This window comes from Pseudarthrobacter woesei, assembly GCF_055412745.1.
Genome location: NZ_JBVAYU010000012.1, coordinates 1 through 57,671, shown reverse-complemented (window position 1 = coordinate 57,671; position 57,671 = coordinate 1). Strand labels below are relative to the sequence as shown.

Genomic DNA, 57,671 nt, shown 5'->3' with positions numbered 1-57,671 from the left:
TGCAGGGCTAACCGTGAAGACGTGGTCATACTTGTTGCGGTAGTAGCGCCCCTCGTTGGCTCGCAACCCAGCAAGCGACTCGGCGCCGGGAGACGATTCCAGGCCGACAGTAGAAACGTTCTCGAAATCAATAACGAACGGCGCACGTCCTCCTGAGCAGATGTGATGAAGCAACGATAACGTGACGAATGCATTCGCCGACGTCCGAACGCTCGTGGGCCGACCCCGACCCTCAACGACCCGACGAAAGATCCGCTATCGGTGTCGCACGATCAGTCAAAAGAGGTTGATCTGAGTGACGTGTGGCGAGGTTCCTGATGCCGCGTGGCTTGCCGTCTGGGTCATCAGACCTCTCGGGCCAGAAATACTTGACACAACCAGCCCGTGGGCCCGACGCTGCCGTATCGCTGAAGCGATCCGTCCGCGTGGGCGCAGCTCCGTTCGTTTCAGGTCTCTCGCCGACTCGGTGTCTAACACACGTACCTCCATCAAGCGCGGGGTTCCGTGTGTTGGTCCCAGGCGGCGGGGTTGTCCTTCTTGCGCTGCTCGATGACGTGTCGGCTGTCTGCGTTGTATGGCGGCACTACAGCGCTCGGTGGTACTGACTCGGCCAGTATTCCTTGGGCTGGCCTCCGGCCAGCCGAAGCGCATAGTAAGGATCGCGCAGCAGTGCCCTTCCGACGATCACGGCATCGACGGTGGATGACTCGAAGACGTTCCGTAGGAGGTCGGGGTCCGCCATTTGCCCCACCGGGGCCACGGCGATTCCGGCAGCTTGCTTGATTGACTCCGCGAAATCCAAGTTCAGGCCCTGCCTGTTCGGCGGCGGAGCGTCTGCAGCCAAGGCCCCGGATGTCACGTCGAGTAGATCGATTCCCAGTCGGCCCAGTCGCTGCGCAAACACCTTTGCCTCATCGAGGGTGATGCCCCCTTCAATCCAATCCGTAGCCGTCATCCGGACAAGCACGGGTTTCTCGGGCGGGAAGGCATCACGCACGGCTTTGGCGACCCGCAATGGGAGTCGCATCCGGTTCTCAAGCGATCCGCCATGCTTGTCCTGGCGGCCATTCGAAACCGGGGACAGGAACTGGTGGAGCAAGTACCCGTGTGCGGCATGAATCTCCACCACGTCGTAGCCGGCTTCGTCGGCGTTTAACGTGGCGGCGGCGAACGCGTCAATGACTTCGTCAATGTCCGCGGCTGTCATTTCCTCGGGCGCAGTCAGTTTGCCGAAGGCCCTGGGAGAGGGAGCCAACGGCACCCATCCCCCGTCCTGGACCGGGACGGCGCTGTTCTGGCCGCTCTGGACCCAGGGCTGCCTGTGTGAACTCTTCCGGCCCGCGCTGTTGAGCTGTATGGCGGCGACGGACCCGAGTTCCTTGATCTGCGAGGCAAGCATCCTGTGCCCCTCGACTTGCTCCGTACTCCAGATGCCGAGGTCGTGCGGCGTCGTTCGGTGCCGGGGGCCGACGGCGGTGGACTCCACCATGATCATTCCCGCACCGCCTACTGCCCGGGAACCATAGTGCACCCGGTGCCAGTTGGTGGGCACGCCGTCCTGGCCGGCAGAGTACTGACACATTGGAGACATCCAGACCCTGTTGGCAATTTTGACTCCGCGCAGATTCAACGGCTCGGCAAATCTTCCGCGATCCATTCCGATCCATTCTCCAAGTCAGGTGTCCTGGCCAACGAGGTTGTCGGCCCTGTGGTGATGCTGTGGTGATGCATGACGACGGCGGGCAGTGGTTCCGAAGCCGCTGCCCGCCGCCGGACTTCTCAACCGACGGCTGCTCCCACCACAGCGCCGATGCTTCGCTCCGGGGCCTCTGCCAGGGCAGCAAGGAGCCCGGCGGCGAGGCATGTCCGCTCGAGCATGCCGTTGATGCTGATCCATTCGTTCCGGGCGTGGGCGCCGTCGCCGACTGCACCGAGTCCGTCGAGGACCGGCAGTCCGAGCGCCGCGGCGAAGTTGCCGTCGCTGGCGCCGCCCACGGACGTTTCTGCGAGAGGGAATCCGAGCTGATCGGCCACGTATTCGGCTTCGGCAAACAGCCGTGCCGTCTGCGCGGAACGAGCCATGACCGGCCGGTTCCAGCCGCCTGTGACGCCCAGGCTGGCGTTGGCATTCCGTGCGCTCAAACTGTTCAGCACGCCGTTGATGCGCTGCACTTCCGTCTCGGAGGAGACGCGGACGTCGATGTCTGCTGTCGCGGAGCCGGCCTTGACGTTGGTCCGGGTCCCGCCTCGCACCAGCCCGACGTTGACGGTGGTTCCCTTGTCGAGGTCCGTTTCACCGTGGAGCTGTACGATCACGCGTGCTATTTCATCGATGGCACTGGCGCCCACTTCGGGGTCGAGTCCGGCATGTGCCTCCTGCCCGGTGGCTTTGACCTGGAAGATACCCACGCCCTTCCGGGCTGTCTTCAGTGCTCCTCCCGCGCTGGCTTCAAACACAAGAACGGCATCTCCACGGACCACTTCAGCCTCGATGACCGGCCTCGACGACGGGCTGCCCACTTCCTCGTCCCCATTGAGGACCAGCCGCAGGTTCGGGCGGGGAAGACCGAGTTCCCTTGATGCCTTCAGCGCCCACACCAGTTGCACCAGCCCGCCCTTCATATCGAAGGCTCCGGGGCCCGTAAACCGGTCCCCGTCGACAGTTGCCGGCCAGTCACGGAGGGTCCCCGCGGACCACACCGTGTCGTAGTGGCACAGGGCGGTGATCCAGCCCGCCGCGCCGTCGTCCGATGGATAGTCCAGGACGAGAGTATCGGCCCACTTTCCCCCGTCGACGAGTCGGCGGGAGGCCGGTTCCCCGATCCGATTCTGCAGCCACTCCTCCACCCAGGCAAGACCGGAGGTGAGCAGCGCCTTGTCATCCGAGGGTGTTTCCTGGGAAACGTAGGCGGTCAGGTCTTTGACCATGTCCGACCGTTTGAGGCGAACCCAGTCGGGCAGGTCCTTCAGCGTGCTCATCGGGTGATGGCCTTCCGGTCGAGGGCGGTGAGGTGTTCTTCATCCATGACGATTGAACCGGTTTCGAGCCGCCGGATCATGGTTACGAGCTCCTCAATGAGGGGTAGCTTCAGGCCGTGCTTTGCACCGGTTTCTATTACGGGTTCGTATTGGGTCGGCACTTCCGTGGGACGTTTCCGGACGGCAATGTCGCGCCAGATTCCGGAGCGTGTCTTGGTCTGCGTGGAGAGCCACTTGATGAGATCATCCGTGGCCGCGGCGTTGCGTTCGGGATCGGCGCCGCGCACGAAACTCTGCGGGTCGAAAGCATCGAAGCCCTCAAGCCTGACCCCCTCTGCCGACGCCACATCAAAGACTTCGGCGGCGAGACCGTTCATGACCGGCCGGTGCCGGTCAATGAGCTCGCTCATGTCGGCGTCGGCCAGCGCGGTCGCGGTCAGCATCGCCCCAAATCCGAGCTTGGACCAAAGAAATCCGGCGACGTTGTCCGTCACCGTCGGAGTGCCCCAATGGCGGAGGTCGTGGGCCAACTGCCGAATCCGGTCGCTGGTGCCGCCGGCATATTCGCCCAGTGCCATCGCTCCGCTGCCGCCGTCTTTGATGACGCCCGGGTCCAGCACGTCCGCAAAGAGGTCCACAAAGGCAATCACCGTGCGGTGGGCGCCGATGTGGGCGGCGATTGTCGCCTCGTTCAGACCGTTCTGCATCGAGGCCACGTAGCCGTCCTCGTGCAGCCGCGGGGCAATCCAGGCGGCGGCGCTGTTTGTCGCCTGGGCTTTGACCGCCAGCAGTACGCGCCCGAGTTGTTCCGGGGCATCGTCCAGCCCGAAGACAGGGAGCCTGGACACCAGCGTTCCGGATGGCGTGACGATCTGCAGCCCGTTCCGCCGGATCGCACCGACATGGGCTGCGTCGGCATCGACGAGTTGGACCGGGACGCCCTGGGCGTCCAGGTGGGCGGCTAACGTGCCGCCGATGGCCCCAGCACCTACTACTGTGTATGGGCTATCCTGCATGGCTTCCTTTCAATTCGCTGTCGCTTTCAGTGGCGCAGCCACCGGCGGGCCAGTGCAGCGGGAGGTGCAAGGCTCCGGTGGCGGAGCCTCCGTCCACGCGCAAGGTCTCGCCGGTGATCCAAGCGGCTTCATCCCCGGCCAGCCACACGACGGCACGGGCAATATCGTCGGGTTCACCGCGACGTCCCAGCGGGTTGCCGGAGACTGCCGCAGCGTATTCCTCGGTGACCGGATTGACGCTGCTATTGACGGTGACGAAGCCCGGGGCGACGGCGTTCACCCGGATGCCGTATTGGCCCAACTCCAGCGCCGAAGCACGAGTGGCCATCTCAAGGGCGGCCTTGGACGTGGAGTAGGGTGCGGCGCCGGGACGGGCACGCAGCGCCGCTCCGGAGGAAATGTTAACAACGCTGGCCGGCCTTCCTGTTTCGACGGCCCGCTGGGCCAGCGCTACTGTGGCCAGCAGGGGCGCTCTGGTGTTGAGGTTCAAAACCTTGTCCCACGTCGCCGCATCCAGGGAGAGGAACGGCGTCGCCGGGTAGACGCCGGCTGAGTTGACCAGGACGTCCACCGGGGCGGTGGCCCAGGACTCGGCGATCATCATCTCGGCGCCAAGGTCCGTGCCGAGGTCCACGATCAGGGTGCTGACTTCCTCCGAACCGGCTTTCCGGCATGCTTCCGCGGCTTCGGCCAGCGGTGCCGGGTTGATGTCCACGAGGGTGAGTCGGAAACCGAGACCCGCGAATCGCTGTGCAACCTGCAGGCCAATCCCGCTGCCTGCGCCCGTAATGACTGCGTGCCTGCTCAATCCAGGTCCTTGCCTTTCGTCTCCGGCATGGTCAGGTAGACCACGACGCCGATCGCCGCGGCAGCGGCGCAGTACAGCCATACGAACTGTCCCAAGCCGTTGGTGTTCATCCAGGTGGTCAGGTACGGTGCGGTTCCGCCGAAGATCGCCACGGCAAGTGCGTAGGGCAGGCCGATGCCGGTGGCCCGGACTTCGGCCGGGAACTGCTCGGCCATGATCACGGCGCAGTTGGCGGAGTAGCCCAACAGCAGGATGATACCGATGACCTCGATCAGCAGGAGCATCCAGAAGTTGCCGTTCAGCAGGGCGAAAGCGGGCCAGGAAAAGAGAAGGAACCCGGCTGCGAAGGCCGTCATGGTCGGCTTGCGGCCGATTTTGTCCGAGAGGATTCCGGCGAAGGGCAGCAGGACCAGGAACAACCCGACGGCGATGAAGTTGGCCAGGAGTGCCTGGCTGAGGGGGATACCGGTGGCCACAGCAGCGTAAGTGGGCATGTACGAAACCCACATGTAGTAGAGCAGAGTTCCGGCGATGGTGATGCCGAAGACGCGGAGCGTCGACTTGGGGTGCTTCACGAACATCGTGAAGACAGAGTTGGCGCGCTTCTCGCCGCTGGCTTCGCTGCGGGTCTTGGCGTCGACGAATGAGGCTGTCTCTTCCACCGAGGAGCGTAGCCAAAGACCTACGAGGCCCAGTAGCGCGGCAACGATGAACGCGAGGCGCCAGCCCCAGCTGTCCAGGGCTTCTTTGGACAGTGTCGAGGTAATGATGGCGCCCATGCCGGAAGCCAGAAGGACGCCGGCTCCGACTGAAACCTGCTGCCACGAGCCGGCAAAGGCACGGCGGCGCGGCGCGGCGGATTCAACGAGGAAGGCCGAGGATGATCCGAACTCGCCTCCGGCGGAGAACCCCTGGACCATCCGGGCGACTACAAGGATGATCGGGGACAGGATGCCGACCGTTTCGTAGGTGGGAGCGAATCCGATGACGGCTGTGGCCCCGGCCATAAGTCCGATCGTCAGCACTAGGCCCTTCTTGCGCCCGTGGCGGTCAGCGTAAGCGCCCATGATCGCAGCGCCGACGGGCCGCATCACGAACCCGACAGCGAAAATCGCGAGGGTTGCCAGGAGCGCGGCGACGGGATCGCCCTTGGGGAAGAAGTGGTGGGCGAAGATCGACGAGAATGTGGTGTAGACCGCCCAGTCGACCCACTCAACGGCGTTGCCGATGCCACCGGCAATGATGGCTTTGCGTCCCCGGGCGGAGAGCTTGGTGTCGTGGACTGGTTCCAGTGTCGTAAGTTCACTCATGAGATGGTCATCCTGGTGGTGAGTTGGGATGCAACGTGCGTTGCCAGGTCTGCGTGCGTGGTGATCCAGACGTCGTTGAACGTGCGGATGTGCTCCAGGAGGTCCTCCAGGACGAGCATCCGGGAGCGGTGTCCGATGATGTGCGGGTGCATGGTGAGCTGGAATACTCCGCCCTCCGCGTAGGCTGCATCGAATTCGTCCTTCCATATCTGGACGAGCTGGCGCGGCGGCATATGGGGACGGAGCCCGGAGAAGCGGTCCATCATCAGGTACGGGGCGTCATCGCGGATCCACTCCACCGGGATCTCCACGATTCCTGTCGGCGAGCCGTCGGCCAGCAGTTCGTACGGTTCGTCGTCTGCCATCAGCGAGGAGTCGTAAACGAACCCGAGTTCCCGGATGACGTCCAGGGTGGAGTCGGAGAAGTCCCAGGAGGGCGTCCGGATCCCGACCGGGCGGCTTCCCGACTGGTTGTGCAACACGTCTGTGGCGCGTCCGAGCAGGTCCAGCTCCTGTTCGTAGCTGAGCAGAGTGTTGCGCTCGTGGATCCAGCCGTGCACTGCCACCTCGTGGCCCTGTTCCACATAGGTGGGGACCTCGTCCGGGCGGACCAGGGCGCAGACCGCGGGAATGTAGAAGGAAGCCGGGGCCTCATAGCGGCGGAGCATCTCGAGGATCCGCGGCACGCCTACCCGGGCGCCGTACTCCCCTTGTGCCATCCTCCCCGGCGACGTCTCGCCATCGCGCAGGGACGGGGTCTCGTGGTCAGAGTCGAAGGACAGCAGGACCGCCGCCTTCGCACCGCCTTTCCAGCGCAGGGCAGGATCGGGGTGGGTCAGGGACTGTCCAGCGCGAACCTTATTCACGTGACCGCGCCATTGAGACTCGGGCCACTGCCAGGACGGGGCGTCGTTCATCTGCACTCCTTATCATTCGCGAGGTGCATCCCTTTCGGCGGGGACTCGGTCCACCCGTGCCGAGGAAACAACTTCCCGGCAAGTGATGCAGCTCTCAATTTCCAAACCTAGGGCAGATCATGCTTGCAGACAAGAGTCTGTGGGTAAATCATTCATAATTTTGCTCTTAAACGGTTTTTTCCTCGTCTAGCGGTGTGCGGGAAGGGTAGTCTGGACATACTGCGAGGTGGGATAACGACGGGTGGAGGCCGACATTTCTTTCATGGATGAAACGGACTTGGACATTGTCGCTGCCCTACAGGTGGCCCCTCGGGTCCCTGCGAACAGTCTTGGCGAGATTCTGGGGGTCCCTACCAGCACCATCACCCGCCGGCTCAACCGGCTCCAGAACGAGCGCCTGATGAAGGTGATCGGCCGCTTCGCGTGGCCCTTGATCCTCTCCGGCAACCCGCAGCAGCTCTGGGTGCGCTGCCTTCCAGGCCAGGCTGCCCAGGTGGCGGAGCAACTCAAAGCCTTCTCGGAGATCCAGTTCGTGATGACCACGTCGGGGACCTGCGACGTCTATGCGGATCTGTTTCCCTTGCGCGGCTCCGATGTCAATGATCTGATCAGTAACCGCATTCCGTCCCTGCCTGGTATCAAGTCGGTAGAGAGTCGTTTGGTTCTCGATTCCCGCCGCGTGGGCCAGTCCTGGCGCCTGGGGCGGCTGTCGCGGGCACAGACCGAGGCGTTGGCTGCGCACATTGTCCCCGTGAACCAGCCAGCCCTGCGCTTTATGGAGGAGTTGACCGACGTCGAGTTCGGGACGATGTTCGAGCTAGGACGCAACGCCCGAGCTTCAGCTGCCGAGGTGGCCAGAACCCTTGATGTCAGCAGTTCATCGGCCTACCGCGCCATCCAAATGCTCCTGGCTACGGGGGCTATTTCCCCGCGTGTCGAAGTGGAACCCAGCGCCGTGGGTTTTCCACTGAGTGCCGTAATCTCGCTGCAGGTCAAGCCCAAGTTGATTGGAACGGTGCTGGACCGGCTCGCCACCCACGACTCCGCGCGCATGATCTCCATGGTCACAGGCAAGGCGCCCGTTGTGTTTCACGGACTCTTCAGGGGGCCCGATGAACTGGCAGAATTCATCATCCGAGATATCGGCGCCCTGCCAGGAATCCAGACCATGGACACCTGCGTGGGCGTCAACGTGCTGCGCCGTTATTGGATGGATCGTGAGAGTGTGTTCATCGGAGAACAGGTGGAGGACCTGCTCCGGCGATAGGAAAGGCATAGTGGCGACAACTAGTGCCGGTCAGTTTGGGCAGGAACCCTTAACAAAAGACGCCGGGGGTTTGTCATTCGTGCCTTGCGTTGCGTGGCGACTTTGGGCTACCTGTAACCATGCTGATAGCCATGATGCGGTCAACCTATGTAACGAAGATCCGTTATCGGTCCGGCGAATATCAATTCGAGAGGGGTCTTCGAAGCACTGACACCAGGCGGTCGAGTGTAGGGTCTGAATTGCCTAAGCAGCTTTAGAGCGATCTCCGTATGTCCGTCGTGGCCAAGCCAGTCGTCTCACCGTTAGCGTGTGGGCGGCGGTGCCGTGGAAGCTCTTCGAAGAGTTGCGGAGCGGATCCTACTCCCCGAGCGGGAGATGGACGTGAAGAGCGGCAATCACCGCAGCGGCGTCCTGGGGATTGGCGGGATCGAAGCTGGTGAGTTGCCCGAATCGGGCAAGCCGGTTCAACACCGTGTTTCGGTGGCAGTACAATTGCCCGGCAGTCTCTGACACCGACCCGGACCGAAGGTACGCCTGGACAGTTTCGATGAGCCGGTCCCTCTCATGAGCGGAGATCGTTGCGAGCGGGCCCAGCACGGTGTCCGCCAAAACGGTTCCGTATTCTCCAAGCCGAGTAACGGCGACGTGCCCCCACGCATCACGCACCGTCCGCTGACCTAGACGGTGGGGCGTCACGACCGGCAATGATTCCAGAGCGATCCGAAGCATCCGGGGCACGTCGGCCAATGACCTGGCGGGAGGCGCCACAAAGCAGTCCAGCGGGGCCAGCCAGGGACGTGCCCCCTCCGGCTCGCGCCCCGCCCGGGCAGGAATGTCCTCAAGAATAAGCACCAGCACGCCTTCGCGCTCGTGCAGAAACTGTTCAACTCCGGCGCGAACCACCTCTGCCCGGAATGCCTTCTGAGCGTGTTCTGCGGCAACGGCAACTATGAAGTCGCTTTCCGACGCCACGCCGAGCGCGCGGGCGGCCTGTCCCAGCAACTGCGGATCTTTGCCGTCCGAGTTGAGGAGTCGCGACAGAAGGAACGCACGCTGCGTCTCTTTTTCCTGTGCCATGGTGGCAAGCTCATCGAGGTAGCCTGCATGCACTCGGATGGTGTGGAACTCCACCGCTTCCCAGACACGCACCGCACCCTTGGTCAGGTCCGGCAAGGACGATTGTGGAACTTTCTCCAGCATTGCGGTCCAGAGGACTCGGAAGTCCATGCGCACTGCGCGCAGAAGAGATTCAAGGGGCAGGCCCTGTTGCGCGCGGCGGTGTCCTAGTGCTTCGGACATCCCCGCGAGCCGGTCAGGAATTGGTAGGTTGCCCACTAGCCGCAGCAATAGTTCCATCGACGCTACGGCTGTCTCCTCCAGATCCTGGGCGACCACTGCGGAGCCCGCGTAATCGTCGATCTTCTGCACCTCAAGAAGGTACTCGTGCGCGATCCGATCGATGTCGGCGAGGCAGTCGGCCACCAAATCCGACACCACCGACCGGGAAGTCGGCCCCCGGGACACGTGTGGGGCGTCCGCGGACGCTTCGCTGGGCATATGCCCATTCTAGAGCCGGACTGCACTGTATATATCCATTGTCTACGCGAGTGATCCAGACCACCATTGGATGAGCCGGCTCTGTGCAGCCTGCGCTTCTATACCCGGAAGGACATCCTCGAGGACCATGCTCGATCTGAAACTTGTCAACGCCGCCATCTTCACCATGGCGGATGCCGCACCCGCAGCGCACGCTATGGGGGTACTTCACGGGCGGATCGTCGGATTCAACGACGACGTCCTTCACCTCCCGGCGCAGCGTACGCTCGATTGCGGTGGCACCGTAGTCGTCCCCGGCTTTGGGGATGCGCACAACCACATGGCGTGGTTTGGGCAGTCCCTGACTGAACTCGATCTGGCCGACTGCCGGACCCTGGATGAAGTGTACGAGGCGGTCTCCCGGTTTGCGCTCGATCTTCCCGAAGACGCGTGGGTGGTGGGCTCCGGTTATGACGACACGGTCATGGGCGGTCATCCGCACCGGAGGGGCCTCGACCGGTCCGCGCCCGGTCGTCCGGTATGGGTCAAGCATCGGTCAGGGCACATGTGCGCCGTAAACACTGTGGTGCTTGATCGCACGGGCGTTCTGGACGGCTCGGCGGTCGTGCCCGAAGGCGGCAGAGTGGTGCAGGATTCCGAGGGACCCACCGGATTGCTTGAGGAGCAGGCTCAGAAACTGGTTTCTGCGCTGGTTGTGCCCTACCCGATGGCAGGCCTCGCGGACGCCATTGGCGCAGCGAGCGAAGTCTACGCTTCCGAGGGCCTGACGCATGTCGTGGAGGCCGGCATCGGGTCGGGCTGGATCGGCCGCAGCGCCGTGGAACTGGCCGCGTATGTTGAAGCACGACGCCGCGGCCTCCTGAAAACCCGGGTGCAGCTGATGGCGGCCAGCGATGCTCTGCACCCGCTCCAGTCCAATCCCGCGGATGGGATCACCTTCGGCCTGGACCTCGGCATCGCTTCGGGCTTCGGCGACGACCATATCCGCCTCGGCGCGATGAAAATCTTCATCGACGGTTCCCTGATCGGCCGCACTGCAGCCGTAACCGAGCCGTTCTGCGACCACGACCATGGCACCGGCAGCTTCCAGCGCTCCGCTGAGGAACTGACACAGCGGATTATCGACGCACACTGCTCGGGATGGAACGTGGCGGCGCACGCCATCGGGGACTCCGCCGTCGACGTCGCGCTGGACGCCTTTGAGGCCGCGCAACAGAAACTAGCGCGATCCGACGCCCGGCACCGCATCGAACACGCCGGCATGGTCCGGCCGGACCAGCTCCCCCGGTTCGCAGCGCTGGGAATCACACCGGTTCCGCAGCCGCACTTCCTGTACGAGGTGGGCGATACGATGGCACGCGCCGTCGGAGCAGAGCGGGAACCCTGGCTATACCGCCACAAGTCCTTCCTGGACTCCGGAGTGCGGGTCCCCGGCAGCTCGGACCGGCCCGTAGCGTCCGGGGCGCCGCTACTGGGCATGCAGTCCATGGTGACGCGTCGCACTTCCGGCGGAGCAACGCTGAGCCCGCAGGAGGTGGTCGACGCCAACACGGCCCTGCGCGCCTACACGGTAGACGCCGCGTGGATCGCAGGCGAGGAAGACCGGCGGGGAACGCTGGAACCGGGAAAGCTCGCCGATTTCGTGTTCCTCTCGGCCCACCCCGCAGACGTGCCGCCCGACGAGATCAGCCTCATCACCGTGCTGGCGACCATGCTCGACGGCGCCTGCATTTTCGGTCACGACTACATCGACGAACTACAGAACACCTCCACACCCGGCCAATCACCGGCCCACCCTGAGAAGCAGAAAGACTGACCATGAAACCAAATGAGACACCACAGGCAGAGGAAGTCACCGTACCCTCTGTCAGCGGAGCCGACGCGGGCACAATCGCCCGCGCGGCCTTCGTAGGCACTGCCCTCGAATGGTACGACTATTTCCTCTTCGGCACCGCCGCAGCGATCGTGTTCAACCGACTCTTCTTCACATCGCTGGACCCGACGGCTGCAACGTTGGCAGCCTTTGCCACATTCGGCGTCGGCTTCGCAGCCCGTCCGCTCGGCGCCGTTTTGTTCGGCTACATCGGTGACCGGGTGGGGCGCCGCCCCGCCCTGCTGATCACCATCGTGGCGATCGGCGTGGCAACTGGCCTTATCGGCTTCCTGCCCGATTTCGGCAGCATCGGCCTCGCAGCACCCATCATGCTTGCCATCCTGCGCCTGGTACAGGGCCTTGCGGTCGGAGGTGAGTGGGGCGGCGCCATGACCATCGCGGTGGAACATGCGCCCCTTGAGAAACGCGGGCGGTATGCCGCCCTCGTGCAGGTCGGTTCCCCGGTCGGCACGCTGATGTCCTCCGGCGCTTTTGCGCTGGTGCTGCTCATGCCCGCCGAGGTCTTTGATTCGTGGGGCTGGCGCCTGCCGTTCCTGGCAGCGTTCCCGCTGCTGCTCGTCGCGCTGTACATCCGGTTGAAAGTTGAGGAATCGCCGATCTTCAACGAACTGGTCAAGCTGGAGGAACGTGCAAAGATTCCGGCGGTTGATGTTTTCCGTCAGGCCTGGGGCCGGCTGATCGTGGCTATCGCGGCCGCTTTCCTCGGCGTCGGCGGGTTCTACATCATGACCACCTTCGTCATCAGCTACGGCACCACCACCCTCCGCATGGACCGTGGACTCATGGTCAACGCAACCTTGATTGCCGCCGTCGTGCAGATCGGAGTGATCCTGGTCATCGGCCGTATCAGCGAGAAGGTTGGACCGGGACGGATGACCTTAATCGGCGGCATGGTGACCGCGGCCGCAGCTTTCCCGCTTTTCTGGATGATCGACACCCGCAACCCAGCAGCCATCATCCTCGCCGTCACTCTCGGAATTGCACTGCTTTCCGTGGCCTACTCGGTCACCGGAGCCCTGCTGACCGAACTGTTCCCGCCGCAGCTGCGCTACAGCGGTGTCGCTCTCGGATACAACCTTGCCGGCGCCCTGAGCGGATTCCTGCCGCTGATCGCCGTCGCCCTGCTGGGTGTTTCCGATGGAGCCTCCTGGACTGCTGCCCTGCTGCTGATTGTGGTGTCGCTGATCACCGCTGCCGGCGGATTCTTCGGCGAGCGTCTCCGTCTCAAAGACAAAGCGATCGTACGGTAAGGGACGCCATGCTGAATCCAGACACAGCGCACCGGATTACCGACAGCGTTGATGCAGCTTTCGACCGCCAGCTTGAGTTCACGGCGGAGCTGGTCCGGCATCCCTCTCTGAGGGCCGCCGAGTCCAGCGCCCAGGACCTCATGTTTGCTGAGCTCCAGTCCCGCGGCCTTGTCATGGACCGCTGGACGCTCGACGGCGAAGCCCTTTCCGCGCACGTGGGTTACGGTCCCTGCACGGTTGCCTTCGAGGACCTCACCAACGTAGTGGGCACCTACACTCCCCCGGAGGAAAGGGGCCGTTCCCTCATCCTGAACGGGCACATCGATGTTGTTCCCACCGGGCCCGAGGAGATGTGGGAGCGCAGCCCCTGGGACGCAGAGGTGAAGGACGGCTGGATGTACGGTCGGGGGGTCGGAGACATGAAGGCCGGCCTCGCAGCCAACCTCTTCGCATTCGATGCTCTTCGGGCCGCCGGGTTCGCCCCGGCGTCGACCATCCACTTCCAATCAGTGGTGGAGGAGGAGTGCACCGGCAACGGGTCACTCGCCGCGCTTCAGCGCGGATACACGGCAGACGCCGTCGTCATTCCCGAGCCGGAAGAGAACATGCTGGTACGCGCGAACGTGGGGGTCATCTGGTTCCGCGTGCGCGTTTCCGGCAGGCCAACCCACGTGCGAGAAATGGCCTCCGGGTTCAACGCGATTGACGCCGCCTACACGGTGATGGCAGCTCTTCGGGAGCTGGAAGCTAAGTGGAACACCGAAAAGGGCAACCACCGGTACTTCGCGGACGTGGACCATCCAATCAACGTCAATATCGGCATGATTTCCGGCGGCGACTGGCCCTCAAGCGTCCCGTCCTGGTGTGAGTTCGACGTCCGTGCGGCACTGTATCCCGGGATCCCGGCCGCTAATGCCTGGGACGAGATTCAGGAGTGCCTCCGGACCACCGGGGCCGGGGCAGCAGTGTCGGCTGAGCGGACGGGCTTCTTTTCCGAGGGCTACGTTCTGGAGGAGGGATCGGATGCCGAGGCTGTCCTGGCCTCTGCGCACCAGGACGTCTTCGGGGGGGCGTTGCAGAGCTTCACGACGCCGGGGTACCTGGACGGCCGCGTCTTCGCCCTGTACGCGGGGATCCCCGCGCTAGTCTACGGGCCGGTGTCCGACGCCATCCACGGTTTCGATGAGCGGGTGCATATCGAGTCGGTGCGCAAGGTCACCAAGACTATCGCCCTGTTCATCGCCGATTGGTGCGGTGTGACCGAGATTACGTGACATCTCGCAGAGATATGGAAGGGCGCCCGGCCATTGGCCGGGCGCCCTTCCATATTGTGTGCTGGCTAACGAGGGTCGAGCTCCCCGAGGCAGAGGCTCCGGACGATGTCAGTTAACACGTGCAGACCGCTGACGATGTCCTGGTCGGTGGTGTACTCGTGCTCGTTGTGGGAGGTGCCCTCCACCGACGGAACAAAGAGCATAACCGTGGGAACCATGTCCTTCAGGTTGGTGGAGTCGTGTCCGGCCAGCGTCTTGACCCGCGCGTACCGAAGGCCGCGGTTGGCGGCGGCCTTCTCGGACAAGGCAACCCCCTCCGGCTGGTACGGAGTGACCGGCCAGCTATGGGATCCGGTCTTGCTGATCTCCACCCGGGCGGCCAGTTCGATCTGTTCGATGCGCTCGTGCAGCATCCGGTCCGCCTCGGCGAGGAGGTCCTCCTCGGCGGACCTTAGGTCGAGGAGCAAGGTGACCAGGGATGGAACCACGACGGGCGAGTTGGGGTAGACGTTGAGCTGGCCGACTGACGTGTGGACGGCGCCGTCGGGAAAGTGGTCCGCGATCTCCCTCGCGGCGACGACGAGCATTGACGCTCCGAGGAGGGCATCGCGCCGGTCTGCAATGACTGTCGAGCCGGTGTGTCCCTGGTCGCCGTGAACTTCGAACTGGTACTTGTTGGCCGCCCAGTTGGAGTCGACGACGCCGATGGTGATGCCGTCGCGTTCCATGCTGCGGCCCTGTTGGATGTGAATTTCAGCGGCGTAGACGGCGGTAGGTCCGATGCCCTCGCCCAGTGCGGTGGTTGCTTCCAAGGCCTCTCGGACGGTGATGCCCATCGGGTCCATGGTGGCCAGAACGGCCTCGGGCGTCATCTTTCCGGTGTAGACGGAGCTGCCCATCATCGACGGTTTGAAGCGAGCACCTTCCTCATTGAACCAATTCACGACGGCCAGGTTGTACCGGGGAGTTGTCTCATCGGCGCGCCATTCAGCGGCGAGGCTGAACGCTGCGTGGGCGGCGGCGAGCACACCGTAGGCGCCGTCATACCGCCCGGCCGTTGGCTGGGAATCAAGGTGGGAGCCAACCAGCACGTACGGTGCACCGGGACTCAGCTCCAGCAGGCCGAACTGGTTGCCGACCTGGTCGAAGGATACGTCGAACCCCTTCTCCCGAAGGATGCCGGTCAGCCAGGCTCGCTGTTCGCCGTCTGCGGGTGAACCCGCCTGCCGCTCCACTCCCCCGCCAGGCGTAGCACCAAAAGTGCTCAGGATGGCGAAGTCCTGCAGGAACACTGCGTCGGCTCCTGTGAACTTGGTGGGATCGGGTTCCGGCACAGCACCGTTGCTCATAATTAGTTGTCCTTCGGGCTTGATCAATGATTTACACAATCGTCTCAGGACCGCGCGACGCAGGCACTGGATCGAGACAACCATTTCAGCCGGCGGCATTGTGAATCTGCACATCAGGCAAGGAAACAGCGTGAGGGAACGCCTCTGTCGATGCGCATCCCATAGTGCACTTGCATCGCCGGCGGGCAGGCGGACGGCGTGGGACGGCTTTTCCAACTCGGCGGCCGGAGCATGTCTTGGTGCTTTGACCGTTCTCCACGAAGGGAAGGGACTGGGTCCAGTCTTGTCGGCTTTCTCTGTAACGAAACCGACTTGTCCCAGGCGCTGGCGCACCAAAGATAGCAGCGGCCAGCCGTGCCCCGGGGGCTGATACGAGGCCACGACGAATGCCGTCCCGTGCAAGTGCACGCGGGCGGCATTCGTGAGAAGGCTAGTTCTTGGTCTCCCTAACGCCGCACCACTCGGCGATGAAGAGGGCGATCGACTTTGGCGATGCGTCGGACGGATCGACTTTGGCGATGCGTCGGACGGAGCCGACGTCCACACACTCGTCGCAGCCGTGGATTGCTCCTGAAATCTCACCGTAGACCAGCGATGATTATCGGCGTGCAGGGTGAAAACCCGACCATCGAGGAATCCAAGGGCCACGAAGCACTGCAGTTCCATTCCGAATACTGTGCCGCGGGCGCGCCGATGGCATTGAATCCCGACTGCATTTCCCGCGAATGGGTTGGTTGGCCGGCGACCTCAAGTCGAAACCAGATAACGCTAACGGTGGCGCGGACCGTATGTCCTCTTGAGGCTCGGGGATGATGACGGCGTCTGCCCTGGATCAGCGAAGGTGCGCGGCGCCACTCTCGAGCCCGCGCTGCCAGGCGACCCTGGACTCATTCCGCTGCTGTCGGCTGTCCGCAGTGACCGCGAATGACCCGCGGTGGGCAGGGCTCGTCGTAGATCACTGCCGCTGGTAGCTGAGATATGGCACATCATGGAGGCATGAACTGTCGATTTCTTTGTTCGGAGCAGCACACTTCGACCCAACTCTCGAGGGCGCGACCATGCCAAATCGTGACATGAATTCGCCACTTCCTACTCTCCAGGAGCTACGTCCACTGATCGCGAGTAGTTTGGCGCATTGGAACAGGCATGAGATTTCTGATCAGTTGGGCATCCGGCGGGCCGCCGTAGCAATCACCCTGTTCGAAAAGCCAAGGCACCTAATCCCGTTCGTGCTGATCATTAAGCGGACGCCGTGGTTCACGAATCCGGGGCAATGGGCGCTTCCGGGCGGCCGCATCGACGCCGGCGAGACCGCCGTCGAAGCGGCGCTTCGGGAGCTGGCCGAAGAAACGGGGCTCAAAGCCTCCGCTTCGGATGTTCTAGGGCTTCTGGACGACTTTTCAACTACAAGCGGCTACGTTGTTACACCCGTCGTCGTGGCCGTTTCAGGCATCCAACAACCAAGACGAAGCCCAACGGAGGTGGCTTCCATACACCCAATTCCCCTTAGCAGACTCGTTGCCCCAGGTGTCCCCCGGTGGCGGGAGCTAGATGGCCGGGCGCTTCTGCAAATGCCCCTCCGTCATGACATGATCATCCATGCCCCCACTGGAGCAATTCTTTGGCAATTCGCAGAAGTTGCACTGAGGCAACGCAGGGTCCGGGTCCACGACTTTCTTCAGCCTGATTTCACCGCCCGCTGACCCGAGCTGTCGGGGCAGCGCCACAAGGCCCACTTCAAAGGGCGTCAGAGAACCTTTGAAAGGAACGCCATGGTCCGCTCGTGCTGCGGATTGCTCAGGATTTCCCGGGGCCGTCCGGCCTCCACCACCACGCCTTCGTCCATGAACACCAGCGTGTCCGCCACTTCACGGGCGAACCCATCTCATGGGTCACCACGATCATGGTCATCCCGCTCTTGGCCAGTTCCTTCATAACGTCGAGCACCTCGCCCACCAGCGCCGGGTCCATGACACTCGTCGGCTCATCAAAGAGCATCAGCTTCGGCTCCATGGCCAGGGCACGGGCGATGGCCACACGCCGCTACTGCCCGTCCAACAGGTGCGCCGGATAAGCGTCCCCCTCGTCGCCCAGCCCCACACGCTCCAGCAGTTCCATGGCCCGGGCGGTGGCTTTGGCCTTGGAAATACCCTTCACCTGTATGGGGGCCAAGGTGATGATCTCCACAGCGGTCAGATGCGGAAACAGGTTGAACCGCTGGAACACCATCCCGATTTCCAGGCGCTGGAAGGCTGCTTCCTTGAGCTTGATTTCCTAGAGCTTGTCTCCCTTTTGGCGGTATCCAACGAGCTGTCCGTCGACCGAAAGCCGGCCGCCGTGAACCCGTTCCAGGTGGTTGATGCACCGCACGAACGTCGACTTGCCCGAACCGCTGGGGCCCACAATGCAGAGCACCTCGCCGTGATCGACCTCAAGGCTGATCCCGCGCAGCACCTTGTTGGTGCCGAAATTCTTGGAGACCTGCTCCGCAAGCACCATCGGCGCGTCCGTCATCCTTTTGCTCCAAAATCTGTGCTGATCGGTGGGGCGGCCTTGCCGGAAGCCGCCGTCGGTGCCGGTTACGGCGTCGCCGTTCCCTTGCCCGTCTTGACCCGCCCGGTTCCGCGCGAGAACCGCTTTTCGATGAAGTGCTGTCCTACCATCAGGACGGAGGTGAAAAGCAGGTACCAGAGGGACGCCACAATCAGCAGCGGCACCGGGGTGAACGTCACCGCGGATATACCGCGGGACACTCCGTAAAGGTCGATGCTCAACGGAATCGCGGCCACCAGGGAGGTGGTCTTGAGCATTGAGATCACCTCGTTGCCGGTGGGCGGAATGATGATCTTCATCGCCTGCGGAACCACGACGAACCGCATCGTCTGCCCCAGGACATGGCCAGCGCCGTCGACGCTTCCTCCTGCACGCGGTCGTCGGCAGGGCAGCAGTGGATGCGACCGCCTTGGCGTTGGGCATATCGCGGCGCCAAGTGTACGTGCTGATCAGATCAGCCAGGTTCCGCACCCCGCGCCGCACAGAACCAGTCAACAAGACGCACAGTCTTGCACTTATCTGGGAACGTCGCCATGAACAGTCGTGACATCAAGAATGCAAACCAGCCAAGGCAGCACCGCTGCCCCTGCCAGCGTCAGGTCATGCAGTGAGCGGTCCTCCCCGCCATGAACAGATAACGAGCGACAACGCTAACCAAACACGAAATGAGGCAGCCAACCAACAAAAACCGCCCCCGCAGGGGCCCAGAAGTGAACAGTTTGTGCACACTCAGAGGCCCACAAGCCCCTGATCAGGGAAAACACGTGCCCGAGGTGGGACTCGAACCGGGTTCCAGCCCTTGCAAACACTGGACTCCCGCCGAAACATACGGAAACCGGCACAGTCCGGTACCGGTACGGCCCAGTCCGAGACCCAAAGTGTGGACACTGTCCACACCCCAATTCCCCCCTAAGGGCCTCCCCCAAACTGCCGCACCCCGCATTGACAGGGTGCGGCGCTTCTTTGCCCTGAAAAACTTGATCCTGCTGGAGACGTTCAACCGTGGCTGCAGCCGGGTCCTGCCCGCGCCCGTTGCCGAGCTCCCGGGCCCGCCGCCCGGCATGCTCAGCCTCTAAACTCTCCATCACAACGTCACCTCCCTTCAAACCATTCATGATCCGATCGGCGGACCGTTGCGTGACCGGGCAGCGCCTCTTCAGACGCTAACCGCGATAAAAAAGCCACATGAAAACAACGGAACCCCGGCGGCGCTGCAACCACTAAATCCTCACGAATCGGGACGGGGGCATTCCCGAACGAGTCCGAAGCAAGACTTTTGCATCGAAAGGCACCCCAGGTTCCCTTGACGAACACGCCACCGTCCACGACCCCCTTGAGGATTCCGTACGGGTGCTTGCCGAGCTCGTTGTAGCCTTCGGAGAACATGATTGGCGCGTGCATTACCGTGACCCCGGCTGCGCGGGCCGCCTCTACCACGCGAGCCGTGTTGGCGAGCATGTCCATTATTTCCATGACGTGTCGGACGGCGTCATGCAGTCCGCCACCCTCGGATGTGAAGTCGCTCTGATATTCGATGAGTACAACGGCGGTGCGCCCGAAACGGTGGCGGTGGCGTGGGTTCTCGTCTTTCGGCCTGGGCCGCTGGCCCGAGGAGAGTTGTTTATCGCATACGACTTCAAGTCTGGAGTTGTTCCAACGGTTAGACCTGAATTGGTCATCAAGCTCGCGATGCGGTCACCCGGGCGAGGTTGGGCATCATCATTCGGACACTCCCTCGATCCGCTTGAACGCGCATTGGCGTGGGCAATCGAAGACGAGTGCGCCACGTACACGCCGCTAAGACTGGGTTGACCCTCGGAGAGCGGGTTTTTCTGGATGGTCCCCCGTGGTCTTGTATTCCCCGGAGAAGAACACCAAGGGATCCCCGTCCCCGCGGGTGTGCGCATTTACCCGGCCAACGAAGATCGTGTGGTCGCCCTCCACGTAGCTGGAGACAGTCCGGCACGCGAAACGAACGAGCACGCCCTTGATTGCCGGCACTCCGTCATCATCCTCGGCGACCTCCAGACCCGCGAACTTGTCCGTTGCCGGCCGCGCGAACTGGCTGGACAGGTGCCGCTGTTCGGAGCTGAGCACATGGATCGCAAATACCCCTGAAGCCTTGAAGTGCTCCAAGCTGGGGGCGTTGTTTGCCACGCAAAACAGCAGCAGCGGCGGATCCATAGAAACGGACGTGAATGAGTTGGCGGTCATCCCTATTCTCGTGCCATCCGCACCTCGGGTGGTGATGACAGTGACGCCGGTGGCGAATCTGCCGAGGGAACGGCGAAGGTCAACCGGGTCAAAGTCCGGGCGGTCCTGAAGCAACATGGTTGTCATGCGAGGTCTCCTCTTGTGATTGGGGTTGATCATTGGGCAAGCTGTGCCATCAGCTCCTCGGAGCGCTCGGGCCCCATCGCCGAGTAGCCCCCGTCCGCCGCGAAGTCCGCACCGGTGACACAGGACGCCGCCGCTGAGGCAAGGAATGACACGACGGCGGCCACCTCCTCCGGATCGGCCGTGCGCCCGATCAGCTGCAGAGGGGCGGCGATCAAGTCTGTCTTGGCCCGGTCTCCTCTGGTCATTGCGTCCATGACCGAGGACCACGTCCATCCCGGGGAGACAGAATTGACCCGGATTCGCTGCGGGGCCAGGTCCATGGCCATACTGCGGGTTAGCTGCACCATGGCGGCCTTGCTGGCGGGGTATACCCAGCGGCCCGGCTGAGCCACCTTCGCCGAGACGGAAGTGAAGTTGATGATGGAACCACCGGCCCGGCCGACGAGGTAGGGCAAAAGCGCTTCCGCCAGGCAGGCGGCGCTCACCAGGTTGACGTTCAGAGCGCTGAGCCAGTCAGCGCGGGCCGTCTTAACCCCGTTGTCCAAGTAACTGCAGGCCAGATTCACCAGTGTGTCGATACAGCCATCGGCGCCGGCGAAGGCCGCAGCGGCTGCAGAGACGTCGTCGTCGTCTGTGATGTCCACCTGCGTGAAGCTGGCTGCGGCGCCAAGACTTTTGGCAACCGCCAATCCGTTGAGTGAATCGATATCCCAGATCGCAACCTGCGCTCCGGCCTCCACGAAGTTCAGGGCTACCGCAGCACCGATAATGGTGGCACCTCCGGTGACAACTACTTTCTTTCCACGGTGGGTCATGATGTACTCCGTATTCTTTGGGGGCCTGGCGAATCAGGCCTCGGGCTGGTCTTGATCGAAAGTCAATGCCTCACGGGTGAGCTCCACCCGGGAATGCACGCCGACCTTCCGGTACGTCGATTTGAGATGTTGTTTGACCGTGTAGGGGCTCAGGAACAGCTTCCGGGCAATCTCCTCGTCCGCCAGCCCCAACGCGGCCTCTCCCGCCACCTCAGCCTCACGTTTGGACAGGAGCCGGCTCAGATGGTCCGGTAGCCGCCCGGATGCTGGCCGGTTCAGCTGCAGGATGCTGACGAGTATGTCCTTGGCGTTGGAGGCGCCAGGGAGATTCCGCAGCGTCAGTTGGCGCATCTCACCTCCGACGGACACTTGGCAGCGGTAGAGCTGGCAGAGCCCGTCCCGGGTGCGGGCTGCAGCCATTAGCTCCTCAAAAAACACTTCCGGCTTGTCCGGTTCTAAAACGGCCAGAATCCGTTGGGCGGCCGCATTCATGCGGCGCCCGCCGGTGCCCGTATCGCTGAGCACAGTAGCCTGTCCGGAAGCCTCGAAGGCCTCTAGTAGGAGGTCCCGTTCACTGAGCAGCCCGTCCCGCTCGGCCATGCTTCCCACTGCTAGGCCGACCAGATTACCGATGGTCCCGAGCATGGCGTAGTCCAGCGGGGATCCCAGCTTGCCCGGATCCCGGTCAGAGAAGTTGAGCGTTCCAACCACCTGGCCGCGGTAGAGAATAGGCGCCTCCAGCAGGACCTGCATGTCATGCACTGCCAGCACATCGCTGAAGAACGGCGATTTGGCCCACTCCTCCTCCGACATCAGGTCCCTGCTGTGGACTGGACGGCGGCGGGTGAGTGCTGCGTCCAGGACCGGATCCAGGCTTCTCCCCACCGCCTCGTAGATCTTGAGGAACCTGTCACTGACGCCGGCAGCGCTGGCCAGTCGGGAGCCGGAGCCGGGATTCTCGAAGAAGTAGATGCCGTAGGATTTCGCCTCGATCATCTCGGGCAGCACCGACATACAAACGTCCTGAATTTCCTGCTGTGATTTCGCTTGTGTAATGGCGTCGCAGAAGGATGACAGTCCCGCGGTAATCAGCCTGCCCGCGGATTCGGCGGCATCCCGCTCATTATGATTCTGCACACTGTTCTCCTGCTGTTCGGCCCGCGCGCGGTCAGTTTCAGTTGGGTGAATCGCCTGATTTGTACCGCTGGACTAGGTGGGCGTTACTGCCCGATCCTGGATGGGATCGCTCGCTAGAGCTCGCGGGAAATTCTGCCCCGTGAAGGTGCTGCGCGCCATTGCAGCAATGGCCTTCAACTTGCCCCTCCCAACGATCGACCCCCCTGACTTTCCGGTGAGCTGGCGGATCCAGTCATTGCCTGAAGTGGAATCAGTCAGCATGGGGAAGGCATCCGCCGGGCGGTTGAAGGACTTCAGGAGCTGGCTGGCCACCTCTTGGTCGGCGAAGGCTGCTGTGAGGATCCGCACTGTGGCGGCTGGCGGCTCGAGAAAGGTATTGGTGAACCGGTAGGTCGGGTCGATATGGCTGCGATAAAACGCTTCCTGCGTTTCTTCCATCCATCCGCGGTCCAGCTGAGCGCCTTGGCGGGCAAGGACTGAATCGTAGATGTGGCTGGCCTGTCGCACCCCGCTGCCGGCCCCTTGGCCGCAGATCGGGTCATAGCTGACAGTGCTGTCACCCAGGCTCATCACGGCATGTCCGCCGGGGGTAGCTCCCGAACCTGCACGTATGGAGGGAGGAAAGGCACCTTTCAGCCAGCTAAATGAATCCTCCCCCATTGGTTCCATATGCTGCATCGCGGCCCAGTCCCAGGGGGCGTATTTCTTAACCAGCGACTTTGCAGTGGCAAATGCTCCAGCCAGGTCCTTGACCTCGTCCCACCGGTCAAAAGGCCCGCCTGGCCGGGCCTCAAAGACGAGGCACCAGACCCTTTCCCCGCTCTTGTGTAGGAATGGCACCCAAAAGATCTCTCCTGCGTCGCCGAAGAGGTTGAAGCAGACCGGGGTGTGGCCGGGAATCCTGTTGGAGAAGGCTGAGCCATCAGTGGGAATGCCACGGACCAGGATCATCGCGAGTTTGCGTTGCGGTGACGTGAAGACGCTCCGCACAGGATCCCGGGGAAAGAGCCCGGACAGGCCGCCTTTGCCGGTGGCCACCACGGTTAGATCCGAACGGGCGGCTATCCGATCCAGGCCCTCAATGTCCACGGGGCCGATGTGGAGCTCGGCCCCCAGCGACTCCAGCTGGACCATGCGGTCATACGAACGTAGCCGGACATCCACCGCAGCCCCTGCGGTCTCTGTCCCCAGGGGAGAGCCGAAGTCGATGAGTTCCTGGCCGATCTTTGGACTGAAGAAGACGTGGATGCCATCGATCGAATTCGCTTCGAACCCATAGTCCTTTGCACCGAGACGTCGCTCCACCGCCAAGGAATCGGCAAAGATGGCCGCGGTACCGGTGGGGGATGTATTGTCCCGGATGCCCTCGGCGTCCTTATCGCTGTAGAGACGCACCTTGTAGCCAGCCTTGGTCAGCCCGACGGCCAGCAGAGTGCCGCTATGTCCGGCTCCGATAATGGAAACTTCGTGCATGGGACTGATTCCTCACGTTGGGGCGGTGCCTCGATCGTCGAAGTGCTGCAGATCACAAGGCCTTTGAGAAGTCTAGATTTGACGGTTCGGCCGGGGAATCACTCGTCCGGGCGGCATGGGGTTCATCCCCCTTCAGAGGGATGAACTTCCGATGCCCGCATGGGTCCCAGTGACCTTGCCAGGTCGCCGGACAGTCAGGAAGCCCGCCGCCCGTCTTTTCGACGCGTGTGCACAGCCATCCCCAAGGCCACGGCCAGGAGGAGATCGCCCCGGCTCATTGACGGCGTGCCTAAGGTTGGTTGCGGCCCTGTGGAGCACGCAATGGAGGGCAGTTGCAGTCAGAGTGGCGACGCTTGTGTGCTGGGGTCAGCTGACGGACAGGAGACGGAAGCCGAGCACGTAATAGCAGCAATGGAAAGCTAATCGACGGCGGAGGGGTGCTTGGCGAGCGGCGTGACCTTGATGCCCATATAGGGGAAGAGCGGCAGTCCGGAGAGCAGGGTGTGCAACTCGTCGTTGTCCGCGACGTCGAACACCGAGTAGTTGGAGTACTCGCCCACGACCCGCCATAAATGAGCCCAGCGTCCGTCGCGCTGGAGCTGCTGGGAATACTCCCGTTCCTCCGCCTTGATGGCGTCGGCGCGTTCTTTAGGCATGTCCAGCGGAAGGTTGACGTCCATGCGGACCAGGTACAGCATGTGGTTCTCCTTAACGTAGGGGCAGGGCAGGACTGGCCTAGTCCTGCCGGTACTTTTGCAGCTTGCCGGCGTCGATGGCCGCGCCGACGCCGGGGACCTCGCGGACCCGGATGGCGCCGTCGTTGATCGTGAGCGGCTCGGCGAGCAGATCATCCGTCATGTCCAGGTAGTTGGAGAGCTCCCCGGCCCGACGGGAGCTCGCCGCGAAGGCCGCGCCAAAGGTGACCGTGGCGAGGCTGCCGACCTGGGTGTCGATCTGGTTGCCCATGGTGACGTCCACGCCGAGGCCCTCGCAGAGCCCGAGGATCTGCTGGGCTTCGGTAAAACCGCTGCGCGCGGTCTTGATGCAGATCGCGGTGCTGCCGCCGGAGAGCAATTCCCGGGAGACATCGCCGAGCGTGGGGACGCTTTCGTCACCCACGATCGGGATGCTCGAGCTCTGCACCAGCCGACGCCGGCCCATCGCCTCCCCGGCATCGCACGGCTCCTCCAGCATGGACAGGCCCAGGCCTTCGGTCCGGCGCAAGACCTCCATGGCCTCGTTCGCCGTCCAGCCCCGGTTGGCGTCGAGGTAGATTTCGGTGTCGGCACCGAGGCCCTCCCGCAGGACATGGCAGGCCTCGACGTCGAGGGAGAGCGGCCGCCGCCCGGTCTTGAGCTTGAAGGTATTGATCCCGTACGTTTCACGGAACCGCAGCGCTTCCTCGAGGAGCTCCGGGGCGGGCTTGAAGCCCAGCATGTGTGAGACCCGCATGCTGTCGGTGAAGCCACCCAGCAGTTTGTGCACCGGCGTGCCCAGCGAGATGCCGATAATGTCCCACAGCGCAATGTCCAGGGCTCCCTTGGCCGTGGGGTTGTTGACCGTGCGCCGGAGCAGCTGCTGGACCTTGGAGCGGTCCAGCGGGTCCAGCCCGATGAGTTGCGGGGCAAAGACCTTGGTCACCACCGAGATAATCGAATCCTGCGTTTCGCCGTAGGTGTAGGGCCGCGGCGGAGTGTCCGCGACCCCACAGATGCCGGTGTCCGTGTAGATCCGAACCAGCACGTGTTCCGCCGAAGTAACCTCACCGCTGGCGAATTTCAGCGGCCGCGCGTAGGGGATCGAATAGGGGATGGCCTCAATGCGTTCAATTTTCACGGCGGGTTCCTTTGCAGCGGATGCTGAGCTGGGATTTGGTCAGTGAATCGAAGAGGGGCACGCAGCCGTGCCGCAGCGGCGCTTCGTCGTTCCGCATTTCTGCGACGTCTTCGTCTGGCGGATGATTCCGAAGTCGGCGGCGGACGTCGTCGTAGCCTCCTGCACCATTCAGTTCCGGAAACTCGAAAACTAAGACCCCGGAGGCTCGGAGGGAGACTCTGGCGCTGGGGCCCATGCACTGCCACGAACCTCCCATTCGCACGGTCACCAAGGACACCCGATGCGCCCTCGGCCTCAGCGCTGAACGGGGGTCGGATGGCTCTGCCGTGAACGGTGTCAGTGGCCTGGGCGGCGGCGAAGAGCTATCCAGCGGGGCGGATCCGGTTTCCGTTCCAGGGCCCGTTCACTCTGTGCCTGCGCACACTCGAGGCCTGTAGGATCGCCAAATTGTGTGCACGCTGATGTCGAGCAGCTTCCGCTCGCCGAGATCCGAAATAGCCCACAGAAATCCCTGTTCGGGGAAGTTCAAGCCAACCGATCCTCGCCAGAATTCGCCGGTTTCGTGGTCGCGGACCGCGATGCGGTGGCCAGGGTCCAGGGTCCAGGGACAGGAACATTTCAACTTCGCATCGCGTGAGCGAATCCTTGGATCCATGTTTCCCTGACACTATGACAACAACTGTTGTGCATTAGGAGCACATGACCCGGTGGAGCGTCGGATGTGAACTGCTCGGCCCCTCACCGTTGCCACCGCGACTTTGGGCCTCTATTAGACAAGCCCCAGTTCTGGGTTGATGTGCCTGGTGGAACTTCACTGTTTACGCGTGCCTCGTACTGGCCAGGGGCAATCCGCGTTACCGAAATACCGACCTGTTCGGTCATGGCTGCGGGCCTTAGTAGTTCCACTGCTCTATTCAGGGCGTCGTCCAATTCCGTTCGAGTGTGAACGGCAACGACAAGATAATCGGGCAGTACCTGCATCGCAAATCCTTTGATCTCAAAGTGGTGATCCGCGCCGTGGTCACTAGTTTGGCGTGGAGTGGATATCCCAGGTTTCGGCCTGGCCACAACGCTTGCTGTCTGTCTCGAAGTCGGCATCATCGGCGCTGAAGACGATCCTGCCGCCGGCTCGCAGAAACTGATCCGCAGCCGGCAGGGCCCCCGAAGTCCGGGTGCGGCGGTATCTCTGAGCGGACCCCGGCGGTCCGGGGTCCGCTCAGAGTCGGCAGCCTCCCATGGTGGTAGCTCCCGATGAGTGAGTCGCAGAAACAGGCCTGCCCTTCAGGAGGACCGGCGTGATCCCAGGTGAAGCTGCAGACTGGTCCTCCTGACTGCGGGAGGAATCAGTAGGTTGCGACTTCTTCGTTCTGTTCTTCGAAGTCCGCCGTGTCTTCAATTTCCTTAAGAGCTGCTGTCCCCTCGATGAAGTCGGTTCCTGCTCCCTCCGGGAGTATGGTCCGTCGAAGGACTACGTACAGCAGCGGAGTGAGCACGAGGGTGACGAGGAAACCCAAGGGGAAGATTCCAGTGGCGGTCAAGAGATACGAGGTACCCGACCCGACGACCAGGGCGATGAGTCCCGACCAGTTGAATCGCTCGACGAGCGCAGTCTGGACGGCCTGGCGCCTTCGTACGATGTAGAAGTCTGCGATTACGAGTGAGGCAAGCGAGAAGGTAAGAATTCCGAGGACGCCGAGGAACTGTAGAAGCACGCCAAGGATGTTGGCCCAGACCGAAACAAGTGCAATCACGTTGGCCAGGACCACCATAAGAATGCGGTTGGGCTTCCTCCGCAGAACGGCATCAAAAAGGTTGGACAGCGCGAGGGATCCGGAATAGGTATTGATGACCTGGGCCTTGATCTGTGCGGCGTACATGACCAGGAACCCTACGATCCCACCAAGGATGATGAAGTAGGCGCCCGGGTTTGAGTGGGCCAGGTATTGGACTTTCTCAAAGATTGAACCGCCCAGCTGGGCTGTGGCAACATCGGAATTCGCCGGGTCCGTCAAGAACCGGGCAACCACCGTGTCGCCGGCCTGGTAAAGCAGCGCGCCCAGTGAAACCACACCGAAGTTGACAATGATGTTGCCGCCGATGGCCATAATCCGGACATCCTTCGGGGATTTGGCGTAGCGGGCGAAATCGGCACCCACTAGAGCCAGCGCACCTGCCATACCAATCATGCTGCTCAGGACTCCCATAATTTGAACGGGGCCGATTGAAGACGGCTGAGCGCTAAGCACGCTTGCCACGGAAAGGTCCGACTGTTGAAAGGCGAGGAATCCAACCCACAGCATGAGCGCGCCGGCGATAATCGTCAGGAAGAACGATGTCTTCTGCACTACTTTCATGCCGAACATCGTCAGGAGGATCCAGAGCAGAGTCAGGGCTCCGTAGATCAGAACGGCATTGCCGAGGTTCGGCGACCAGCCCAGCATGAAGAGCGTGCCGTAGTAGAGAAGGACATTCTCTAAAGCAAGAAATCCCAGAATCATGAAGGCGAAGATTAGTGATGCAAGGGCGGATCCGGTAGCCCCCAAACCGTGGAAGCGCATCGTGACGGTCGATGACATTCCCGTGCTCTGGCTGACCCGGGCCGTGAATGTACCGACCAGGGCACCAAAGATGGCCGACACCGCAGCCATCGCAATCGTCCACTGCACGCCCACGATATAGCTGGCGGTCCCACCAATAATCAGCATGGCGAGGGTCGTTCCGACCCCGGCCGTGTTGGAAAGAAGGGACCATCCACCCACGCGAAGGTTCTCTGCGACAGGATTCAGTACATTGTCCTCCATCTTTTGCCTGAGGCTCGGGGATGGGGTCTGAGGGGATAATTCAGAAGTCATTGCGTTTCTCCTTTGAATACAATTTCCTGGCTGATTGATGCTGGTCTTAGCACGGGTCTGTCATCCGTATTCCTCCGGGAAGTCAGCAGATCGCGTCTGGATTCTTGCTGGACCTCAAGGGTCGCCGGAGGTGGCCGGGGCATGGGGCATCGCCGGGCATCGCTTTTGTCGAAAACCGGACTGTCGAGGGGGTTCATCTACGTCGAGGTGTGCCCCCGGACCGGAGCGGTGGCGCCAGCCATGTCGGAGCAGGGCTGGCGCCGTTGGCTGAGGGCTGAACGCCCCGACGTAGGAGTCAGATGAGACTCAATCGTGCCTTAAGAGTTTCCTTCTGGTCCCGAAGGTACATGACAAATGAGCCGTTCTTGTCGACAACCGTGTTGTATTCGTCGAGGACCACAATCGTGGTCGTGCCCAATTCGATAATGGCCGGGCCTTCCACTTCTTCTCCCGGGCCCATCGGCCCACCCTGGTGCACGTCCACTTCCACCATGCGGTGCTGCTTGGGAGACCAAATGTTGCGGCGCTTTGGCTCCCGGACGGCATCGGCGGAGATGGTGCCGGACAGGGTCACCCGGTCCTTGGGCGTGTGGCCGATTGCTGAAAGCCGGATGTGAAGCAAATCGATCGGCATCTCCAGGTTGTTGTACCCGAAGAGCACCTCGTGTTCGTTGTGGAAGGCTCTGGCGAAGTCCGCGAAGTCGGGGGCCTCCAAATTTGAGGCGTTTACCTCAACGTTCAGTTCATACCACTGGCCCTTGTACCGCAGGTCAAGAGACGGGACAAAGGAGATCTCGGTTTCAGCGACGCCTTCGGCCAGCAGCGTGTTTCGGCCCTCTTCCGCCATCCCTTTCCATACGCTGACCAAGCTCTCGCCGCTGAGGGTGTGCAGCCGCTGGTTGGCGCTTTGGACGTAGTCATGTTTGAAGTCGCAAACCAGCATGCCGGCGGCGCAGAAAATCGAGGAATCGCGCGGGGTGATCAGCACAGGTATTTCCAGTTCCCGGGCGATGGCTGCTGCATGCACCGGACCGGCGCCTCCTGCAACGACGATCGGGAAATCTCTTGGATCCAGGCCGCGGCGGACGGTGATGTCCCGGACACCCGTTGCCATGGTGACGTTGACGATCTCATAGATCCCTGCCGCAGCTTCCTCAACGCTGAGGCCCAACGGATCGGCAACGTCGGTCTTGATGGCCCGGATGGAGGCCTCCCGGTCCAGACCGATCTGGCCGTTCATGAAAGTTTCCGGATCGATGTATCCCAGGACCACGTCGGCGTCGGTGGTCGTGGCGTGCACTCCCCCGCGGCGGTAGCAGGCAGGTCCAGGCACTGCCCCTGCGCTCTGTGGGCCGACCCGCAGCAAGCCGCCTTCGTCCACCGTCGCGATGGATCCGCCGCCGGCGCCGATCGTGTGGATGTCCACTGCCGGCAGGGCCAGGGACCAGCGATCAATCTCACCGTCGGTCATGACCAGGGGCTTGTTGTCCTTGACGACGGCGGCGTCGAAGCTCGTGCCGCCCATGTCCACGGTGATGCAGGAATCCCAGCCGTGGGTGGCGGTTACGAGCAACCCTGCTGTGGGTCCGGAGGCCGGGCCCGACAACAGTGACAGCGCGGCTCGTTTGGCCAGCTGGTCCGGGGTGGCGACTCCGCCGTTGGACTGCATCATTAACAGAATTCCGTCGAACCTGACCCCAGAGAGCAATTCCAGCAGCTTGGTCAAATAGCCGCTGATGATGGGTCCGGCGTAGGAGTTCAGTACAGCTGTGCTCGTGCGCTCATAGTAGCGGGCCTGACCCAGGAGTTCGGAGGACTTAGTGATGTAGGCATCGGGCATGAGGTCCGCCACGATCTCCGCCGCGCGGTCCTCATGAGCCGTGGCGGCGTGCGAATGCATGAAGGAGATGGCCACGGACTGGACGTCCTGCTCTCGCATGACTTCAACGGCTTCCCGCACATCCCGCTCGGATAGGGGTGTCACTTCGTCGCCCTTGTAGTCGAAACGGCCCCCGACCGGGAAGCGCAGGTGGCGGGGCACCAACGGATCCGGCTGCTCCAGGCGATTGTCGTAGGGTTCCTCGCGGGTGCCGTGACGCATCGGCAGAACGTCTCGGAATCCTTGAGTGCCCAGCAGTGCAGTCTTCGGTCCTCGGCGGGTGAGCAGGGCATTCGTGGTTACGGTCGTGCCGTGCACAATTAGCTCTACGCCGGCCAGGAAATCCTCGATGGACTTCTTGTCCAGCGCGGCGATCTCCTGCAGTCCGTTATATACCGCCAGCGGCGGGTCAGAAGGGACCGAACTGGTCTTGTGGATGCGCCGTTGGCCTTCCGGGTAGATGACGAGAAAGTCGGTGAAGGTGCCGCCGACGTCGATGCCGATTCTGATGCTCATGGTATTTGACCTTCCAACTAAGCTTCTGCGCGGAGCGCTGTGGTCTGTGCGGTGTCGACGGCGGTCCCGTCGGCGGTGAGAACAACGCCGTATTCCGAGCGGGCCTTCTCTGGGGACACGATGCCGTCCCGGACTTCAGCCAGGACTTTCTCGGCCGGCCGGTTGAATGGGTCGCCGTATCCGGCGCCACCTCCGAGAAGCGACTCGATGCGGGTTCCCGAGGGTAGTGCGATGATTTCTTTGGACCCCCACATATGGGAAGTGCCGTCGGGGAAGGTGACGGTCATGTCGTTGAGTCCGGAGTCCTTGCCGCCGAAGAGACCTCGCGCCGGAACCGCCCCCTCGGAGCGGACGTTGTCACCGAGGGTCACGCCGTGCTGGTTCTCCCCGTAGCTGATCCACGCGGAACGTGTCCCCATGCCGCCACGGAATTCGCCGGCGCCGGCTGAATCTGGCAGATATTCGTGGTACTCCAGAAAGTGCGGGGAGGTCAGTTCAAACATCTCCGGGTCAGGGGCTCGCATCTGCCCCGCAGTGCCTGTGAAACCTAGTGCGTCCCAGCCGTCGGTGCCCTGGACGCCGCCGGGGCCGGTCCGCTGAAATACGGTGAGCGTACCGAATTCCTCGTTTGTGCGGGGGTCCACGCCATTAGTAGACGTGCACATGTACTTGTTCCATCCGGCTGAAACGCGATCCGGGAGAATGCCGGCTAGCGCCGTCATGATGCACTCAACGACTTCGTCGGCCATCTGGTTGCCGAAGACTGTGGCCGCTGGGAAACGCGGATTCAGTATCGAGCCTTCCCGGAAGACCGTTTTGATGGGTTCGAAGAGCCCCTGGTTGGTGGGGATGTTGATGTCCCCGCTGGCCAAGAGCATCAGAAACGCGATGCGCACGGCGCCTTTGGCCGAGGCCGGGGGCATATTGGTGATTCCGGGTGCCTGATCGTCGCTGTCGGAGAAGTCAAACGTTATTTCGTCGCCCTTGATCTCGATGTTGCAGGCAACCTTGTAGCGCTTGGTGGTGTCGAAGCCGTCGGATACCATCCAGCTTTCACCGTAATAGTGCCCGTCCACCCAACGGCTTACCTCGGCCCGCACCTGGCGGGCGGAACTCTCGAGGATGTAGTTCATGTGGTTTTCGTACACCGGCAGCGTGTATCTTTCGATCAGTTCGACCAGCCGTCGGCCGCCGATGGTGCAGCAGCCGATCATGGATTTGACGTCTTCCATGACGAAGTCGAAGCGGATGTTGGCCGAAATGAAGTCCCAGACGTCCTTGCGGAAGACGCCTTTCTCCGCCACCTTCACTGGGGGGATGCGCAGGGCCTCCTGCCAGATGTCCCGGGCGTTAGGGTCGTAGCCGCCGGCCGTCATCCCCCCGATATCGGCCATGTGGCCCTTGGCCGCAGTCCATCCGACCAGCTGTCCGTGGGAGAAAGTCGGCATGAAGATGCCGGTGTCCGCGTTTTGATTGCCACCATGGTAGACATCGTTGTGGATGATGACATCGCCTTCATGGATGTCGTCTCCGTAGTAGTTGATGATGTATTCAAGTGCCGGATGGGCACCGAAGGCGATGATGGCCGCGAACTCGGCTTGGGCCAGGGTGTTTCCGTCTTTGTCGAAGACCACGGTCACCAGGTCGCCGATTTCGTTGAAGATCGGTGATCGGGAGGAGCGCATGAGCATGGTCGCCATTTCCTTGGCGATCGCGTCTACCCGGCGCTGGAGAACGGACGCGGTGATCGCGTCGATGGTGTTCTCAGTATTCGTTGACATTTACTTCACCTTTCGAAATTCGATACAAGCCTGTCGGGTGCTCTGAGAGTTTGCGGCTCCCGGAATCGTCGATAACAAAGGAATCGGCCATGTAGCCCGTGGCCTGCGCGGCGTCGTCCCGCACCATTGGGTGAACGGCCAACACGTAGCCGGCCCGAATCATGGTGTCATCGGACTGGGTGCCGTCTTCAACGACGTCCAGGCCGATCCACGGATGTTCCAGCACGTCGAGGCCGAGTGAATGCCCTGACCAGTAGGAGGAGCTGGCACCTTCGGATTCAATCGCATCCAGCACGGAACGCTGGACATGTGAGGGGGAGGCGCCCGGTTTCATTTCCCGGGAGGCTGCGGCCAGGCCCTTGGTTACGGCCCGGGCCATTCGTTCTGTGTCATCCGCGGGCGGGGCAAAGGTGACCATCCGGGACAGCTCGGTCCAGTAGCCCTTTGGGCCGACGATTTCAAAGGAAAAGGTGTGGACGTCGTGGGCGTTCAGTACGCGGTCCCGTGGCGGGCCGAACGTGGCATTGGCCTTGTCACCGTCGGTCTCTGTATACATAGTTAGAAACAGCGGGTCTTCGCCGCCGAGCTGGTGTCCCACTTTGTACATCTCAGCGCCGATTTCCCGTTCGGTTGTTCCGGGACGGGCAATTTCCAGCAGCCGGCTGAAGCACTGGTCGAGTATGTAGGCGGATTCTTCGGCGCCCTGGATTTCCGCAGCGCTTTTGACGGCCCGGATCAATTCAAACTGGGCAGAGTAGTCGATAAATTCCACATGGGGGTAGGAGGTGGTCAGAGCAAGGTACTCATCGACCTTCATGACCTGGCCCAGCCCGATAATGCCGACTCGGGAGAACTTCTTTCGACGCTTCAGGGCATCCACCAGGCCATTAGCAATGGTTCCGGGGCACCGGTAGTCGCTGACCCATCCTGAAGCCGGTTTGCGGGCTCCGATGAGGTTTCCGGACAGGACGACGACCGGCTCCTCGTCCTTGAACATGACTGCGTTGCCGGAACGGTGCAGAAGGTTGTAGTCGGCGACGTACCGCAGCGATCCTTTGTGGCCGCGGTAGTCATTGGCCGAAAAGATGAGGGCGTCGACTCCGTCTTCTTGCATCGATTTGTTGAGCAGATCCCATCTGCGGTTCCGCTCTGATAGTGAGTTGGGCATTTGTCCACCTTTCGCATTCGGTGAGGAATGCCGTTGAATCACGCATTGAGGAGATGGAGCTGGCAGAGTCGGCTCTTGTAGACGTGCAAGCGACTGACGGAGCCTTCCTTGGCGCTACATGCTGACCGGGGCCGGGGCCACTCGTTGGCTGAGCCGGAGTCCCGAGGTCAGTCGCGGGGTCTGTTGAGATTGACTGTACAAGCGCATTTCCCGTAGGACAATAAATCGTGGCAGTATTTTCCTATGCGAAATGATGATCAGACTCCCCCACTAGATTCCGTACACAGGGCACTGCAGCTGATCCTGGCGCTGAGGGCTGGCCGAGCCCTCGCAGTGAAGGATGCCGCCGAGTTGTTGGGGGTGGTCCCCTCGACCGCATACCGCCTGTTGGCGGCGCTTTGTTACGACGGTTTCGCCATCCAGGACCGCGATCGCCGTTATCGCGCTGGCCCGGAGCTGGCTGGCCACCACGAGGGCAGTTACTCACCGGGCCAGTTGCGCATGGTCCTCCGGCCGGCCATAGAAGAGCTCAACAGGATACTCAACGAGACCATCCAGGTGTGGGTTCTGAAAGGTGCCCGGGTGAGCTACGTCGACGGGCTGGAAAGCACCCAGCCGCTCAGCGTACGAACTGGTGTCTGGGATCTGGTGCCTGCCTACTCGTCGGCAGGAGGGAAAGCTCTGCTCGCGGAGCTGGGACGCCCGGAGCTGGAGTCCATCCATGCCGAAGGTCTTATACCGTGGCGGTCAGCCAGGATCACGACCCTGCAGTCCCTCAAGCGCCATCTGGTCACGGTGCGTCAGGACGGCTACGCATTGAACATGGAGGAGGCGGCCCAAGGCATAGCGGGCATCGCCGCCTGCGCCAAGGATCCGGCCGGCTATCCGGTGGCCGCGATCTCCGTGGCCATCCCCAGCATCCGATTCAATCGGAAGAGGATTCCGGAATACGCCAAGGCCCTGCATGCGGCCGTGAATGTCGCCGAAATGGAGCTCGCCAAACCTCGGGAAATGTTCACCGACGCCCCGTAGCACACCGCTTCCTATCCAACGGCGGGGATTCGGGGTTTACACCCTCCTTCTGGCAGGAGAAACCCCCCAGCCACTCATTCTCCTCAGGGAAATCGCGGACGAGACTGTAGACGGACCTAAAACCGGGGCTTTACGCTCGGTGCAACCCATCTGCCAACCAGATTTCTGGATCACATTGAGGAGGCATTCTGATGGTCGTTTCCCCCGAAATCTCACGCCACACGGCTGAGGTATCACCAGGCGAACCGTGGGACGCTTATGTCCGCGAGGATCGGGTCCACCGGACCCTATATACCGATGAGCGCGTTTTTAGTGAAGAGATGGTCAAGGTATTTGGCCATACCTGGGTGTACTTGGCCCATGAATCGCAGCTACCGGAGCCCAATTCATTTGTGTCAACCAAACTGGGCTTGCGGCCGATTATCGTGACCCGGGACCGTCAAGGAGACCTGCACGCCGTCTTCAACCGCTGCGCACACCGTGCGGCGACGGTGTGCCGTGAGGAATCAGGCGTCGCCAAGAGCTTTCAGTGTCCTTACCATGGTTGGACCTTCAAGAACACCGGCGAACTTGTCGGTGCGCCCTGGCCCCAGGGGTACGGTGAGAATTTTGACAAGTCCGAATTCGGACTCGGCAAGGTCACCAGGGTCCAGTCATACCGCGGGTTTATCTTTGGCACGCTTAGCGACTCGGCACCGTCGCTGGACGAGTACCTGGGCGAAGCCAGGCCGTGGCTGGACTACTGGATCGACCGGGCCCCCGAAGGCGAAGTGATCGTGCGAAGCGCCGCTCATCGGATGGGCTACCGCGGCAACTGGAAGCTTGCCTTCGACAATGCTGGCGACGGCTACCATCCTTCGTTTTCCCATCGTTCGCTGTTGGAGATGGCGTCGCGCATGGGCGACAGCAAAGACATGTCCTACTTCGGCAAGACTCCCGACGACGGCCCCATGAAGGTCTACTCCCTGGGCAACGGTCACAGCGTGATCGACCAGCGGCCAAACTTTGAAGGTCCGGGTAGCATCTGGGCCAATCAGCGTCCCCAGCCCGGGCGGGAAAAGTTCGAGGAGCTGATCCGCAGCAAATACCCAGAGGACGCCGACCGGCTTCTGGGCGTCAGCGCCGGCGCACAGATCAATTTGAGTATCTTCCCGAACCTTCTACTCATCGGCAACCAGGTCCAGGTGATCGAACCGTTAGGCGTTGACCGGACGCAGCTGACCTGGAACGCAACATCGATCGGCGGCGTCCCCGAGGAAGTCAACACGATGCGCATGCGAACCCAGGAAGACTTCCCGGCCTTCGGCGAACCTGATGATCAGGCCAATTTCGAAGAAGTCCAGCGTGGACTTGCCGTCTCAGAAGAGGAATGGATCCTCATGAACCGCGGCCTGAACGTGGATGGCTGGCAAACGATTGACGAAAGCGGTGTCATCGCCACTGCAGTGACCGATGAAATTCACATGCGCAGTTACTACGAAGAATGGTTGCGCCTGATGAACGGGGAAGCCAAATGAGCCAGGGAATCAAGGACTACTCCGACACTTCGAGCTGGTCCTACCATGTGGACGAATCGTTTTACGCTGATCTCGACAGCTTCAGGGAGGTGCTCAACGCCGACTGGCCCGTGGCCTCAGTCGAGACCGCCCGGCGGGGCGAAGGCTACCTGGCCCAGGAGGCGCGTCTCATCGACGAAGGCCGGTTTAACGACTGGCTGGAGCTGTTCAGCACGGATTGCCTTTACTGGGTCCCCATCACTCCGGGCGGGGGTAACCCCCGCCTTGAAGTCTCACATGCCTTTGACGATTGCCGCCGGCTCACCGATCGGGTGTACTGGCTCCGCACGGGACTTGCCTTCAGCCAAATACCGCAGTCCCGAACTCGCCGACTCATCAGCAACGTGGAAGTTCTGGACCAGCCCTCCAAAGGGCTGCGATTCATCCGTTCCAACTTCATCGTCAACGAGTTCCGCGCAGGGGTCTCCAAGAGTTACAGCGGATGGTACGGGCATGTACTGACGGCCCATGACGACGGCTGGCGGATCCGGCTCAAACAGGCCAACCTGCTGGACTCCGAACACATTCACGAGAACCTCACTCTCGTCTTCTAAGACCGGGCGAAGAAAATGACTGTACACGACGAACAATCCGCCGAACTGAATCGGCTGCGACGGGAAAACATAATGTTGCAGCAGAGGCTATGCCGTCTGGAACGCGAAGCCGCAACCATGCACCCGGTGGTAGCCGAGGTTAAGCGGATGAGAATCTGGGATTTCACGCCATACGGGGTCAAACCGGACGATTCATGGCTGGCACTGGACCGGGTCAGCGCCACCGACCTGATGCGCGCCCTGGCCGGAACAGATCACTGGAGACCTTGGCAGACCCGGCTAGAACCACGACCTCAGCCATGAGCAAGTTCGGCCGGGAGGTCCTCGTCATCACGCACTTTGACGGCGCGGACCTGTCCTGGATAAACCTTCTCATCCGCGAGCAGGGCATGGAACCGGTGCTGGTCCGGCCGTTTGCCGGCGAGTTGCTGCCGGAGCCGGGAAACACGGCTGCGGTAATCTGCCTGGGCGGCCCGCAGAGCGCCTATGAAGACACGGATCATCCGTTCCTCATCGACGAAGAGAAGTTCCTGCAGCGCGCGGTGCGGGAGCACGTTCCCGTGCTGGCCATCTGCCTGGGCTCACAGATCCTGGCCAAGGCCCTCGGGGGGCGGGCGATCCCCGGCATCCAAGGACTGGAATGCGGATTCATCAATATCCTGCCCTCCCCGGAGTACATGGGTACAGAACCGGCCGGGCTTCAAGGCCGGTTCTTCTCCTTCCACACGGACACCTTCATCCCCCCGGCAGAAGCGGAACTGCTGGCCATTTCGGACAAATACCCCCAGGCCTGGCGCGTCGGGTCCGCACTGGCTATCCAGTTCCATCCGGAAATCTCCCCAGCAGGAGTCCGGCGATTACTTTCCATCGAGGAAATGAAATTACGGAACTACGGTGTCGATGTCGACGGCCTCATGGCCGAGGCAGAGTCAGCGCATGACAGTGCCTGGGCTGAGGCCCAGCGGGTCGTCGGCGGCTGGCTCACCGACTCCAACAGTTTTTAGCGCACTCCACCACGACCAACCGGCAACGCAACAGCGTTTCATCACCTGTGCCCTCTTTTAAGGAACCGCCATGACCAGTAGCAGTAAGTTCGTCCACAAATACTCCCTCTACAGCGAGGAACAGCTGGAGGCCGCAGAACGCAGCCGACAGGCACTGGATACCCAGGGCATCGAGATCGTCCGGCTCGTCTGGCCGGATCAGCATGGCCTGCTCCGGGGAAAGTCCTTGACCAAGGACGCCTACTTGGCCGCGCTGGAGTCCGGCATCGACATCACCATGGCACCGTTCTTCTTTGACACCGCCAACGCGATCGTCATGAATCCGTTCTCCGCTGACGGTGGATTCGCGATTGAAGGTCTGGGTGGAAGCCCGAACGTGAAGATGGTTCCGGATCCCGGCACGTTCAATGTTCTACCGTGGGTTGAAGAAACCGCGGTCGTTATTTGTGATCTGTATATGTCCAACGGCGAACTGTTCCCCTTCGCCCCGCGCTCAATCCTGAAACAGACGCTCAAGAAGATGGCCGACAACGGTTACCAGCTGATCGCCGGCATCGAAATGGAATGGTACCTGACCAAGATCGTCGACGATATGCTCCAGAACGGATCCCTCGGCGCACCGGGGTCACCGGCTGATCCGCCGAAAGTGGCACCCGTCGCCCGAGGCTACAACTACCTGCTCACCGATCATCTGGACGAAATCGATCACATCCTGCGGCCGATTCGTAAAGCGCTCGTGTCCATGGGCTTGCCGTTGCGTTCCATTGATGACGAATGGGCACCCAGCCAGGTGGAGACGACGTTCGATATCCTGGAAGCCCTGGCCGCCGCCGACGCCGCGGTACTGTTCCGAATGACGGTCAAGCAGATCGCCAAGCGCCACGGCCACGTCGCCTCTTTCATGTGCACGCCGGCCATCGATGGGTTCTACGCCAGCGGGTGGCACCTGCACACCTCCGTCGTCGATCTGGCGACAGGCGAAAACCTCATGGTGCCGTTCCTTGACGAGCCGTTGTCCGCTCTTGGCCAAAACTACGTCGGCGGCACCTTGGAGCACGGCATTGCCGCTTCCGTATTCACCACGCCAACCATCAACGGTTACCGTCGTCGACGGCCGTATTCACTGGCACCCGACCGGCTGACCTGGGGCCAGGACAATCGTGCCGCCATGATGCGCGTGATCTCCGCCCCCGGTGATCCCTCCTCGCACGTAGAGAACCGCGTAGGAGATTCCGCAGCCAACCCGTACCTCTACATGGCCGCCCAGGCAGCCGCGGGTCTGGACGGAATCCTGAACAAGACCGAACCGGGCCCGCTCAGCGAAGACCCCTACAGCCAGGACGTTGCGCAACTGCCGACGACACTTGCGGAGGCAATCGATGCCTTGGATGCCGATACTTTCTACCGCAAGGCATTCGGTGACGCCTTCATCGACTACCTCGTCACCATCAAGCGGAGCGAAGTGTCCCGTCACGGCGCCTGGGTCGCCGAGAACCCCAACTCCGACGCGTACGTCAACGGCGTGACGGACTGGGAACACCGCGAATACTTCGAGTTGTACTAATCCGTTCCACTAGTGCAACCGTGTGCCGGCACCGCACCGTTACGGACGGTGCCGGCACACCCCGGACAAAGAGGTAGAAACCACATGCCCAAGATCATTCTCCGTTCCCCGGACGGAAGAAAACACATCGTCGATGCCCGAAACGGAGCGTCCGTCATGGAAACCGCAGTGAAACATGGAGTGCAGGGCATCGTCGCAGAGTGCGGCGGGGCGCTGTCCTGTGCCACCTGCCACGTCTACATCGCCGAAGCATTTGTCGGGATCACCGGACCAGCAGACGATTTTGAAGACGAAATGCTCGACGACGCAGCCGCCGAACGTAAACCCAACAGCCGGCTCTCCTGCCAGATCCGAATGACCGACGAACTCGACGGTCTTGAAATCGAAATCGCTCCAGAACAGTGAGAAATCCATGACCAATCACAACCCGGGTACCCTCACTGCCGGCATACTCATCCTCGGTGCCGGCGAAGCCGGACTGCAGCTCGCGGTATCTCTCCGGCAGAAGGGCTACACCGATCCCGTGACGCTCATTGGCGCGGAAGACCAACCGCCGTACCAGCGCCCCCCACTATCGAAAGCGTTCTTGAGTGCAGACATGGACGAGGACAACCTTGCCCTGCGCACCGAAGACTTCTACGCAGAGAACGGGATCCAGGTACTGACCGGAACCCGCATCACTGACATCACTCTGGACGAGGAAGGGCCAGGCGGTGTGGCCGCCACCGCAAACCAAGGCGCCCTACCCTTCACCAGACTCGCCCTCACCACCGGATCCAGGCCTCGCAAACTGAACCTGCCGGGTACAGACTTGGACGGAATCTGCTACCTGCGCGACATCCCTGACGCCCGGAACTTGCGCACCCGGCTGGCCAAAGCCAGCCGCGTCGTGGTCATCGGCGGCGGATTCATCGGGCTGGAGGCCGCCGCGGTGGCCCGTCAAAGAGGTCTCCATGTCACCGTCATTGAGACCTTCGACCGGCTACTTCAGAGGGTCGCCGCCCCTCCAATCTCAGATTTTTTCAGGGCCGCGCACCAAAAGCGGGGCATTGAAATCATCCTCGGATCCGGTGTCACAGCGCTGCGTGGCATGAACAAGAGGATCACCGGCGTTGAACTATCCAACGGCACGATCGTCCCGGCAGACCTCGTCATCGTCGGCATTGGCGTCGAACCCCGCACTGAACTCGCCGAGAAACTCGGATTGGATTGCGACCGCGGAATCATCGTCGACAACTACGCCCGCACCAGCAACCCCGCCATTGTCGCTGCCGGCGACTGCACGGTCCAGCCCCACCCCTTATACCCCGCCGAAAACGTCCGCTTGGAGTCCGTTCAAAACGCCGTGGACCAAGCCAAAGTAGCAGCCTCGTCGCTGCTAAACGAGCCACATCCCACACCGGCTGTTCCTTGGTTCTGGTCTGACCAGGGAGACCTGAAACTGCAGATCGCCGGGCTTTCCACCGGATACGACGACTACCTGGTCCGGGGAGAACCGGAAACCGAACATTTCTCCGTCCTCTACTACCGCGACGGACGGCTGATCGCCGCAGACGCTGTGAACAGTCCCCATGACTTCATGGCCGCCAAACGAGCCTTGTCAACGGGAGCGACAATCGACCGCTCCCGAGCCAATAACCCGGAACTCCCCCTTAAAAGCCTAATCGGGGAACTGACCACAACAGAGAGCTTGAGGAGATAGCAATGTCACACGAAGTCACCGAATTTGAAGCCAAGGCCGCTGAGTCCGGGGAAAAAGCCACCGAACGCTATTTCGAGAACCACAGGACAAACCTTGAAGCGCCCAAGGAAAGGGTCAGCCAGCTGGCGACAGAGGTCCTGACCGCTGTCCATGACGTGATCCGCCGGCGAAAGGTCACCTACGACGAATACCAGGCAGTGAAGGGCTGGCTGATCCAGGTCGGTGCAGACGGCGAATGGCCTCTGTTCATGGACGTCTGGGTCGAACACGTGGTTGAGGAGGTCGCCACTGAGCACCGCGAAGGTTCCAAGGGATCCATCGAGGGGCCCTACTACGTACCCGGTTCCCCGCTGCTGGGGGCCGAATGCACCCTGCCGATGCGCGAGGACGAACCCGGAACCCCGTTGCTCTTTCAGGGACAAGTTACCGACATCACCGGCAACGCACTGCCCGGCGCCAAGATCGAACTCTGGCATGCCGATGACTACGGGTTCTACTCGCAGTATGCACCCGGACTGCCGGAATGGAACCTGCGCGGAACCATCATCACCGATGAGAACGGCAATTTCGAGATCAACACCATTCAGCCGGCACCATACCAAATTCCGACTGACGGCGCCTGCGGCAGGCTGATTGAAGCTGCCGGCTGGCATGCCTGGCGTCCGGCCCACCTGCATCTCAAAGTTTCCGCAGATGGCCACGAGCTGCTCACCGCGCAGCTCTACTTTCAGGGCGACGAACATCTGGACGATGACATCGCCACAGCGGTGAAGCCCGAGCTGATCCTTGCCCCCCGCCCTAAGGCAGCCGGAACCGGAAACCAGGTCTCCTACAACTTCACCCTGGACCCCGTCCACGCCTAAGCGACGCTGCCCGCCACGTCGCTGCACAGTGCCCCTTCGACGTCCTCGAGGGGCACTGTGCCACCACATGGCACGGGCGAAGATCCTGGATATTCGTGAAGTGGATTCCCTCTAACGGCCGGGATCGCACCCGAAAGAGATCCGATCAACATCTCGCTGGCCGGGCCAGCTTGTTGGACGAATCCACGACCTCGAATGAGTGGACACTATCCATGGAGATCAGGCATCTGAAATACTTCCTGGTCCTGGCCGAGGAACTGCACTTCAACCGTGCAGCGGAGAGGCTTCACATTGCACAGCCGGCCCTCAGCCAACAGGTCCGTCAACTGGAACATGAACTTCAAGTAGCGCTCTTCATCAGGACTACACGGAAGGTCGAATTGACGGCCGCCGGGGCAGCACTCAGAAAGCGCGCACTTGAGATTCTGACGAACGTGGACTCCGTAAAGGATCTCGTAACACGGGTATCCACAGGTGAGACCGGAAGGCTCACCTTGGGGTTCACCGGCTCGGCGACATACGATCTTCTTCCCCTTATCGCCCGTGCGGTCAGAGAAAAGATGAGCGGGGTTTCGCTTGTGCTGCGCGGAGAAATGGCAACAGCAAGTCAAATCGAAGCACTGAGGTCCAATGCAATTGACATTGGGTTCCTGCGCCCCCCCGTACCCGACGACTTTGAACAAAGGATGGTGAGGACCGACTACTTGTCGCTCCTCGTACCCGCCTCCCACCCGCTGGCAGGCGAAGCGTCCATCGACCTGGCAGACATGGCCAACGAGTCGTTCATTGAATACAGTCCCGGCGCCGACCCTGCCACTTTCACCATCGTTTCAGGCGCATACCAGCAGGCCGGGTTCGAGGCAAATGTCCATCAGGAGGTCGACGCGACCTCGGTAATGGTGAGTTTAGTCGCCGCCGGCCTGGGAATGGCGCTCGTACCAAATTCCGTGAGCCATGTACAGGTCGAAGGTGCCGTGATTCGGCCGCTGAGGAGTCCAACCATCGCCATGTCGCTTGTGGCCGCGTGGAAGGTAGGAAACGATCTACCCGCGATCCCACGATTCCTTGAAATTCTGGAACATGAATTCCCGATCGGCAGATAGAGCCGCAAATAGTGTCTGTCGACATGGTCCGGGGTCATCAATAGCATTCCGGGCTGCGGTCCATCGCGGGATAGCTCGTGGACTCAGGACTAGGCAAATTGATTGATAGGTCCAGCTTATCAATTCCGGATGAAGAGATACCTTTAACCCCTTGTTGGGAGCTCCTCCCGCTGATGTACTTGTAATGAGTCCATTCCGCAAAATTCCTCAAAATAGAGCTGCAATTGGCCTATTCGTAGAATGTGTTCTCCGTAATTCATCTTTTGTCACAGTGCTTCCCTCGAAGCTCTCCTTCAATAACCGCCCAGGGGCCCGGCAGAGTACCTTCCTGAATGGAGCTAGCCTTTTACTTCGGCTCATGGAGTCCCAAATGGCGTTTCCGAAATCATAGATTCAACCTACTAAGGACGAACCACATGTTCCGTAACAGAAGATTCCTGGCCGTAGCATCTCTTGCTGCGACTCTCTCCTTCGCGCTGTCGGCTTGCGGTGGGATTTCGAACGCCGGAAACGCCGGCGGACAGCATGTCTTCACCGTGGGAATGACGCTGCCGACGGCCCAGAATTCGACCATTCAGGGCATCGCCGACGGCCTCCGGGCCGAGCTCGAACAGCACGGAGGGAAACTCATTACGGCTGACAGCCAGTTGAGCATTGACAAGCAGATCGGCGATATCGACCAGTTCATCACGCAGAAGGTCGACGCGATCATGGTGTTTCCGTTGGACTTTCCGACGCTTAAGAGCGTGTTGGGCCGGGCGGACAAGGCCGGCATCCCGCTGTTTGCCCATGACGCACTGATGGAGGACGCCGGCGCCGAGGCGCTGGCCCCGATCCGGGCCGAAGTAGTGACCGGGCGGAAGCAGCAGGCGCAGGAGGCCGCCAAGTTCATCGCGGACAAGACGGATGGGGCCGGTGAAGTTGGAGCGATCGGCATCGCGGCCCCGGTGACCACTAACATCTACCTGCTGGACCAGTTCAAGCAGCAGCTGGAGACGCGCGATGGCCTGACATTCGCTGGTCAGAAGGGAAACCCCACCGACGACGCAGCAGGAGCACGGCCTTTGGCTGAAGCCTTCCTGACCCAGTACCCGGCCCTTTCGGCCATCTACACGTACAACGACCCCAGTGCCATCGGTGCTGCAGCCGCGGCCAAGGCAGCGGCCAAGTCCAAGAAGATTGTCGTGACGGGCTTTAACGCCAGTCAGGACGGACTCGATGCCCTGAAGAACGGCACCATCGATGCCACCTGGGATTACAAGCCAGTAGAGGTGGGCCAAACCCTGGGCCGGCTGATCGTTACATCAGTCATGGAAAAGAAGCCGATCGGGCACTTCTACCAGATGGATGTCGCCATGGTTACGCCGGAGAATGTTGGCTCATTCGTGCCCTGGTCCGACCGGGTCAAACAGATCACCGGAGGAAAGTACCTTGGCCTGCCCGTCAAGTAGCTTCCACCGTACCAGGGCTTCGGAAGGACGATGATGCTCGATATCAGCAGCGTGGTTAAGAGGTATCCGGGCACGACGGCCCTGGGCGGCGTAAGCCTCTCAATCTCCCCCGGCGAAGTACTCGCTATCGCCGGCGAAAACGGCTCGGGGAAATCAACCCTCATGAAGGTCATTGCAGGCCATTTGGCACCTGATTCCGGCCACCTCCAGGTGGATGGGAAGGCAGTGAACTTCACCAGTCCCAGCGATGCGGTTACCGCGGGCATAGGGCTGGTGGAGCAGGAGCTGGCCGTCGCACCCCATTTGACCGTTGCCGAGAACATCCTTCTCGGCGCCCTGCCCATGCGCTATCTGGGGTTGGGAATCGACTGGCCGCAGGTCCAGAGACGTGCGAGGGAGATCCTCGATGTCCTTGACATAGATGTTGATCCACGGGCCATCGTGGGTCAGCTCCCCATCAATATTCAGCAGCTGGTGGCGATCGGAAGTGTCCTTTCCCGCCGCCCCCGGCTGATGCTGCTGGACGAGGCAACCAGCTCCCTGTCCGAAGGTGAGACCGACCGGCTGCTCGGTACCCTACGGCGACTCAAGAATAACGGCATGGCGATAGTGTTCATTTCCCACCGCATGCGTGAACTACGTGAAGTCGCCGACCGGATCGTCGTTCTTCGGGATGGGTGCGTCAGCGGTGCGGCCCCCATGGGAGATGTTTCCGATGGCGACGTCGTCAAAATGCTGGTCGGGCGCGTTCTGGACGATGTCTTCACGTCGGAGCGGACGGTCACCGAACGAATCGTGCTGCAGACCGAGGCCTTATGCGCAGCAGATTTCATCGACGACGTGTCAATTACGGTGCGGGCAGGCGAGGTTGTTGGTCTGGCAGGGCTCATGGGCTCAGGCCGCTCGACTCTGGCCCAGACCATTTTCGGCGCTGTCCCGCGAACCTCCGGGGCGGTGCAGCTCGATGGGCGGGATGTCAGGTTCACTCACCCCGCCCAGGCGCTGAAGGCCGGGGTTGGGTTTGTCGGTGAAAACAGGAAAGCTCAAGGAATTTTCCCTGGCCGATCCGTTCGGGAAAACGTGTCCGCCTCCAATCTTGCCGAGCATTCTCAGGCTGGAATCATGTCGCCGACACGCGAAAGAAGTCTCACCCGAAAGGTCATTTCGAATTTTGGCGTTAGATGCGTCGACACCGAGGAATGTATTGAAGCACTTTCCGGTGGCAATCAGCAAAAAGTACTGCTGGCACGTTCCATCGTTCGGGAGCCCAAGCTGCTGATCCTTGATGAACCAACGCGCGGCGTTGATGTCGGGGCCAAGGCCGAAATTTACGAGCACATCGCCAGGGCCGCGGCGAAGGGCATGGGATTCTTGGTGGCCTCCTCTGAGCTCACAGAACTGCTTGGCCTTTGCGACACCATTTACGTCCTCTCCCACGGACGAATCGTGGGACGACTCGACAGGGAAACTGCTACAGAGGAACGCATTGCTGCGTTGGCTTTTCATTCAGAACAAGATAGGGAAGTGGCCTGATTATGGCAATTTCAACACCACAGACCACGAATGCTGCTAAGAACATTCCCGAAGATCACAAGCCGGCACGCAGGAAAGCTGGATTCAGCCCCAAAGTTACGCTTTCCGTTGTCCTTATTCTGCTGATTGTTTTTTTTGGCTCTTTTCAGCCTAACTTCCTGACCGTGGAGAACTTAGTAAACATCCTGCGTCTCCAAACGGTCCCCCTCATATTGGCTGTGGGAATGACAATGGTTGTTTTGACCGGCGGCGCGGATCTGTCGATCGGATCTGCCCTGGCGCTCTCCGGAATCATCGCGGGGACACTGTATCTGGCCGGCGTCCCTGCGATAGCCGTCATCGCCGTCACCTTGGTCTCAGGCATGGCCTTGGGCCTCCTTAACGGCGTTCTGGTCGGTGTCTTGGGCATGTCATTCTTTGTGGTCACTCTGGGAACGCTCTCCGCGTACCGAAGTCTTGCGTTGGTGGCCTCGGAGGGAAAATCGATCCAGCTCGGAGATGCACCACTGTTCCTCCAGATTGGCGACGGCAGTCTTGGGCCCGTGCCCATTCCCGTGCTAATCGCGACCGTCGTGGTAGCCCTTGGATACTTTGTGCTCGCTCACACGAGCTGGGGACGCAAGATCTACGCGGTCGGTTCCAACAGGGAAGCCGCGCGGCTGGCTGGTATCAGGGTGAAACGGGTCCTGCTCTCCGTGTACGTGACTACTGGCCTGTTGGCGGGGCTGGCTTCCATCATTCAGATGGGCAGACTCACCTCAGCCTCCCCCGTCGTAGGCACGGGAATTGAACTGCAGGTCATTGCCGCCGTACTGCTGGGCGGAACAATAATGTCCGGGGGTTCCGGCGGACTGGGAGGCACGGTCATGGCCGTTCTCATGATGGGTGTGCTTCAGAACGGCCTGACACTGTCTGGAGTCCCGGACTTCTGGCAGGGCACCATTACCGGAACAATCCTCATCGTGGCCGTCTACATGGACCACGTCCAGCGGCGCCGACGAGGCTTGGGCGCCGACTGACGACGATCGTCGCGATAAGACGAATTTATCGAAAACGTAATTGCTGCGGATTTTTAAGTACGCCCGTGACGTGCAGAATTACTTCTCGTTTCAAAGACGGAGAAGCTGCCTCATTTTCTAACCCGGCGTCCGGCAGTTTTATCTAAAGAGGAGATCAAAAATGGTTAAATCAAGTCTGCTGACTTCGACTTTTAGCACCCTAAAGAGGAAGATCCGGGACGGCCGTATCGAAGCCTTGTGGGAAGAAATGAGGTCTGATGGCCTGGGCGCGCTGATCGTGGCCGGACGAGGACTCATCACCCAGTACGGGTACCTCGAGTACGTGACAGGGTACTGCCCCCAGGTTCGTCTCGCATATGCAGTTGTCATCCCCGGTGAGGAACCGATCATGGTTCTGCCGACCACCTCCGATGCGTGGTTCGCCAAGCAGGCCACACATCTGTCAGACGTCAGGGCAGCTGGCCAGGGTGATGTGATTTCGGACCAGGACAGCCTTCCCCAAGTAATTGCCGCCGTCGTCAGTGAACACCACGCGGATACCGGGAAGATCGGGGTGGTCGGCCTGCGCCACATCGTTCCGGTCGGCGACTACGAGATGCTGTGCGCCGCCCTGCCACAGGCGCAACTGTCTGACGCAACTGCCCTGTTGGGCCGGATTAAGGCCGTTAAGACCCAGGAGGAAATCGATGAAGTCCTGCGCTCCGCCGTCATTGCCGATGCAGGTCTGAATGTCTTCCGGGAACGGGCGGCCGTGGGAGTCTCCGGCTGGGAGTTGTGGGGTGACATGCAGCGTGAGGTCCGCCGGAGGGGCGCTCGTGAGGTCTTGATCATGGTGGGTACCAAACCATACTTCAACGACGTTCCAACAGCTGACCCGCTTGTTGAAGGCGACCTCGCCAGCGTCTATGTGGAAATCACGGGGCCTAACGGGTTCTGGGTGGAGAAGGCCAGCTTGTTCGCCTTAGGACAGATCAGTAACGAAAAGCGCCGTATTGCAGAGACCACTCTGGCCGCCCATGAGGCCGCGCAATCCCAGATGCGGGTCGGCAAGACTGCAGCTGATGTAGCAACGGCCATCGAAAAAATTGCGGCGCCGGCAGACGTCAATTCCGGGATTTGGCACGGCCACGGCGTCGGGATCGACCATGACACTCCGGTCCTGACCGAGACCGACAACACCATTCTGGTCGAGGGCATGGTCCTTGCATTGCATCCGAATTTCGTGAATTCACGACTGACTGAAGGGGCAAGCATCGCAGATACATTCGTCATCCAGCAGGACGCTCCCCTGCAGGCTTCCAACATTTCTCAAGAAATATTCCAGATCGGGGAGGGGAACTAATGTCCTATCAAGTTGGCATTGACGTCGGCGGAACGTTTACGGATTTTCTGCTGGTAAATCAGGCAACGGGTATCAAGCGGCAGCACAAGACCTCAACGACGCCTGCGGACCCTTCCAACGGGATCCTGAACGGACTGTCAGAATTGGGCGTGCTCGAAGGGCTATCGGAGAGGGAATTCTTTTCGCAGATCGATCTCATCGTGCATGGCACGACCGTAGCCACAAATGCGGTTCTGACGGGGCGAGGTGCCAAGACAGGGCTGATTACGACGGAAGGGTTCCGCGACATCCTGGAGATGCGCCGCGGCATCCGTAGCCGTAAGCATCTCTACGACAATAAATATGTGGCGCCGCAACCGCTTGTGTCCCGGGATCTGCGTAAAACCGTGACCGAGCGCGTGGATGTTGATGGCAACGTCGTGACACCCCTGGAAGTGGAATCACTTCGTCAAGCAGTCGGGGAACTGGTCGCCGAGGGCGTTGAGGCCATCGCCGTCTGTTTCGTCCACTCCTATCAGAACGCGGCACATGAGCAGGAAGCCCGGAAGATCATCGAAGAGTGTGCGCCGGGGGTCTTCCTGTCCATCTCCTCTGAAGTGCTGCCGCAGATTCGGCTCTACCCACGGATCAGCACCACGGCAATGAATGCCTACCTTGGCCCTGTGGTTCAGCGGTACATGAAGAAGATTGTCGGGCGGTTGGCCGAACGTGGCGCTCACGGGACGCTGATGGTGATGCAGTCCAACGGCGGAATCACGTTGCCCGCGACGGTGGCCCATCTGCCAGCCTCCATAACGATGTCCGGGCCTGCGGCCGGTCCGGTGGCCGCATTGGCCTACGTGGCACAGCGCGGCTGGGCAGACTGCACAGTGGTTGATATGGGAGGCACAAGCTTTGACGCCTCCTTGGTCAAGGACGGTGAAGTCCAGATCACCCGTGAAGGCGAGATCAACCGCCACGTGATCTCCCTGCCGACGACGCACGTAAATACCATCGGTGCGGGCGGCGGATCCATCGCCTGGATCGACGACGGCGGTATGTTGCGCGTGGGTCCGCAGAGCGCCGGCGCCGATCCCGGACCCGCTGCCTATGGCAAGGGCGGTGAAGAACCAACAGTTACGGACGCTGGCGTTGTCCTCGGGTATATAGACCCCGACTATTTCCTGGGCGGCCGGGTAAAGCTGCGGAGTGATCTGGCGGCCGCAGCCATTTCGAACAAAGTCGCCGGTCCGCTGGGCCTCACCGTCGAAGAGGCAGCTGCCGGTATCTACGAGATGGTCAACCTGGAGATGGCGGCGGGAACCAAGAACATTTCAGTAGAACGAGGCTACGACCCCCGGGAATTCCCGATGGTGGTGGCTGGCGGCGCCGGACCCGTCCACGCGGGCATGATTGCCCATGAGCTGGAGATACCTGTTGTGGTCATCCCGCGACTGTCCTCGGTGCTGTGTGCAGCGGGTATGTTGATTGCCGACCTGCGACACGATTTTGTCCGTGCTTTCAGTACCAGGTTCTCGCAGATCGACCTGAACCGGGCCCACGCGCTGATCACGGAAATGTCCCATGAGGGCGATGCGCTGCTGCACCTTGAGGGGGTTGCCGCTGAGGATCGCGCCGTCATCGTTTCTGCCGACATGCGCTACATCGGACAGCACCACGAGGTGATTGTCAGCTTCAACGCCGGAGATATGGATCCAGCGGATCCGGCGGGGCCGGGCAGGGTCGCCGCGCTTTTCCACTCCCGGCATGAACAGCTGTACGGTTTTTCGGCCGCCGGTGCCGATCTGGAGATGCTCAGCCTCCGGGTGGCAGTGGTCGGCCGAAGGCCGGCGCTCGACCTCACTGAGACGGCTACCGGGTCCGAGTCTGAAGCCCCTCCCAAGGGGCGCCGCGACGTCTACCTCAAGTCGCTGGGCCGGAAGGAATCGGTGCCGGTTTACGACGGGCAATCACTTCCCGTGGGACAGCAGATTGTAGGCCCGGCCATTGTTGAAGAACCAACGACGACGGTGTTTGTCCCCGAATTCTTTGACCTTGAGCTCGACGGTTCGGGTAGCTACGTCATGACGCGAAAAAACTTTGACGCCTCGTCTCTGCTCACGGAAGGACAAAAGTAGACATGTCACAGGTACAAGCACAGGCGAGGAAAGCCCTCAGCCCGATTCTCACCTCAGTCATTGCCAGCCGGATCAAGGCTATTGGCGAACGTATGGGCGTAGTGGTAGAACGCAGCACGAGATCCCCTCTGCTGGTGGAAGGCCGCGACTTCTCGTTGGGCATTTATGACCAGGACGGGCGGCTTATCGAGCAGACGGAATACATTCCCATCCTTGGCTATGCCGCTGCGCCGGCAATGCGGCATATCGCCGGAAAATTCAAAGGCAGAGTCAACCAGGGAGACGTGATCCTGCACAATGATCCTTATACCGGCGGCAATCAGGCGTCCGACTGGAAGGTCACCAAGCCGGTCTTCCATGAGGGGGAACACATTGCCTGGGTTGTCATTACAGCCCATCAGGCCGACGTCGGCGGCGCGGTTCCGGGGTCATACAACCCCAACGCCACGGATCTCTGGCAGGAAGCGCTCAGGCTGACTGCAGTCAAGGTCTACGACGGGGGCGTCCTGCGCGATGACGTGTGGGACCTGATCTTCGGCAATGTCCGTCTTGGTGTCGTTGCAGAGGACATTCGCGCAATGATCGGCGCATGCACTGTTGGCGAACGCGAACTCCAGGTGCTGGTGGAGCGCTACTCAGTTGAGACATTCAAAGCCGTTGTCGACAGTATGCTCGACTCTGCCGAGGCCATGGCCCGTCAGATCATCACCAGGATGCCGGATGGTGTTTACAAGTCCCAGTGGCAGGTCAATTATGACGGCATCACCCCTGACAGCACCATGCAGATTAGGGTTGAGATTACCGTCAAGGGCGACCAGCTCGTCTTCGATTTTGCCGGAACGGATCCTCAGACACCCGGGTACGTCAACGCACCTTTAGCTGTGACCCTCTCCTCCGTCATGATTTCCTTCTTCATGTTGGCGGATACGGAAATTCCGCACAACGACGGAATCATGCGTTGCATCGAGGTCAAAGTACCCAAGGGCAGCATCCTGAACTGCCAATATCCGGCGGCGTCAGGATTCGGTAACCACCTGTCAGACCAGATCTGTTCAGCCATTATGCTGGCCTTCTCCGAGGCCCTTCCAGCGCGGGTAACCGCCGGCTGGAACCCGCTGCTGTGCTCCATTCTCAACGGGCAGGAAGATCGGAACAGTTCACCGTTCGTGGACATTCTCATCAACGCCTGTAAGGGTGGCGGAGGCGGGACCCAGGGTGCCGATGGTTATGACCATGTGGGGCTCATCGCTTCCGGTGGTGCCCTCGGTGCGCAGGACCCCGAGATGTTCGAACTGATGATGCCCATCTTTATCCGGAAATTTGAATACCTGCAGGACTCCGGGGGCGCAGGAGAGTGGCGCGGAGGACTGGGTGTTGAGTCGATCTTCGAGTTCAAAGCCCCCAGTATCCAGGCCAGCATCTTCGGGGACGGCGATACAGACGAGTCGGCCGCGCCGGGGCTCAGCCAGGGGATGCCCGGCTCGGTTAACCTGATCGAATTCACGTATCCGGACGGTGACGTGGTCGTCCCGAAGTCCAAGGACCTGATCACAGGGCTGCCGGCTGGGACGCTCTATCGTCAGCTCGCCGGCGGTGGTGGCGGATTCGGAAATCCCCGAGTGCGCCCAGCCGAACGGGTAGCTGAAGAAGTCCGTTTCGGATATGTGTCCGTTGCCTCAGCCCGTGAACACTACGGTGTTGTTGTTGATGAAGGCGGGATAATCGACCAGGAATCCACTGACGCACTTCGTGGCGTCGCATAGCTGCACCTCTACCGAGACATGAGTGCTGGCCCGGGTCCCACGCGGTCCGGGCCAGCACGCCACCCCTTTCTGAATCCATTTTCCCGTCTGCGTGTCAGTGTTGGTCGAAAAGTGGGCATTTTTGAATATGTCAGTCTGAACGGAGCCCACCAGGACGGCCCGACCGGGTACCTTCAACCCGACTCTCGATGCGGCCTCGGGTGTCCCGTTGGTCGTACAGCATGCCATCGGGCAGGGCCTCCGCGATCGCGGCTAGGTGCTGGATGATTTCCGGCGCCAGGAAGCTGATCGTCCTACCTGCACGCCGCAAGGCAGCGTATACGGCGTCCGTCGAAATTGGGGACGGTGAAATGGCCAATGGCTAGCCCACCGCTTCGTTCGCCTCTCAGAGGGATCTGATTGAGGGCAACGTAGCCAGCTCCCACGCCAAAACAGCGAGAACAGCGACGCCGGATACGCAGAATCCGGATGCGGCAATGACAGCGATAATGATGGCTGCGGCGGCGGGTTAACTGGTGGCCGACTCCGGTTACCACACTGCCAGGCCCAGCGAGCTCACGGTCTGCACCGGATCAGTTGCCATGTCATGCCGTTCCCCCGCAGTCCTGCATGAACAGTTATCAGAGCGGAGAATCCGGACCAGCCGAAAACCCAAGTCCATCTAAAGAACAATCAGCAAGTCATGTCGTACGCGGCCCTGGCCACCATGAATTGGTGAACGCGAAAACCCAAGGGAAGGACGAACGAGGATGAACCCCCAGCAGAGACCCCGCAAGGAGGCAACCGGCCGACCGTAGTCAGCCACTCCCCCACACAACCGAACAGGTCTATCCGGGAACCCGCACACCCCGGAACATCAGATCAGAGGCAAGAGTGTGGACACTGTCCACACGAAAAAAACACAAGAAGGCCCCTGACCTGCGGAAACACTGTGCCCGAGGTGGGACTCGAACCGGGTTCCAGCCCCTGTGAACACTGCACTCCCGCCGAAACATACGGAATTCGGGCCAGTCCGGCACCGGTACGGCCCAGTCCGTGACCCAAAGTGTGGACACTGTCCACACCCCCAAATCTCCCCACCAAGGGCCTCCCCAAACAGCCGCACCCCGCATCGACAGGGTGCGGCACTTCCTTGTCTTGACAAAGTTGCCCCAGCCATGAGAATTCACGAGCGGCAGCAACCTGGTCATGCCCACGCTCATTCCGGGCTCTTGGGCAGACCGAGCAGGACTGTCGGTCGCTGGGCTTTTCATATCGATTCCACCTCCGTTCATCCCCTTCATGGTCCGCAGCGTCGAAAGCCGCATGACCGGGCGGCGCACCTCAGAACCGCCTCCCCACCAGAGCCATGCTCCAATCAGGGAATGATACCGATGCACCAACCTCGGCCGGCAGCGCAATGTAAGCTTTCGGGGCCAGCCCCACGTCCAGGGCCATCGTTCACCGCGTCCAGGCACAGAATGGGCGACCTACTGGATGGCGTCGCTCGCAACCCGGCACGACCCACGTCGCCCATCGTCTTCAGAGCCGGACTCACACCCCAATAGTTGACGCGAGATCCGTTATCGGCATTAGAGAGTCGCCTCCGGGACCGCTTCGCCGAACAAATTTCTCCGTGTTGGTCGGACGTTGACACCCCTAGCCGGGGCTGGCAATGGTTGCGGCTGGTCGGCATCGAAGCCTGTCGGGGCGCAACCTTTCTGGTCTGATCAGTGACGTCGAACTCCGCGATGGCGTGGAATTCGTCCATGGACTGCGGGGTTATCGAAGTGCTTTGTTGCTGTGAGCCAGGGCGATGGCCTCAGTCCGTGAGCTGACGTCAAGTTTTCTGAACAGATTCCGGACATGGAACTTCACCGTGTTTTCGCTGATATCCAAGGCTGAGGCGATGGCCCGGTTGCGTTGGCCGGCCGTTAGATGCTGGAGGACTTCCCGTTCCCGGGGGGCAAGATTCCATTCTTCGGCCTCCCCTGCCGGGGCGACCGGCGGGTCCAGGGGAAGAGTTACCGAGACGTCTGCCCCCCAGCCGGGCATAACGTCGATCTGCATCTGTCCGGCAAGGGCTTGCACTCTGCGGTTGAGGCGGCCGACGGTGTGAGATTCGGCGGCGAGGGCGCCTGCGCCGTCGTCGCGTACGTTGATCAGCAAGTTTTCCCCGTCGCAGTTCCACTGCACCCGGACTCTGCGGACCTCCGGCTGTTCCATCATGGCCAACGCGAGTCCGCGGACGATGGCTCGGGCTGCATGTGCGACTTCGCCGGGAAGGGCCCTTCCATTGATTGGCGGTTCAATGAACTGGACATCAATCCCGCTGTAATTCGTGAGAGGACGCAAGTCCTCCCGCAAGCGCCTGAAGGCGGTGGAGACCGGTTCTTCGACGAACTCAGCAGTGCGATCACTGAGGGTGCGAAGACCTACGAGGGCCTTAGCCGTCAGATCGGTGACCGTCTTACGGGCCGATTCGTCGTCCAAGGCGGGTGATCGAAGCACGGCCATAAGAGTTTCCAGCGTCGTGGAGTGTTGATCGACGAGATCAGCCGTTACGCGGACTCGTTCGGCTGAGGCGGCTCGTGATTCAAGGAGGTATGACGGCGGCGCGTCGGCCACCTTTTCCTGGATCCGCTTGGCGCAAACTCGCCACAGAAACGTAACAAGGTCTACTGCTGTGCGGTACCCGGGGTCTCCCTCGAACGGGTGTGGACCTGTCAATACCAGAAGGGCGTGACTGGGGGCGTACTTCATAGCGAGAATGGGCCGTGATCGGCCGGCGATTTCGGCGTGGCCGAGCCAAGGGGAATCATCCATGAGGGTGGCGCGGAGTCTGTCGAGCTCCGCAATCGAGACACTGGAGATGATTTCTTCGTCACCGGTCTTCTTCTGAGGGCGTCCAGTGCAGTCCTCAGTGAATATGACCAAGGCGCTGCAGCCAAAGTACGGAAGTACGGCCGCCCGAAGTCGCTGGGCAATTTGACTCAGGGGTGCGTCTGCCAACGAAGCGACGGCTTGCAGCAGCTGCCACTCGTGAGTGGTCGAAGGTAATGCGGGCATAGCGCCGATCCTATTCTGAGTGCACAATCGCGCGGGCCCGAAGGGGAGAACTACCCGAAAGTGTAGGGACAACCATCCTATGGGGGCGTTACACCTACCCTAACTTCTCGGGATGATGGATTGACAACGTAACCAGCGTTGAGGCCGTTGGCCGCCATCCACACGAGTCGAAGGATACTAACGTGAGTCCGACTGCAACTGCCCACGCCGACGACACCGAGCGCGCGCTTGCCCTGAACCTCGCGATGATACAGAACGAGATCGCTGACACAGCCGCTCAAATCGACGAGAACCAGCTGTCCGCGTTGGCGGCTCACCTCCGTCTGGCAGAGCGGGTGTTCGTTTCCGGTGCCGGCCGGAGCGGGCTGGTGCTGCGGATGGCGGCCATGAGGCTGATGCACTTGGGCCTCACCGTCCATGTCGCAGGCGACACCACCACCCCGGCCATAGGTCCCAAAGACGTGCTGCTCGTTGCCTCCGGGTCGGGCACGACGTCTGGTGTGGTTAAAGCCGCGGAAACAGCAGCCAACGTGGGTGCGGCCGTCTGTGCCATAACGACCAACGACGCGTCGCCGGTGGCGGCCCTTGCCGATGCCTTGGTCCTTATCCCTGCGGCGCAAAAGACCGACCACGGATCCAGCGTCTCACGACAGTACTCCGGGTCCCTGTTCGAACAGGTTGTTTTCCTGGCAACGGAGTCCGTCTTCCAGACTTTGTGGGACAGGACGGCCGAACCGGCTGAGAATCTCTGGCCCCGGCACGCAAATCTTGAATGACCTATTCGCACTTCCCTATTCCTCCAAGTTCCCTACAGAAAGAGACAACATCATGAAACTTCAGGTTGCTATGGACCTCCTCACCATCGAAGACGCCCTCGAGCTGGCCGGCAAAGTCGCCGAGCACGTGGACATCATCGAACTTGGCACGCCGCTCATCAAGGCCGCCGGTCTTGCGGCCGTCACCGCCATCAAGGAAGCCCACCCCGACAAGATCGTCTTCGCCGACATGAAGACGATGGACGCCGGAGAACTCGAAGCCGATATTGCCTTCACGGCAGGCGCCGACCTCGTGTCTGTCCTTGGGAGCGCCGACGATTCGACCATCGCAGGCGCCGTCAAAGCGGCCCTAGCCCACAAAAAGGGCATCGTTGTGGACCTTATCGGTGTTGCAGACAAAGTCTCCCGTGCGAAGGAAGCACGTGCCTTGGGCGCCAAATTCGTGGAGTTCCACGCGGGTCTTGATGAGCAGGCCCAGCCCGGATATGACCTCAACGGACTGCTCAGCGCAGGAGAAGAAGCCCGGGTGCCCTTCTCAGTAGCCGGAGGCGTAAACCTCAGCACCATTGAAGCCGTACAGCGTGCCGGTGCTGATGTCGCTGTGGCCGGCGGTTCGATCTACGGCGCTGCCGACCCCGCGCTTGCCGCCAAGGAGCTGCGGGCCGCCATCCTCTAACTGCCCTCGCGTCGCGGCTGTCCGTGAGAAAAGTCCACGGGCAGCCGCGCCGGTCGCGCTCAAACGCCCTGCCTCAGATCCCTCAGAGGGGCCGGGAACCCTCCCTAGTCCAACAAGTCGCGTCCGGGCGAGGCCAGCCCAGGGCGGCGGGAGTAGTGCTAGTAAGGCTTGAAAGTTGCCCTCTGTCGGCATGTGGTCCGGCTGGAAGGCGTGTTGACGTGCTCGCAACACACGGCAACACGCCTTCCAGCCGGACTGGATGAGACGCCGAATTAGCCTGAACGATCCATGATCGCGGAGTGACCACAACCGCGAATCCGAATGGCCCAAGGGCATGACGCGACTGCCCGGCAGACTGACGAATTATGGCTTCCCCCGCGCGCCGATACCGTTCCCCTACACTCAGCACTCGAGGTTTTTGTTTTCCCATGACCACTCTCAGCTACGACGCTACGGGCGCTGCCCGCCAGGCCCACGAACAGCACCTTCCCGCCCTGCTGGAAGACAAGGTCGCCACCCGGATCTTCGCCAAGGACCCCACCCTGTGGGGCCCCGACGCCGAGGCTGAGGCGTCCGTCCGGCTCGGCTGGGTTGAGG

General features: G+C 61.4%; 43 protein-coding genes and 4 pseudogenes (1 of these 47 running past the window's edge). 24 read left to right on the top strand and 23 right to left on the bottom strand.

Annotated elements, in window-relative coordinates; genetic code table 11:
• The 7 genes and pseudogenes from ACZYZE_RS15620 to ACZYZE_RS15590 all read right to left on the bottom strand — a co-directional run.
• Positions 1-162 (bottom strand): annotated as a pseudogene (locus ACZYZE_RS15620) (DUF8821 family protein); it reaches 321 nt to the left of the window's first position.
• Positions 163-583: 421 nt separating this feature from the next.
• Positions 584-1,657, bottom strand: a complete 1,074-nt coding sequence (locus ACZYZE_RS15615) for an NADH:flavin oxidoreductase/NADH oxidase (RefSeq protein ID WP_463908704.1) — start codon at positions 1,655-1,657, stop codon at positions 584-586.
• 122 nt (positions 1,658-1,779) lie between these two features.
• On the bottom strand, positions 1,780-2,979 hold the full coding sequence (locus ACZYZE_RS15610) for a M20 family metallopeptidase (RefSeq protein WP_463908702.1): 1,200 nt from the start codon (positions 2,977-2,979) through the stop codon (positions 1,780-1,782).
• A complete protein-coding gene (locus ACZYZE_RS15605; RefSeq protein ID WP_463908700.1) occupies positions 2,976-3,995 on the bottom strand; it encodes a ketopantoate reductase family protein in 1,020 nt (339 codons plus the stop codon). The genes ACZYZE_RS15610 and ACZYZE_RS15605 overlap by 4 nt, the downstream gene beginning before the upstream one ends.
• The gene (locus ACZYZE_RS15600) at positions 3,985-4,803 is read right to left on the bottom strand and encodes an SDR family NAD(P)-dependent oxidoreductase (protein ID WP_463908698.1); all 819 of its coding nucleotides are present in this window, start codon (positions 4,801-4,803) and stop codon (positions 3,985-3,987) included. The genes ACZYZE_RS15605 and ACZYZE_RS15600 overlap by 11 nt, the downstream gene beginning before the upstream one ends.
• On the bottom strand, positions 4,800-6,113 hold the full coding sequence (locus ACZYZE_RS15595; RefSeq protein ID WP_463908696.1) for an MFS transporter: 1,314 nt from the start codon (positions 6,111-6,113) through the stop codon (positions 4,800-4,802). The genes ACZYZE_RS15600 and ACZYZE_RS15595 overlap by 4 nt, the downstream gene beginning before the upstream one ends.
• Positions 6,110-6,979: a polysaccharide deacetylase family protein gene (locus ACZYZE_RS15590; protein ID WP_463908694.1), complete on the bottom strand. Its 870-nt coding sequence runs from the start codon at positions 6,977-6,979 to the stop codon at positions 6,110-6,112. Before ACZYZE_RS15590 ends, ACZYZE_RS15595 begins: the two co-directional genes overlap by 4 nt.
• Positions 6,980-7,292: 313 nt before the next feature.
• Between ACZYZE_RS15590 and ACZYZE_RS15585 the strand changes: the two genes are divergently transcribed.
• Complete coding sequence (locus ACZYZE_RS15585; RefSeq protein WP_463908692.1) at positions 7,293-8,297, top strand: Lrp/AsnC family transcriptional regulator; 1,005 nt, start codon at positions 7,293-7,295, stop codon at positions 8,295-8,297.
• 357 nt (positions 8,298-8,654) lie between these two features.
• Here the strand turns inward: ACZYZE_RS15585 and ACZYZE_RS15580 are convergent, their stop codons facing one another.
• A complete protein-coding gene (locus tag ACZYZE_RS15580; protein WP_463908690.1) occupies positions 8,655-9,854 on the bottom strand; it encodes a PucR family transcriptional regulator in 1,200 nt (399 codons plus the stop codon).
• A gap of 127 nt (positions 9,855-9,981) precedes the next feature.
• Here ACZYZE_RS15580 and ACZYZE_RS15575 point away from each other — a divergent pair, with 127 nt between their 5' ends.
• Genes ACZYZE_RS15575 through ACZYZE_RS15565 form a run of 3 tightly spaced genes read left to right on the top strand, consistent with a single transcriptional unit; the run spans position 9,982 to position 14,272 of the window.
• A complete protein-coding gene (locus ACZYZE_RS15575; protein ID WP_463908688.1) occupies positions 9,982-11,670 on the top strand; it encodes an amidohydrolase in 1,689 nt (562 codons plus the stop codon).
• Positions 11,671-11,672: 2 nt separating this feature from the next.
• Positions 11,673-12,998 (top strand): MFS transporter, encoded by a 1,326-nt coding sequence (locus ACZYZE_RS15570; protein WP_463908686.1) that lies wholly within the window; start codon positions 11,673-11,675, stop codon positions 12,996-12,998.
• 8 nt (positions 12,999-13,006) lie between these two features.
• A complete protein-coding gene (locus tag ACZYZE_RS15565) occupies positions 13,007-14,272 on the top strand; it encodes an ArgE/DapE family deacylase (RefSeq protein WP_463908684.1) in 1,266 nt (421 codons plus the stop codon).
• Positions 14,273-14,337: 65 nt separating this feature from the next.
• Here ACZYZE_RS15565 and ACZYZE_RS15560 read toward each other — a convergent pair whose 3' ends face one another.
• Positions 14,338-15,621 (bottom strand): M20 family metallo-hydrolase, encoded by a 1,284-nt coding sequence (locus ACZYZE_RS15560; protein ID WP_463908682.1) that lies wholly within the window; start codon positions 15,619-15,621, stop codon positions 14,338-14,340.
• A 1,073-nt stretch (positions 15,622-16,694) separates the two neighbouring features.
• Here ACZYZE_RS15560 and ACZYZE_RS15555 point away from each other — a divergent pair.
• A complete protein-coding gene (locus ACZYZE_RS15555; protein ID WP_463908681.1) occupies positions 16,695-17,324 on the top strand; it encodes an NUDIX hydrolase in 630 nt (209 codons plus the stop codon).
• Positions 17,325-17,368: 44 nt separating this feature from the next.
• Here ACZYZE_RS15555 and ACZYZE_RS15550 read toward each other — a convergent pair.
• The 9 genes and pseudogenes from ACZYZE_RS15550 to ACZYZE_RS15510 all read right to left on the bottom strand — a co-directional run bounded on the left by ACZYZE_RS15550 (position 17,369) and on the right by ACZYZE_RS15510 (position 25,775).
• Positions 17,369-18,135: pseudogene (locus tag ACZYZE_RS15550) on the bottom strand (amino acid ABC transporter ATP-binding protein).
• A 65-nt stretch (positions 18,136-18,200) separates the two neighbouring features.
• Positions 18,201-18,500 carry an ABC transporter permease family protein gene (locus ACZYZE_RS15545; RefSeq protein ID WP_463908679.1) on the bottom strand — a complete coding sequence of 100 codons (300 nt, stop codon included), beginning with the start codon at positions 18,498-18,500 and terminating at the stop codon, positions 18,201-18,203.
• Between the two features lie 766 nt (positions 18,501-19,266).
• Positions 19,267-19,713, bottom strand: a pseudogene (locus ACZYZE_RS15540) (isochorismatase family protein); the annotation flags it as partial.
• 258 nt (positions 19,714-19,971) lie between these two features.
• Complete coding sequence (locus ACZYZE_RS15535; protein WP_463908677.1) at positions 19,972-20,514, bottom strand: flavin reductase family protein; 543 nt, start codon at positions 20,512-20,514, stop codon at positions 19,972-19,974.
• 29 nt (positions 20,515-20,543) lie between these two features.
• On the bottom strand, positions 20,544-21,329 hold the full coding sequence (locus ACZYZE_RS15530) for an SDR family oxidoreductase (RefSeq protein ID WP_463908675.1): 786 nt from the start codon (positions 21,327-21,329) through the stop codon (positions 20,544-20,546).
• A 33-nt stretch (positions 21,330-21,362) separates the two neighbouring features.
• Positions 21,363-22,466 (bottom strand): LuxR C-terminal-related transcriptional regulator, encoded by a 1,104-nt coding sequence (locus ACZYZE_RS15525; RefSeq protein ID WP_463908673.1) that lies wholly within the window; start codon positions 22,464-22,466, stop codon positions 21,363-21,365.
• A gap of 72 nt (positions 22,467-22,538) precedes the next feature.
• Positions 22,539-23,939 carry a styrene monooxygenase/indole monooxygenase family protein gene (locus ACZYZE_RS15520; RefSeq protein WP_463908671.1) on the bottom strand — a complete coding sequence of 467 codons (1,401 nt, stop codon included), beginning with the start codon at positions 23,937-23,939 and terminating at the stop codon, positions 22,539-22,541.
• A 419-nt stretch (positions 23,940-24,358) separates the two neighbouring features.
• On the bottom strand, positions 24,359-24,637 hold the full coding sequence (gene catC, locus ACZYZE_RS15515; protein WP_463908669.1) for a muconolactone Delta-isomerase: 279 nt from the start codon (positions 24,635-24,637) through the stop codon (positions 24,359-24,361).
• Positions 24,638-24,674: 37 nt separating this feature from the next.
• Positions 24,675-25,775 carry a mandelate racemase/muconate lactonizing enzyme family protein gene (locus ACZYZE_RS15510; RefSeq protein WP_463908667.1) on the bottom strand — a complete coding sequence of 367 codons (1,101 nt, stop codon included), beginning with the start codon at positions 25,773-25,775 and terminating at the stop codon, positions 24,675-24,677.
• Between the two features lie 67 nt (positions 25,776-25,842).
• Between ACZYZE_RS15510 and ACZYZE_RS15505 the strand changes: the two genes are divergently transcribed.
• Complete coding sequence (locus tag ACZYZE_RS15505; protein WP_463908665.1) at positions 25,843-25,968, top strand: hypothetical protein; 126 nt, start codon at positions 25,843-25,845, stop codon at positions 25,966-25,968.
• A 1,150-nt stretch (positions 25,969-27,118) separates the two neighbouring features.
• Here ACZYZE_RS15505 and ACZYZE_RS15500 read toward each other — a convergent pair.
• The 4 genes from ACZYZE_RS15500 to ACZYZE_RS15485 form a co-directional block, all read right to left on the bottom strand.
• Complete coding sequence (locus tag ACZYZE_RS15500) at positions 27,119-28,627, bottom strand: purine-cytosine permease family protein (protein WP_463908663.1); 1,509 nt, start codon at positions 28,625-28,627, stop codon at positions 27,119-27,121.
• Between the two features lie 295 nt (positions 28,628-28,922).
• Positions 28,923-31,022, bottom strand: a complete 2,100-nt coding sequence (locus tag ACZYZE_RS15495) for a hydantoinase/oxoprolinase family protein (protein WP_463908661.1) — start codon at positions 31,020-31,022, stop codon at positions 28,923-28,925.
• A 17-nt stretch (positions 31,023-31,039) separates the two neighbouring features.
• The gene (locus tag ACZYZE_RS15490) at positions 31,040-32,803 is read right to left on the bottom strand and encodes a hydantoinase B/oxoprolinase family protein (RefSeq protein ID WP_463908659.1); all 1,764 of its coding nucleotides are present in this window, start codon (positions 32,801-32,803) and stop codon (positions 31,040-31,042) included.
• Entirely contained in the window at positions 32,787-33,971 is a 1,185-nt protein-coding gene (locus tag ACZYZE_RS15485; RefSeq protein WP_463908657.1) for a M24 family metallopeptidase, read from the bottom strand. Before ACZYZE_RS15485 ends, ACZYZE_RS15490 begins: the two co-directional genes overlap by 17 nt.
• Positions 33,972-34,214: 243 nt before the next feature.
• On the opposite strand from ACZYZE_RS15485, the gene ACZYZE_RS15480 reads away from it, so the two are divergent.
• The 15 genes from ACZYZE_RS15480 to ACZYZE_RS15410 all read left to right on the top strand — a co-directional run bounded on the left by ACZYZE_RS15480 (position 34,215) and on the right by ACZYZE_RS15410 (position 52,574).
• Positions 34,215-35,003: an IclR family transcriptional regulator gene (locus ACZYZE_RS15480; RefSeq protein ID WP_463908655.1), complete on the top strand. Its 789-nt coding sequence runs from the start codon at positions 34,215-34,217 to the stop codon at positions 35,001-35,003.
• Between the two features lie 191 nt (positions 35,004-35,194).
• Complete coding sequence (locus tag ACZYZE_RS15475; protein ID WP_463908653.1) at positions 35,195-36,520, top strand: aromatic ring-hydroxylating oxygenase subunit alpha; 1,326 nt, start codon at positions 35,195-35,197, stop codon at positions 36,518-36,520.
• Complete coding sequence (locus tag ACZYZE_RS15470) at positions 36,517-37,113, top strand: aromatic-ring-hydroxylating dioxygenase subunit beta (RefSeq protein WP_463908651.1); 597 nt, start codon at positions 36,517-36,519, stop codon at positions 37,111-37,113. The genes ACZYZE_RS15475 and ACZYZE_RS15470 overlap by 4 nt, the downstream gene beginning before the upstream one ends.
• A gap of 299 nt (positions 37,114-37,412) precedes the next feature.
• Positions 37,413-38,117 carry a type 1 glutamine amidotransferase gene (locus ACZYZE_RS15465; RefSeq protein WP_463908649.1) on the top strand — a complete coding sequence of 235 codons (705 nt, stop codon included), beginning with the start codon at positions 37,413-37,415 and terminating at the stop codon, positions 38,115-38,117.
• Positions 38,118-38,187: 70 nt separating this feature from the next.
• Positions 38,188-39,681 carry a glutamine synthetase family protein gene (locus tag ACZYZE_RS15460; RefSeq protein WP_463908647.1) on the top strand — a complete coding sequence of 498 codons (1,494 nt, stop codon included), beginning with the start codon at positions 38,188-38,190 and terminating at the stop codon, positions 39,679-39,681.
• An 84-nt stretch (positions 39,682-39,765) separates the two neighbouring features.
• A complete protein-coding gene (locus ACZYZE_RS15455) occupies positions 39,766-40,086 on the top strand; it encodes a 2Fe-2S iron-sulfur cluster-binding protein (RefSeq protein WP_463908645.1) in 321 nt (106 codons plus the stop codon).
• A gap of 7 nt (positions 40,087-40,093) precedes the next feature.
• Positions 40,094-41,383, top strand: coding sequence for an NAD(P)/FAD-dependent oxidoreductase (locus tag ACZYZE_RS15450; protein WP_463908643.1), 1,290 nt, complete (start codon positions 40,094-40,096; stop codon positions 41,381-41,383).
• Between the two features lie 2 nt (positions 41,384-41,385).
• Positions 41,386-42,246 carry a catechol 1,2-dioxygenase gene (gene catA, locus ACZYZE_RS15445; RefSeq protein ID WP_463908642.1) on the top strand — a complete coding sequence of 287 codons (861 nt, stop codon included), beginning with the start codon at positions 41,386-41,388 and terminating at the stop codon, positions 42,244-42,246.
• Positions 42,247-42,458: 212 nt separating this feature from the next.
• Positions 42,459-43,349 carry a LysR family transcriptional regulator gene (locus ACZYZE_RS15440; RefSeq protein ID WP_463908640.1) on the top strand — a complete coding sequence of 297 codons (891 nt, stop codon included), beginning with the start codon at positions 42,459-42,461 and terminating at the stop codon, positions 43,347-43,349.
• 416 nt (positions 43,350-43,765) lie between these two features.
• Positions 43,766-44,800: a sugar ABC transporter substrate-binding protein gene (locus tag ACZYZE_RS15435; protein ID WP_463908638.1), complete on the top strand. Its 1,035-nt coding sequence runs from the start codon at positions 43,766-43,768 to the stop codon at positions 44,798-44,800.
• Positions 44,801-44,830: 30 nt separating this feature from the next.
• Entirely contained in the window at positions 44,831-46,333 is a 1,503-nt protein-coding gene (locus ACZYZE_RS15430; protein WP_463908637.1) for a sugar ABC transporter ATP-binding protein, read from the top strand.
• Positions 46,334-46,335: 2 nt separating this feature from the next.
• Complete coding sequence (locus tag ACZYZE_RS15425; protein ID WP_463908635.1) at positions 46,336-47,352, top strand: ABC transporter permease; 1,017 nt, start codon at positions 46,336-46,338, stop codon at positions 47,350-47,352.
• Positions 47,353-47,512: 160 nt separating this feature from the next.
• A complete protein-coding gene (locus ACZYZE_RS15420) occupies positions 47,513-48,694 on the top strand; it encodes a M24 family metallopeptidase (protein WP_463908633.1) in 1,182 nt (393 codons plus the stop codon).
• Complete coding sequence (locus ACZYZE_RS15415) at positions 48,694-50,811, top strand: hydantoinase/oxoprolinase family protein (RefSeq protein ID WP_463908631.1); 2,118 nt, start codon at positions 48,694-48,696, stop codon at positions 50,809-50,811. Before ACZYZE_RS15420 ends, ACZYZE_RS15415 begins: the two co-directional genes overlap by 1 nt.
• A 2-nt stretch (positions 50,812-50,813) precedes the next feature.
• Positions 50,814-52,574, top strand: coding sequence for a hydantoinase B/oxoprolinase family protein (locus tag ACZYZE_RS15410; RefSeq protein WP_463908629.1), 1,761 nt, complete (start codon positions 50,814-50,816; stop codon positions 52,572-52,574).
• Positions 52,575-54,335: 1,761 nt separating this feature from the next.
• Here the strand turns inward: ACZYZE_RS15410 and ACZYZE_RS15405 are convergent.
• A complete protein-coding gene (locus tag ACZYZE_RS15405; RefSeq protein WP_463908627.1) occupies positions 54,336-55,622 on the bottom strand; it encodes a helix-turn-helix transcriptional regulator in 1,287 nt (428 codons plus the stop codon).
• A 245-nt stretch (positions 55,623-55,867) separates the two neighbouring features.
• On the opposite strand from ACZYZE_RS15405, the gene hxlB reads away from it, so the two are divergent.
• The 3 genes and pseudogenes from hxlB to ACZYZE_RS15390 form a co-directional block, all read left to right on the top strand.
• Positions 55,868-56,398, top strand: a complete 531-nt coding sequence (hxlB, locus tag ACZYZE_RS15400) for a 6-phospho-3-hexuloisomerase (RefSeq protein ID WP_463908769.1) — start codon at positions 55,868-55,870, stop codon at positions 56,396-56,398.
• Between the two features lie 52 nt (positions 56,399-56,450).
• Positions 56,451-57,074 carry a 3-hexulose-6-phosphate synthase gene (gene hxlA / locus ACZYZE_RS15395; protein ID WP_463908625.1) on the top strand — a complete coding sequence of 208 codons (624 nt, stop codon included), beginning with the start codon at positions 56,451-56,453 and terminating at the stop codon, positions 57,072-57,074.
• A 428-nt stretch (positions 57,075-57,502) separates the two neighbouring features.
• Positions 57,503-57,671: pseudogene (locus tag ACZYZE_RS15390) on the top strand (glucose-6-phosphate isomerase); the annotation flags it as partial.

Excerpts from the sequence above, each read along its gene's own strand:
- ACZYZE_RS15615 (WP_463908704.1), bottom strand. The coding sequence starts at position 1,657 with ATGGATCGCGGAAGATTTGCCGAGCCGTTGAATCTGCGCGGAGTCAAA.
- ACZYZE_RS15610 (WP_463908702.1), bottom strand. The coding sequence starts at position 2,979 with ATGAGCACGCTGAAGGACCTGCCCGACTGGGTTCGCCTCAAACGGTCG.
- ACZYZE_RS15605 (WP_463908700.1), bottom strand. The coding sequence starts at position 3,995 with ATGCAGGATAGCCCATACACAGTAGTAGGTGCTGGGGCCATCGGCGGC.
- ACZYZE_RS15595 (WP_463908696.1), bottom strand. The coding sequence starts at position 6,113 with ATGAGTGAACTTACGACACTGGAACCAGTCCACGACACCAAGCTCTCC.
- ACZYZE_RS15585 (WP_463908692.1), top strand. The coding sequence starts at position 7,293 with ATGGATGAAACGGACTTGGACATTGTCGCTGCCCTACAGGTGGCCCCT.
- ACZYZE_RS15580 (WP_463908690.1), bottom strand. The coding sequence starts at position 9,854 with ATGCCCAGCGAAGCGTCCGCGGACGCCCCACACGTGTCCCGGGGGCCG.
- ACZYZE_RS15575 (WP_463908688.1), top strand. The coding sequence starts at position 9,982 with ATGCTCGATCTGAAACTTGTCAACGCCGCCATCTTCACCATGGCGGAT.
- ACZYZE_RS15570 (WP_463908686.1), top strand. The coding sequence starts at position 11,673 with ATGAAACCAAATGAGACACCACAGGCAGAGGAAGTCACCGTACCCTCT.
- ACZYZE_RS15565 (WP_463908684.1), top strand. The coding sequence starts at position 13,007 with ATGCTGAATCCAGACACAGCGCACCGGATTACCGACAGCGTTGATGCA.
- ACZYZE_RS15560 (WP_463908682.1), bottom strand. The coding sequence starts at position 15,621 with ATGAGCAACGGTGCTGTGCCGGAACCCGATCCCACCAAGTTCACAGGA.
- ACZYZE_RS15555 (WP_463908681.1), top strand. The coding sequence starts at position 16,695 with ATGAATTCGCCACTTCCTACTCTCCAGGAGCTACGTCCACTGATCGCG.
- ACZYZE_RS15545 (WP_463908679.1), bottom strand. The coding sequence starts at position 18,500 with ATGCGGTTCGTCGTGGTTCCGCAGGCGATGAAGATCATCATTCCGCCC.
- ACZYZE_RS15535 (WP_463908677.1), bottom strand. The coding sequence starts at position 20,514 with ATGACAACCATGTTGCTTCAGGACCGCCCGGACTTTGACCCGGTTGAC.
- ACZYZE_RS15530 (WP_463908675.1), bottom strand. The coding sequence starts at position 21,329 with ATGACCCACCGTGGAAAGAAAGTAGTTGTCACCGGAGGTGCCACCATT.
- ACZYZE_RS15520 (WP_463908671.1), bottom strand. The coding sequence starts at position 23,939 with ATGCACGAAGTTTCCATTATCGGAGCCGGACATAGCGGCACTCTGCTG.
- catC (WP_463908669.1), bottom strand. The coding sequence starts at position 24,637 with ATGCTGTACCTGGTCCGCATGGACGTCAACCTTCCGCTGGACATGCCT.
- ACZYZE_RS15500 (WP_463908663.1), bottom strand. The coding sequence starts at position 28,627 with ATGACTTCTGAATTATCCCCTCAGACCCCATCCCCGAGCCTCAGGCAA.
- ACZYZE_RS15495 (WP_463908661.1), bottom strand. The coding sequence starts at position 31,022 with ATGAGCATCAGAATCGGCATCGACGTCGGCGGCACCTTCACCGACTTT.
- ACZYZE_RS15490 (WP_463908659.1), bottom strand. The coding sequence starts at position 32,803 with ATGTCAACGAATACTGAGAACACCATCGACGCGATCACCGCGTCCGTT.
- ACZYZE_RS15485 (WP_463908657.1), bottom strand. The coding sequence starts at position 33,971 with ATGCCCAACTCACTATCAGAGCGGAACCGCAGATGGGATCTGCTCAAC.
- ACZYZE_RS15480 (WP_463908655.1), top strand. The coding sequence starts at position 34,215 with ATGCGAAATGATGATCAGACTCCCCCACTAGATTCCGTACACAGGGCA.
- ACZYZE_RS15475 (WP_463908653.1), top strand. The coding sequence starts at position 35,195 with ATGGTCGTTTCCCCCGAAATCTCACGCCACACGGCTGAGGTATCACCA.
- ACZYZE_RS15470 (WP_463908651.1), top strand. The coding sequence starts at position 36,517 with ATGAGCCAGGGAATCAAGGACTACTCCGACACTTCGAGCTGGTCCTAC.
- ACZYZE_RS15465 (WP_463908649.1), top strand. The coding sequence starts at position 37,413 with ATGAGCAAGTTCGGCCGGGAGGTCCTCGTCATCACGCACTTTGACGGC.
- ACZYZE_RS15460 (WP_463908647.1), top strand. The coding sequence starts at position 38,188 with ATGACCAGTAGCAGTAAGTTCGTCCACAAATACTCCCTCTACAGCGAG.
- ACZYZE_RS15455 (WP_463908645.1), top strand. The coding sequence starts at position 39,766 with ATGCCCAAGATCATTCTCCGTTCCCCGGACGGAAGAAAACACATCGTC.
- ACZYZE_RS15450 (WP_463908643.1), top strand. The coding sequence starts at position 40,094 with ATGACCAATCACAACCCGGGTACCCTCACTGCCGGCATACTCATCCTC.
- catA (WP_463908642.1), top strand. The coding sequence starts at position 41,386 with ATGTCACACGAAGTCACCGAATTTGAAGCCAAGGCCGCTGAGTCCGGG.
- ACZYZE_RS15440 (WP_463908640.1), top strand. The coding sequence starts at position 42,459 with ATGGAGATCAGGCATCTGAAATACTTCCTGGTCCTGGCCGAGGAACTG.
- ACZYZE_RS15435 (WP_463908638.1), top strand. The coding sequence starts at position 43,766 with ATGTTCCGTAACAGAAGATTCCTGGCCGTAGCATCTCTTGCTGCGACT.
- ACZYZE_RS15430 (WP_463908637.1), top strand. The coding sequence starts at position 44,831 with ATGATGCTCGATATCAGCAGCGTGGTTAAGAGGTATCCGGGCACGACG.
- ACZYZE_RS15425 (WP_463908635.1), top strand. The coding sequence starts at position 46,336 with ATGGCAATTTCAACACCACAGACCACGAATGCTGCTAAGAACATTCCC.
- ACZYZE_RS15420 (WP_463908633.1), top strand. The coding sequence starts at position 47,513 with ATGGTTAAATCAAGTCTGCTGACTTCGACTTTTAGCACCCTAAAGAGG.
- ACZYZE_RS15415 (WP_463908631.1), top strand. The coding sequence starts at position 48,694 with ATGTCCTATCAAGTTGGCATTGACGTCGGCGGAACGTTTACGGATTTT.
- ACZYZE_RS15410 (WP_463908629.1), top strand. The coding sequence starts at position 50,814 with ATGTCACAGGTACAAGCACAGGCGAGGAAAGCCCTCAGCCCGATTCTC.
- ACZYZE_RS15405 (WP_463908627.1), bottom strand. The coding sequence starts at position 55,622 with ATGCCCGCATTACCTTCGACCACTCACGAGTGGCAGCTGCTGCAAGCC.
- hxlB (WP_463908769.1), top strand. The coding sequence starts at position 55,868 with ATGATACAGAACGAGATCGCTGACACAGCCGCTCAAATCGACGAGAAC.
- hxlA (WP_463908625.1), top strand. The coding sequence starts at position 56,451 with ATGAAACTTCAGGTTGCTATGGACCTCCTCACCATCGAAGACGCCCTC.